The sequence below is a fragment of the Anaerovirgula multivorans genome, assembly GCF_900188145.1.
GTDB lineage: Bacteria > Bacillota > Clostridia > Peptostreptococcales > Natronincolaceae > Anaerovirgula > Anaerovirgula multivorans.
Window position 1 is genome coordinate 1 of sequence record NZ_FZOJ01000027.1, and the last position, 57,671, is coordinate 57,671.

Annotated in this window: 54 protein-coding genes, 2 pseudogenes, 1 riboswitch and 1 other annotated feature (1 of these 58 running past the window's edge); of the genes and pseudogenes, 7 read left to right on the forward strand and 49 right to left on the reverse strand. The window is 34.7% G+C overall.

Going from position 1 to position 57,671, the window contains the following annotated elements; genetic code table 11:
- Positions 1 to 349: 349 nt before the first annotated feature.
- A pseudogene (locus tag CHB72_RS28480) lies at positions 350 to 644 on the reverse strand (transposase); the annotation flags it as partial.
- 617 nt (positions 645 to 1,261) lie between these two features.
- Here CHB72_RS28480 and CHB72_RS19435 point away from each other — a divergent pair.
- Complete coding sequence (locus CHB72_RS19435) at positions 1,262 to 2,137, forward strand: MerR family transcriptional regulator (protein WP_089284539.1); 876 nt, start codon at positions 1,262 to 1,264, stop codon at positions 2,135 to 2,137.
- A gap of 308 nt (positions 2,138 to 2,445) precedes the next feature.
- Positions 2,446 to 3,507 (forward strand): annotated as a pseudogene (locus tag CHB72_RS27490) (aminotransferase class V-fold PLP-dependent enzyme).
- 804 nt (positions 3,508 to 4,311) lie between these two features.
- Here CHB72_RS27490 and CHB72_RS19445 read toward each other — a convergent pair.
- The 26 genes from CHB72_RS19445 to CHB72_RS19570 all read right to left on the reverse strand — a co-directional run bounded on the left by CHB72_RS19445 (position 4,312) and on the right by CHB72_RS19570 (position 29,472).
- Positions 4,312 to 4,629 (reverse strand): transposase, encoded by a 318-nt coding sequence (locus tag CHB72_RS19445; protein WP_089284540.1) that lies wholly within the window; start codon positions 4,627 to 4,629, stop codon positions 4,312 to 4,314.
- 24 nt (positions 4,630 to 4,653) lie between these two features.
- A complete protein-coding gene (locus CHB72_RS19450) occupies positions 4,654 to 5,019 on the reverse strand; it encodes a creatininase family protein (protein WP_176431490.1) in 366 nt (121 codons plus the stop codon).
- A gap of 19 nt (positions 5,020 to 5,038) precedes the next feature.
- Entirely contained in the window at positions 5,039 to 6,256 is a 1,218-nt protein-coding gene (gene thrC / locus CHB72_RS19455; protein WP_089284542.1) for a threonine synthase, read from the reverse strand.
- A 14-nt stretch (positions 6,257 to 6,270) separates the two neighbouring features.
- Positions 6,271 to 7,359, reverse strand: coding sequence for an alanine racemase (locus CHB72_RS19460; RefSeq protein ID WP_089284543.1), 1,089 nt, complete (start codon positions 7,357 to 7,359; stop codon positions 6,271 to 6,273).
- 38 nt (positions 7,360 to 7,397) lie between these two features.
- Positions 7,398 to 8,558 carry a M20 family metallopeptidase gene (locus tag CHB72_RS19465; protein ID WP_176431491.1) on the reverse strand — a complete coding sequence of 387 codons (1,161 nt, stop codon included), beginning with the start codon at positions 8,556 to 8,558 and terminating at the stop codon, positions 7,398 to 7,400.
- 79 nt (positions 8,559 to 8,637) lie between these two features.
- Entirely contained in the window at positions 8,638 to 9,912 is a 1,275-nt protein-coding gene (locus CHB72_RS19470) for a TRAP transporter large permease (protein WP_089284545.1), read from the reverse strand.
- A gap of 1 nt (position 9,913) precedes the next feature.
- Positions 9,914 to 10,393 carry a TRAP transporter small permease gene (locus tag CHB72_RS19475; protein WP_089284546.1) on the reverse strand — a complete coding sequence of 160 codons (480 nt, stop codon included), beginning with the start codon at positions 10,391 to 10,393 and terminating at the stop codon, positions 9,914 to 9,916.
- 127 nt (positions 10,394 to 10,520) lie between these two features.
- Positions 10,521 to 11,528 (reverse strand): TRAP transporter substrate-binding protein, encoded by a 1,008-nt coding sequence (locus CHB72_RS19480; protein ID WP_089284547.1) that lies wholly within the window; start codon positions 11,526 to 11,528, stop codon positions 10,521 to 10,523.
- 77 nt (positions 11,529 to 11,605) lie between these two features.
- Positions 11,606 to 12,064 carry a RidA family protein gene (locus CHB72_RS19485; RefSeq protein WP_089284548.1) on the reverse strand — a complete coding sequence of 153 codons (459 nt, stop codon included), beginning with the start codon at positions 12,062 to 12,064 and terminating at the stop codon, positions 11,606 to 11,608.
- Positions 12,065 to 12,225: 161 nt separating this feature from the next.
- On the reverse strand, positions 12,226 to 12,876 hold the full coding sequence (locus tag CHB72_RS19490) for a helix-turn-helix transcriptional regulator (protein ID WP_089284549.1): 651 nt from the start codon (positions 12,874 to 12,876) through the stop codon (positions 12,226 to 12,228).
- Between the two features lie 444 nt (positions 12,877 to 13,320).
- Positions 13,321 to 14,238: a transposase gene (locus tag CHB72_RS19495; RefSeq protein ID WP_242975203.1), complete on the reverse strand. Its 918-nt coding sequence runs from the start codon at positions 14,236 to 14,238 to the stop codon at positions 13,321 to 13,323.
- A gap of 282 nt (positions 14,239 to 14,520) precedes the next feature.
- Complete coding sequence (locus CHB72_RS19500) at positions 14,521 to 15,249, reverse strand: ABC transporter ATP-binding protein (protein ID WP_089284550.1); 729 nt, start codon at positions 15,247 to 15,249, stop codon at positions 14,521 to 14,523.
- Positions 15,250 to 15,260: 11 nt separating this feature from the next.
- A complete protein-coding gene (locus CHB72_RS19505; protein WP_089284551.1) occupies positions 15,261 to 17,591 on the reverse strand; it encodes an ABC transporter permease in 2,331 nt (776 codons plus the stop codon).
- Positions 17,554 to 18,912 carry an MFS transporter gene (locus tag CHB72_RS19510; protein WP_089284552.1) on the reverse strand — a complete coding sequence of 453 codons (1,359 nt, stop codon included), beginning with the start codon at positions 18,910 to 18,912 and terminating at the stop codon, positions 17,554 to 17,556. Before CHB72_RS19510 ends, CHB72_RS19505 begins: the two co-directional genes overlap by 38 nt.
- A gap of 135 nt (positions 18,913 to 19,047) precedes the next feature.
- Positions 19,048 to 19,680 (reverse strand): TetR/AcrR family transcriptional regulator, encoded by a 633-nt coding sequence (locus tag CHB72_RS19515; RefSeq protein ID WP_089284553.1) that lies wholly within the window; start codon positions 19,678 to 19,680, stop codon positions 19,048 to 19,050.
- 437 nt (positions 19,681 to 20,117) lie between these two features.
- A complete protein-coding gene (locus CHB72_RS19520) occupies positions 20,118 to 20,807 on the reverse strand; it encodes a radical SAM protein (protein WP_089284554.1) in 690 nt (229 codons plus the stop codon).
- An 18-nt stretch (positions 20,808 to 20,825) separates the two neighbouring features.
- The gene (locus CHB72_RS19525; RefSeq protein ID WP_089284555.1) at positions 20,826 to 21,533 is read right to left on the reverse strand and encodes a B3/B4 domain-containing protein; all 708 of its coding nucleotides are present in this window, start codon (positions 21,531 to 21,533) and stop codon (positions 20,826 to 20,828) included.
- A gap of 56 nt (positions 21,534 to 21,589) precedes the next feature.
- A riboswitch (guanidine-I (ykkC/yxkD leader) is annotated at positions 21,590 to 21,685 on the reverse strand.
- Between the two features lie 855 nt (positions 21,686 to 22,540).
- A complete protein-coding gene (locus CHB72_RS19530) occupies positions 22,541 to 23,209 on the reverse strand; it encodes a nitroreductase family protein (RefSeq protein ID WP_089284556.1) in 669 nt (222 codons plus the stop codon).
- 299 nt (positions 23,210 to 23,508) lie between these two features.
- Entirely contained in the window at positions 23,509 to 23,880 is a 372-nt protein-coding gene (locus CHB72_RS19535; protein ID WP_089284557.1) for an ArsR/SmtB family transcription factor, read from the reverse strand.
- A gap of 435 nt (positions 23,881 to 24,315) precedes the next feature.
- Positions 24,316 to 25,167, reverse strand: a complete 852-nt coding sequence (locus CHB72_RS19540) for a DUF3298 and DUF4163 domain-containing protein (RefSeq protein WP_176431492.1) — start codon at positions 25,165 to 25,167, stop codon at positions 24,316 to 24,318.
- A complete protein-coding gene (locus CHB72_RS19545) occupies positions 25,160 to 25,660 on the reverse strand; it encodes an RNA polymerase sigma factor (protein ID WP_207652609.1) in 501 nt (166 codons plus the stop codon). The genes CHB72_RS19540 and CHB72_RS19545 overlap by 8 nt, the downstream gene beginning before the upstream one ends.
- Positions 25,661 to 25,954: 294 nt before the next feature.
- Complete coding sequence (locus tag CHB72_RS19550) at positions 25,955 to 26,203, reverse strand: hypothetical protein (RefSeq protein ID WP_141131512.1); 249 nt, start codon at positions 26,201 to 26,203, stop codon at positions 25,955 to 25,957.
- Entirely contained in the window at positions 26,136 to 26,555 is a 420-nt protein-coding gene (locus CHB72_RS19555; RefSeq protein WP_089284560.1) for a DUF5643 domain-containing protein, read from the reverse strand. Before CHB72_RS19555 ends, CHB72_RS19550 begins: the two co-directional genes overlap by 68 nt.
- A 76-nt stretch (positions 26,556 to 26,631) precedes the next feature.
- Positions 26,632 to 26,958: a DUF4179 domain-containing protein gene (locus CHB72_RS19560; protein ID WP_089284561.1), complete on the reverse strand. Its 327-nt coding sequence runs from the start codon at positions 26,956 to 26,958 to the stop codon at positions 26,632 to 26,634.
- Between the two features lie 497 nt (positions 26,959 to 27,455).
- A complete protein-coding gene (locus tag CHB72_RS19565) occupies positions 27,456 to 28,211 on the reverse strand; it encodes a DUF4931 domain-containing protein (RefSeq protein ID WP_089284562.1) in 756 nt (251 codons plus the stop codon).
- Between the two features lie 460 nt (positions 28,212 to 28,671).
- A complete protein-coding gene (locus CHB72_RS19570) occupies positions 28,672 to 29,472 on the reverse strand; it encodes an EFR1 family ferrodoxin (protein WP_089284563.1) in 801 nt (266 codons plus the stop codon).
- A gap of 149 nt (positions 29,473 to 29,621) precedes the next feature.
- Between CHB72_RS19570 and CHB72_RS19575 the strand changes: the two genes are divergently transcribed.
- Positions 29,622 to 30,464 (forward strand): helix-turn-helix transcriptional regulator, encoded by an 843-nt coding sequence (locus CHB72_RS19575; RefSeq protein WP_176431493.1) that lies wholly within the window; start codon positions 29,622 to 29,624, stop codon positions 30,462 to 30,464.
- Between the two features lie 288 nt (positions 30,465 to 30,752).
- Here CHB72_RS19575 and CHB72_RS19580 read toward each other — a convergent pair whose 3' ends face one another.
- From CHB72_RS19580 to CHB72_RS19600, 5 genes are all read right to left on the reverse strand, one after another.
- Positions 30,753 to 31,091 carry a type II toxin-antitoxin system PemK/MazF family toxin gene (locus CHB72_RS19580; protein WP_089284564.1) on the reverse strand — a complete coding sequence of 113 codons (339 nt, stop codon included), beginning with the start codon at positions 31,089 to 31,091 and terminating at the stop codon, positions 30,753 to 30,755.
- Complete coding sequence (locus tag CHB72_RS19585; RefSeq protein WP_089284565.1) at positions 31,076 to 31,285, reverse strand: DUF2281 domain-containing protein; 210 nt, start codon at positions 31,283 to 31,285, stop codon at positions 31,076 to 31,078. Before CHB72_RS19585 ends, CHB72_RS19580 begins: the two co-directional genes overlap by 16 nt.
- Before the next feature lie 309 nt (positions 31,286 to 31,594).
- Positions 31,595 to 32,365 (reverse strand): winged helix-turn-helix transcriptional regulator, encoded by a 771-nt coding sequence (locus tag CHB72_RS28035; RefSeq protein ID WP_089284566.1) that lies wholly within the window; start codon positions 32,363 to 32,365, stop codon positions 31,595 to 31,597.
- Positions 32,366 to 32,643: 278 nt separating this feature from the next.
- Entirely contained in the window at positions 32,644 to 34,704 is a 2,061-nt protein-coding gene (locus CHB72_RS19595; protein WP_089284567.1) for an FAD-dependent oxidoreductase, read from the reverse strand.
- A 432-nt stretch (positions 34,705 to 35,136) separates the two neighbouring features.
- On the reverse strand, positions 35,137 to 35,832 hold the full coding sequence (locus CHB72_RS19600) for a response regulator transcription factor (protein ID WP_089284568.1): 696 nt from the start codon (positions 35,830 to 35,832) through the stop codon (positions 35,137 to 35,139).
- A 315-nt stretch (positions 35,833 to 36,147) separates the two neighbouring features.
- On the opposite strand from CHB72_RS19600, the gene CHB72_RS19605 reads away from it, so the two are divergent.
- The 3 genes from CHB72_RS19605 (at position 36,148) to CHB72_RS19615 (ending at position 41,289) form a co-directional block, all read left to right on the forward strand.
- On the forward strand, positions 36,148 to 37,938 hold the full coding sequence (locus tag CHB72_RS19605; RefSeq protein WP_089284569.1) for a sensor histidine kinase: 1,791 nt from the start codon (positions 36,148 to 36,150) through the stop codon (positions 37,936 to 37,938).
- 1,072 nt (positions 37,939 to 39,010) lie between these two features.
- Positions 39,011 to 39,421 (forward strand): hypothetical protein, encoded by a 411-nt coding sequence (locus tag CHB72_RS19610; RefSeq protein WP_089284570.1) that lies wholly within the window; start codon positions 39,011 to 39,013, stop codon positions 39,419 to 39,421.
- Positions 39,422 to 40,401: 980 nt separating this feature from the next.
- Positions 40,402 to 41,289: a DUF2935 domain-containing protein gene (locus tag CHB72_RS19615; protein WP_089284571.1), complete on the forward strand. Its 888-nt coding sequence runs from the start codon at positions 40,402 to 40,404 to the stop codon at positions 41,287 to 41,289.
- Positions 41,290 to 41,768: 479 nt separating this feature from the next.
- Here CHB72_RS19615 and hepT read toward each other — a convergent pair whose 3' ends face one another.
- Both hepT and mntA read right to left on the reverse strand, forming a co-directional pair.
- The gene (gene hepT / locus CHB72_RS19620; RefSeq protein ID WP_089284572.1) at positions 41,769 to 42,188 is read right to left on the reverse strand and encodes a type VII toxin-antitoxin system HepT family RNase toxin; all 420 of its coding nucleotides are present in this window, start codon (positions 42,186 to 42,188) and stop codon (positions 41,769 to 41,771) included.
- A gap of 21 nt (positions 42,189 to 42,209) precedes the next feature.
- Positions 42,210 to 42,629: a type VII toxin-antitoxin system MntA family adenylyltransferase antitoxin gene (mntA, locus tag CHB72_RS19625; RefSeq protein ID WP_207652610.1), complete on the reverse strand. Its 420-nt coding sequence runs from the start codon at positions 42,627 to 42,629 to the stop codon at positions 42,210 to 42,212.
- Between the two features lie 256 nt (positions 42,630 to 42,885).
- On the opposite strand from mntA, the gene CHB72_RS19630 reads away from it, so the two are divergent.
- A complete protein-coding gene (locus CHB72_RS19630) occupies positions 42,886 to 43,833 on the forward strand; it encodes an IS982 family transposase (RefSeq protein ID WP_089284574.1) in 948 nt (315 codons plus the stop codon).
- A 160-nt stretch (positions 43,834 to 43,993) separates the two neighbouring features.
- On the opposite strand, the gene CHB72_RS27120 is transcribed toward CHB72_RS19630, so the two are convergent.
- The 15 genes from CHB72_RS27120 to CHB72_RS19700 form a co-directional block, all read right to left on the reverse strand.
- On the reverse strand, positions 43,994 to 44,230 hold the full coding sequence (locus CHB72_RS27120) for a hypothetical protein (RefSeq protein ID WP_089284575.1): 237 nt from the start codon (positions 44,228 to 44,230) through the stop codon (positions 43,994 to 43,996).
- Between the two features lie 120 nt (positions 44,231 to 44,350).
- Positions 44,351 to 44,845 (reverse strand): transposase, encoded by a 495-nt coding sequence (locus CHB72_RS19640; RefSeq protein ID WP_089284576.1) that lies wholly within the window; start codon positions 44,843 to 44,845, stop codon positions 44,351 to 44,353.
- 348 nt (positions 44,846 to 45,193) lie between these two features.
- On the reverse strand, positions 45,194 to 47,824 hold the full coding sequence (gene ppdK / locus CHB72_RS19645; RefSeq protein WP_089284577.1) for a pyruvate, phosphate dikinase: 2,631 nt from the start codon (positions 47,822 to 47,824) through the stop codon (positions 45,194 to 45,196).
- A 122-nt stretch (positions 47,825 to 47,946) separates the two neighbouring features.
- Positions 47,947 to 48,780: a pyruvate, water dikinase regulatory protein gene (locus CHB72_RS19650; RefSeq protein WP_089284578.1), complete on the reverse strand. Its 834-nt coding sequence runs from the start codon at positions 48,778 to 48,780 to the stop codon at positions 47,947 to 47,949.
- Between the two features lie 10 nt (positions 48,781 to 48,790).
- Positions 48,791 to 49,429, reverse strand: a complete 639-nt coding sequence (locus CHB72_RS19655) for a helix-turn-helix transcriptional regulator (RefSeq protein WP_089284579.1) — start codon at positions 49,427 to 49,429, stop codon at positions 48,791 to 48,793.
- A 149-nt stretch (positions 49,430 to 49,578) separates the two neighbouring features.
- Positions 49,579 to 50,976 carry a glycine--tRNA ligase gene (locus CHB72_RS19660; protein WP_089284580.1) on the reverse strand — a complete coding sequence of 466 codons (1,398 nt, stop codon included), beginning with the start codon at positions 50,974 to 50,976 and terminating at the stop codon, positions 49,579 to 49,581.
- Positions 50,977 to 51,134: 158 nt separating this feature from the next.
- Positions 51,135 to 51,309, reverse strand: a binding site (T-box leader).
- Positions 51,310 to 51,369: 60 nt separating this feature from the next.
- Positions 51,370 to 51,873 (reverse strand): DUF4342 domain-containing protein, encoded by a 504-nt coding sequence (locus CHB72_RS19665; protein WP_089284581.1) that lies wholly within the window; start codon positions 51,871 to 51,873, stop codon positions 51,370 to 51,372.
- A 192-nt stretch (positions 51,874 to 52,065) separates the two neighbouring features.
- Complete coding sequence (recO, locus tag CHB72_RS19670) at positions 52,066 to 52,824, reverse strand: DNA repair protein RecO (protein ID WP_089284582.1); 759 nt, start codon at positions 52,822 to 52,824, stop codon at positions 52,066 to 52,068.
- Between the two features lie 34 nt (positions 52,825 to 52,858).
- Complete coding sequence (locus tag CHB72_RS26030; protein ID WP_141131514.1) at positions 52,859 to 53,017, reverse strand: YqzL family protein; 159 nt, start codon at positions 53,015 to 53,017, stop codon at positions 52,859 to 52,861.
- A 110-nt stretch (positions 53,018 to 53,127) separates the two neighbouring features.
- Positions 53,128 to 54,015, reverse strand: a complete 888-nt coding sequence (era, locus tag CHB72_RS19675) for a GTPase Era (RefSeq protein ID WP_089284583.1) — start codon at positions 54,013 to 54,015, stop codon at positions 53,128 to 53,130.
- Positions 54,005 to 54,427, reverse strand: a complete 423-nt coding sequence (locus CHB72_RS19680; protein WP_089284584.1) for a cytidine deaminase — start codon at positions 54,425 to 54,427, stop codon at positions 54,005 to 54,007. The genes era and CHB72_RS19680 overlap by 11 nt, the downstream gene beginning before the upstream one ends.
- 141 nt (positions 54,428 to 54,568) lie before the next feature.
- On the reverse strand, positions 54,569 to 55,642 hold the full coding sequence (locus CHB72_RS19685; RefSeq protein ID WP_089284585.1) for a DUF3048 domain-containing protein: 1,074 nt from the start codon (positions 55,640 to 55,642) through the stop codon (positions 54,569 to 54,571).
- Between the two features lie 110 nt (positions 55,643 to 55,752).
- Entirely contained in the window at positions 55,753 to 56,451 is a 699-nt protein-coding gene (locus tag CHB72_RS19690; protein WP_089284586.1) for a diacylglycerol kinase, read from the reverse strand.
- 16 nt (positions 56,452 to 56,467) lie between these two features.
- On the reverse strand, positions 56,468 to 56,923 hold the full coding sequence (ybeY, locus tag CHB72_RS19695) for an rRNA maturation RNase YbeY (RefSeq protein ID WP_089284587.1): 456 nt from the start codon (positions 56,921 to 56,923) through the stop codon (positions 56,468 to 56,470).
- Positions 56,907 to 57,671, reverse strand: partial view of an HD family phosphohydrolase gene (locus tag CHB72_RS19700; protein ID WP_089284588.1) — the 3' end only. The gene runs 1,368 nt beyond the window's last position; 765 of the gene's 2,133 nt are visible here — the last part of the coding sequence; its start codon lies off the right edge, out of view — the gene reads right to left on this strand; its stop codon occupies positions 56,907 to 56,909. Before CHB72_RS19700 ends, ybeY begins: the two co-directional genes overlap by 17 nt.

Here is a 57,671-nt window from a genome sequence, read left to right on the forward strand (position 1 = left end):
TATCGAGGTCTAGAGTTATTATAAACTCTAAATTCGATAGGCTTGATTATTTTTTGAGGATTTCAACTGAAATTTTCAATTTCCCGATATCCCCTTAAGTTTGTTTAGTATAAATGAGCAAAATTTTTGATTGCCCAAGAAGAAGGAAAGTCGCGGTGGGTAGAGTTACTCCAAATTGAGCTATGGATTTTCAATCTTTTCTCTCTACATTTTTTCTTTAAATTTATACGATAGGAAGCACGTATTCTTTGAAAAAAGGTTATCTTTTAGGAAAAACATCTGGATTTAGGCATAGCTGCTCCCTCCCCACTGAAGAGGCTTGGGAATAAGGTATTCAGTTCATAAATCATTAAGTTGGTGCTTCTGGTAATAAAGTACTCACCATCTGCAATTTACCTTTCTTACATGTTGAACAAAGAGTTACATCTTTACCTAGAAGAAGACAGAGAATATCAATGGTTTTAAGTCCTTCAAATTTAGGTTTGTATAAAGGACTAAGGGTCAGTTTCCTACACAATGTAAGCTTTGTTTTTTTTGTTGCGGTTGCCTAGTAATCCAAAGTGTCTAATTTTAACAAATCTCTTCGGGAGAATATGCATTAAGAACCGACGGATAAATTCTACACCATCTAAGGTGATTAGCTTAGATTTATTGTTGTCACTGTAATCCTTAGGGGATGTAACAGACAAAATAGTATAACGATTTGTATTATGTTTAGCATGCTCTACCCTAACTCCCATAGTTTTACTGCAAATATCGCCAATTTTTAATTTAGCCACTTCGCTAAAGCGTAAGCCACTACCATAGATTTAAAGTTAAAATAGCCTTATGCTTAAAACCTGATAGAGGAAATATAGTTCTAGCGCCTATAATCATCAATCTTTTTCTATTTTACTAATCTTCTAATTGCTAATTTTCGGTTGTATTTATCTAAGTTCTCATAACAAGATGATCTGTTAAGTCGCCTTTACGCCAAAAATCCGATAACAAAGCGATAACTGTATCAAGGTATATAAAACAATCAAGCAGGAGAAATTACAGCATCTATCCTCCTACTTGATTGTTTAGATCAATTTTTAAAAAAGAGTTTTCTTACATAATCGGAATAAACCCACATAAAAAACGTAAAAATGTATTGACTCTCACGTTCCGTGATAGTGTATTATAAAAATAGAGTTATGCTTTATTGACAAAAGGCTCACAGTCGGCGGAGTATTTGACAATATTGATATCTCTAAAAATAGATTAGGGAGGAATAGCGATGAGGACTGTAAAACAGGTTTCTGAGTTAACCGGTGTAAGTGTCCGTACTTTGCAATACTATGATGAAATCGGTTTATTCAAGCCGAGTCAAGTTACTGAATCAGGCTATAGAATGTATGATGACGATGCCTTGGAAGTGTTACAGCAAATTATGTTTTTTAAGGAATTGGATTTTCCTTTGAAAGATATAAAGTCGGTAATGCAGAACCCTAAATTTGAGAAAAACAAGGCATTTGAAAATCAAAAGAAACTGATTCAGACCAAACGTGATAGACTCGATGGTTTATTGAATTTATTAGACAAACTTATAAAAGGAGAAAAATGTATGAGCTTCAAAGAATTTGATATGAGTGAATATTTTAATGCATTGGAGACGTTCAAAGAAAAGCACACCGATGAAATAATAAAGCATTGGAGTAGTGTGGATGAGTTTGATAAAATGACTGAAGATTTTAAATCTAAGGAAACCGAGATAGCCCAAATGGCTGTGACACAATATGGCAGTATAGAAAAGTATACCGAAGCTATGAAGAAAAATCTTAGTAATTTTTCGGGTACAATGGAATCCCTCCATGCATTAAAAGATAATGCTGATGCTTATTTGCGTAAATCAAATGAAATAACGGAAAGACTTACTTCAGACTTAAATAAAGATACCGCTTCACAAGAAATCCAACAAATTGTGGATGAGCTGATTAAAACGGTCAACGAGGACAACAAAGCTGCACAGAATATTGATATGGGAGACAACTATTGGGGTCTTATGTCGGATCTTTATTTATCCAACCCTGCATATATAGAAGTAACCGATAAGAAATATGGTAAGGGAGCCTCTGAATTTATTGGTAAAGCGTTGAACGCATATTTGAGATAAGTCTGAGTAATCTATGTGTTTTTCGACAATTTAATTAAATGCATAGTTGGAAAATATAGAGGTAGGGAAATACCATGAATATGCATAATCAGGAGGATACCATGATTTCTGCCTTCGAGACGAAAAAATGTTCTTCCGATCAATTTTGCCACCTAGAGGAAAATCATATCAATAAGATGATGCAGCTGGCAAATCAATTATATAGAGAAAATTTAGATCCAGAGTTATTAGAACAATTTGTTGCCACCAAGGTAGAGGCAAATGAAAAACAAGCAATCAAGGGGGCTTATAATAATAATCATCCAATCATGTCAAATCCATCTCAATCGCCTCAACAGTTTACCCATGAAACCTATAAGAGTAATCAAATACCTCTGAATAAAATAGAAGGAGCTCCTTCTACAGAGGAAATTATTTTTACTCGTGGTACCACGGAGGCAATTAACTTGGTGGCGGAGAGCTTTGGGAAAATGAATATACATGAAGGGGATGAAATTATACTGACAATGATGGGGCATCATTCAAATATTGTTCCCTAGCAAAAGCTACAACAGGAAAAAAGAGCAATCATTAAAGTTATCCCCGTAAATGATCTTGGTGAAGTCTTATTGGATGAATATGCTAAACTTCTCACACCCCGTACCAAAATAGTAGCCATCACACATGTATCCAATGTCCTGGGAACAGTGAACCCTGTGGAAACTATGATTAAGGTGGCACATCAATATGGAGCATGTGTTTTGATTGATGGAGCACAGTCTGTACCACATATTGGTGTTGATGTGAGAAAATTAGATGTGGACTTCTATGTTTTTTCTGGACATAAGGTTTATGGTCCCACGAGAATAGGTGTATTGTATGGGAAAAGAGCTTTATTAGAAGAAATGCCTCCTTGGCAAAGAGGTGGAGGTATGATAAAAGATGTAAACTTTAACCAAACAACTTATAATAGTTTACCCTATAAATTTGAGGCTGGCACAGGAAACATTGCAGATGCCATAGGGTTAGGAGCAGCTATAGAATATATACAAAGAATAGGGATTGATAGCATTGAAAGGCATGAAAGAAAACTAACTATCTACGCTATGGAAAAGCTATACCAAATACCTGGTGTGCATATTATTGGAACAGCTCCCAATAAAACAAGTGTAATTTCATTTGTAATAGACAGAGTACATCCAGAAAGTGTAGGTTAATATCTAAATCAAGAAGGAATTGCAGTTCCAGCAGGTCACCATTGTGCCCAGCCTGTTTTGCATAGATTTGGCCTAACCAGTTCAGTCCGTACATCCTTAGGCGTTTATAATACGATGGAAGAAATTGACCATTTAGCTAACACAGTTCTTAAAATAGCAAAATATTACAATTAGTGGAGTGAAATTGATGAATAGGCTAAAACCTTAAAACCATTCTGCTTATTTAGATTTACAGCTGTAGAGCTAATTAGTGGAAGAAGATTTATATTCTTTCCCGTATTTGTTGGTCCTACCTCAATTGCAGGCTGGCAACACACTCGCCGAGTATGGAACTTTGTTGGTGTATACTTAAGGGCAATTAGATCCTTTAGGTGTTAAGAGCTCTTAGAAATTTAGTATAGATTACAAATAAAAGGACAGGTACATTGATTGAAAAGTCAATCTATCTGTCCATCTGATTCGATTATCTTATGCAAAGCCCCTCTTGGAATCAAGTAGATAAAACTTTTCCCATTGGATCTTATTATGCTCCTACGAAGTCGTCTATTTCATTTCAAGTGTTTGTATTAATGCGTAATTATCCCCCCTAGAGGGCAAAAACCTTTATAAAATATGTTTCCCTATACCACTAAAGCACACTTATCCTTGAGGCATTTATTATGATAAAAACTCTATATGCCTTTAAATTTAAGGATTATGACCTCTCTATCAACACAACACACTCCACATGGCTCAGCCGCTGAAAAAAGCAGTGACAGGTATTCGAGGTTGCCTTTCTTGACAGACAGGTTGGTCTTGACCATAGTGCATACCGTGCGGCTAAAGTATAAACTCTGTATCTGTTAGTTTACTCTCATGAATGTATTCAGAATAGCTGCTCCATTTGTATTTATCTATTTCTGTTACTATCTTTACTCTAATTGGATTTTGATGAATATATCGTATCAGCGATAACAAATATTCATCCTTCCCGACTGGCTAACTTTTAAATCTGTTTGCAATTAATGCACCACTTCTTGAATATTTTCTGTTAAACCAACCTGCATATCTGGTAAGTAATCTCTTCATAATTACCGTGATATCCCCTATATTGTATTCTTTTAAAAGAATGTGTACATGATTGGTCATTAAGTAGAATGCATAAATCTCAAATAGCATCTCCTTCTTAAGCCTTTGTATAATATCCTTTATTTTAATGAAATCTTCTTCTTCTTCAAAAATATTATGTCTGTTCATTCCTCTAAAAACAATATGATACAATCCGCTTTGGCTATATTGACGTGCTTGTCTGCTCATTTTTAATCACTCAACCAGATTGTATCATGTATATTTTAAAGTATCAATGATGATTGTTGTCACTTTTGTCATTTTTTTAAATCCCGTATGATAAACACATCTAATAATATCTTTTATAATACCAATCAATCCAGTCTGTTTTATTGAAACTGAACTTTTAAACTTTAAGTGATGGTAAGAAAACCCATAATTAACCGATGGCATCATATATACTTTTCTCTTGCATTTTCCGGCAGCTTCTTCTGCAACAGCTTGCCCAATATATTCATCAGTTCCAGTAGGCAAATGCAGTGCATGTTGCTCTAAAGAAGAAACTATAATGAGGGCTATGTCTTCCTCTTGAATATTAGCAAAGTCCGAGGACAGGCACTCGTTCCATTTAATTACCATAGTTATTGCCTCCCCATAATCAATTCGATTCATCTAAATATTCTTCAGGATCTGATATCAGGGGAATATCAATATTATTAGGCAAATATGCAGTACTATCCTTAAGTCCATGGCCTGTAAGCAAACAGATCACCGTACTGTCTTTATCAATTGCTTCCTGTTCAATCATCTTTTTTAGCCCTGCATATGCACTTGCAGAAGCAGGCTCAACATAGATTCCTTCTTTTTGTGCAAGTTCAATACCTGCAGAAATAATTTGGTCATCCGTCACAGTTACAGCATAGCCACCTGAGTTTTTTATAGCTTCAACAGTAATTTCGCCGTCCTGCTCATAACCTATTAGCGGATCACAGATTGCAGAAGCTATTGTAGTAGGATTTAGGCAAGACTTAACCGCAGAACTATAGATCCATGCGCTAGCGATAGGCGCACATCCCTCTGCCTGAACAGCTATAAGCCTAGGTATTCTATCGATTACTTCCATTTGTTTTAGTTCACTAAAGCCTTTGTAGATACCATAAAGGATGGGTCCAGCACCTACGGGGATAATGATATAATCCGGCACCTCTCCAAGCTGCACAAAAATCTCATAGGATATAACTTTATCCCCTTCTATGCCATAGGGATTAAGGAAGGTTGTGGTGATGTTCATGACCTTATCCTTTTGAGCTTCTTGGAGAGCAGCATCATAACTTTTAGAAAAGTTCCCTTTAACCCGCATCACCTTTCCTCCATAGGTAATAGCCTGAGCTACTTTTGATGGGGGAGTTGTCTCTGGAACGAATATGAGATTATGAACTTCTCCCAATGATGCGTACAATGCAGTAGAAGCACCCCCATTTCCTGATGAAGAAACTACTACAGTATGGCAATTAAACTCCTTAGCCATTGAAATACACATTGATACAGGCCTATCCTTAAAGGAACCCGTAGGGTTTCTACTTTCGTCCTTAAAAAGGAGCCTTTTTACCCCAATCTTATTATTCCCTCTTCGGCTCTCAATCAAGGGTGTTCCACCCTCGTTATTGGATACTATATTTTTATGGCTTAAAGGAGGAAGTACCTCCTTATAGTCCCACATTTTATCAAATTTGTTATGTTTACTTAAGGAAAACCTTTTTAAATATTCCTTATCATATTCAACGATAAGAATACCGCCACACTCTGTGCACAACGAATGATTATCGAGTTCAAACGTGCTAGAACACTCATGACATTTCAAAATGCATGTCTCCATATTGTATATACTCCTTAAATATTTTTTCCTCTTGCATCTACAGGAATACTAACTTCTACCTCACCATCTCTAACACCATATACTGTGTCATTTAGGTTTGGAATAACACAAGCATGGTTTGGTATAATCTCTATCACATCTCCTACTTTTAGATCGTTTGGCTCCTCTGAAATCATAAAACCATGTTCTTCATTGAGCTTATATATAGTAATTTCAGGGTGATCTACAACATATCCATATCCTTTAGTAAAAGAACCTGTATCACTTGTCAAGGTTTTTGTACCTGCATCTATTATTGCTGTATACTTATCAGGCTTACTTACTACCGTTGATAAAATTCTTAAAGCACAATCCTCTTCTTTAACTAAACCTGGCCATAATGTCGACCCATCATTAAATATGTAGTTTCCTGCTCTTACCTCTGTAACTCCTTCAAGATACTTTGCCATTCTTGCAGAGTATGAAGAACCGGTACTAAGTATTGTAATATTGAATCCGTTATCATTTAATAGTTTCTGTGTCTCAAGAAGCTCTTTGCTTTCCATTTTGGTTTTTTCTATAATACCTTTTTCTGTGTTTTCACCATAAATTGTTCCACCATAGTATAGCAATCCGCATATATCAAGTCCAGAAAGATCTTTCACTTTCTTTGCAAACTCTAAAGTCGGCTCTCCTGGCATAATACCTCCACGGTTAATTCCACCATCAACTTCAATAAGGGTTTTAAGCTTTTTCCCCATTCTAACCCCAAGTTCTGAAAGACCTATAGCACCTTCAATACTATTTATCATATTCATAATATCTGCTCTATCAATCAAAGCTCCAAGCCTTTCAAGCTTAGCCTTACCAATAGTAGGAAAAGCTATAAGAATATCTTTAATCCCATGCTCAACCATTACCTCTGCTTCAGTCAATTTTGCACAGGTAATTCCTACGCATCCTCTTCGAAGCTGCTCTTGAGCAAAATAAATACTTTTATGCGCTTTTATATGGGGACGATGCTTTATATTGTACTGTTTGTTGAGTTCCACCATATTTTCAATATTCCGTTCAACAATATCAAGATCAATGATAACCGCTGGTGTAAGCAATTCATTATACATTTACAAAACCTCCATATATTTATAATAATATGTACAGTTTATCTAAGGATCACTTTTATCATCTCTTCATAAAAGGATGTTGCCATATTTAGTTGTTCAATTTCAACATACTCATCAACAATATGAGCTTGTTTAATACTGCCAGGCCCTACAATAATGGTCTCAATACCATTTTGGGTAAAAAGAGTCTGTTCACAGGTTGCTGTAAATTCACATATCTTCGGCTCTTTTCCAAAACAACTTTTATAAGCCTCCACTGATAACCTTGTAATTTCCGAATCGATAGGAACTTCACCTGCACCTAAATAAATATAAGGCTCTATCGTATACTTGAACTCACTGTCTTCACGCTCTAATTTCTTTAGTATTTCAGCTAGCTCTTCCATTACACTTTCTTTTGTATCTGAAGGAATAATCCTTCGATCAATCTTAATTTCACAGTAATTTGGTATTATGTTATCCTTTTCTCCACCTTCTATCATGACTGTAGCAATCGTTGGACTAGGAAGAATAGGATGATGAATTTGACTTAATCTTTGATTGTATTTTTCTATAGCAGCTAAGACCTTTCCCATCTTATTTATTGCATTGATACCATTGGCAGGATTGCTGGAATGACAACTCTTACCAAACAACTTAATCGTATATCTGGCAGTACCGCGATGGGCAATATTGATATCCATTGAAGTGGGCTCACCAACGATTACATAGTCTGCCTCAGATATTTCCTCAAGAGGTAATATGGAAAGTGTCCCTTTATTATGCAGTTCTTCATCTGCTACAAAGGAAAGTATCAATTGACCACTGCTAAAATCAAAATCTGCATCTATAAGCTTTTTTGCAGCAGTTATCATTGAAGCAATACCACCTTTCATATCGGCTGCACCTCTTCCATATATTTTACCATCAATAACCTGTGCATTGAAAGGATCCGTTGTCCACTTTGTGTTAGCCGGCACTACATCAAGATGACCGTTAAACACAAGCTTTTTCCCTTTAGGATTACCTATTGCGGCTACGACGCTACCCCTATTCTCTCCACAGCTTATAAGTTTGTTTTCAAAACCCATTTCTCCAAGGATTTCTGCAACTCTTTCTGCCAGAGGCCCTTCGTTTCCTGGGATATTAACCGTATTATAGGATATTAGGTCTCTCAAAAGGTCTATTGTATATTGTTCATAGTTATTCAGATTTCTCACCTTCTTAACCGTTTGGTATATTGTTCTAAAACATGTTTATACTAAAGCTATGGGAATATAAAAATTGTTCAATTATTTTCTAATGAAAGAATGCTCTTGGTAGCCACATCACTAAAGGCTCTATATAAGTTATCAACAGTACGATTATAGCTCCAGAGATAAAGTAGGGTATAAGGTCTGTAATAGTGTCCTCTATGCTGTTCTTTGCTATATTGCAGGATATAAATAATGTTGTCCCCACCGGTGGAGTAAAGAGTCCAAGAGCAAGGGCACAAAGCATAATGATTGCAAAGTGTACAGGATCCATACCCATTTCCATAATAATAGGCATATAAATAGGAATAAAGATAAATAGATTCGGAACATTATCCATAATCATACCAGCAAGAAAGAGTATAGCTACCATTACAAATAAAAGTAATTGGTTTGGTAAATTTAATCCAAGCAATCCTTGTGCTATCATTGTAGGTATATTTTCTCGAATAAGCACCCATGTAAATATAGTGGCAGAGCAAACAACCAGCATAACTATTGTAGTACCTTTAGCAGTATCTACAAGTGCCTTATAAATATTTTTTAAATTCAAAGACCTATAAACAATAACACCTACCAATAGGGCGTAAACAGCCGATAAGGAAGCTGACTCTGTTGGTGTAGCTATTCCCAACACAATCGAACCTATAAGAACAATCGGAAGCACAAGAGCCCATATGGCATCCTTTGCTGAATCAAATACTTCTTTAAACGTAGCTCTCGCTTCACGAGGATAGTCTCTTTTTTTGGAAATAATCACTGTAACCATGAGGTAGGTGAATCCAATTAAGATGCCCGGAACCGCACCAGCCATAAACATCTGTGCTACAGAGAGATTCGCAATCCAAGCAATTACAATCATCGTACTGCTAGGAGGAATGATTATCCCTACTACCGAACTTGTGGCATTTATAGCAGCTGCAAAAGATTTTGGATAACCTTTTCTCTCCATCTCAGGTATAAGAATGCTACCTACAGAAGCAGCATCAGCAACAGATGAACCAGAAACACCAGCCATAATCATACTGGTAACAACAGACACACATGCCAATCCTCCTGGAAGATGTCTTACTAAAACATTGGCAAAATTTATTATTCTTTTAGCAATTCCGGCTTCTACCATTAGGTTTCCCGCCAAAATAAAGAAAGGCACTGCAAGAAAAGAGAAGGATTGAGTATTAGAAAAAAATCTTTGAGTAGCAACAGAAATTGGGATATCCATGGCAATTATGTAACTGATTCCCGATAATCCCATTGAAAATGCTATTGGAACACCAATGGCCACCATACCAAAAAATGCTATCATAATAATCAAAATCATACTACATCACCATATTATCCTTTCCTCGCAATTTTAATATTAACTGATAGATTAAAACTATAGTCATCATTATAAAACCGATTGCAAAAGAACCATAAAGAATGATCTTACTAAAGCCAAGAAGTGCCATAGTCTGCGTTCTCAGTTGGAGGCTCAGTTCAATACTGGATTTAACCATTATTCCACAGAATGTAATTGATAAAAGATTTATAAGTATTTCTACATAATATTTCATTCTTGGTGAGAATTTTTCTTTTACAAACATAAGTGATATATTTTCTTCATGAATAGTAATCACGATTGCAGCAAGAGCTGTGATCCAAGGAAACGTAATATTGGTTAACTCTGTTGTTATTGCAATAGGAAAACAAAAAAAATATCGGCTAATAACCTCCGTACTAACTACTATTGTGAGAAATGCTACAAGAAGAGCACATATAAAGTTTATAGCCTTTTCCATTTTATTGATAATTTTATTCATCTACTAGAAAGACCTCCTTAACCATCTGCATTTATGGTGCTAGGATTATACAAATGTATTGCATAATTGTATCGTTGCTTACCCTAATAAATAGAGTAAGCAACACTTAAAATAAAGGAGAGTTTATTTATTTGTTTAGCAACTCTGCAAAATCAGCTGGTATCTTCTTAGCAAATTCATCATAAACAGGCTGAACTGCCTTTCTAAATTCCGTTGTATCCGGCTCTGTTACTTCTTTGAAAGAATCCTGTAACTTTTTAAGATATTCTACATCACCATTTACATAATATTCTCTTGATACCTCAATTGCTGCATCAGCTGCTTTTTGAACTATTTCTTTCGCTTCATCATCAAGCTGATTCCAGAGCTTTTCACTTGTTAAAAAGTTAATGTTATAGTAGAAAATATTTAACTGTGCCATATAATCTTGTACTTCATGAAACTTTGTTTGATAAATAGCATCCATTGGGTTAAATTGACCATCAACAACACCTTGTTGAAGGCTAAGATATACCTCTGTAAAAGGAATTGTTGCTACAGAAGCACCTAAATTCTGCATAGTTCCAATAAGCACCGGTTCATTAGGACTTCTCATTTTTAAACCTCTCATATCTTCAATACTATTAATTGCTCTTTTTGAGTTTGTAACCTGAGCAAAACCAAGATCTCCAAACCCTAATATCTTATAGCCATGTTTTAAAGCAGTCTGTTTCCAATAATCACCGATTTCTCCATCCATTTTAGCGTGAGCATCGTCATATCCTGTTGTCAGGAAGGGCAGCGATGCTGCTCCAAAAACCGGATCAACGTTTGACATTGCTCCACCACCTGGTAATGAAAAGTCCTGTGACCCAACAAGAATACCTTCTATTTGCTCTTGCTCGCTGCCAAGTAATTCAGTAGGAAAAATTTCTACTTTAAGTCTACCATTACTTTCTTCTTCAAGAACACGCTTGAATTCCTTTGACATTTCACCGCGTACAGAATCCTCTGTCGTATTAAAGCCAAGCTTGAATGTATACGAATTTAATTCATCCCCCTCTTGTTTATCCTGTGTTGTTGGTTGTTTTCCACATCCTGCAAGAGAACCTATGACAAGTGTTATCATTAAAAATACTAAAAGTGCTTTTTTCATGAACTTACCCCCTAAGTATTTTGTAGATTGTACATTATACAATCCATTTAATCAATAAAATTATTAAACCAACTTTCCTAGCCTTTAATTTCAACAACCAACTCAATTTCTACAGGGATATCCGTTGGAAGTACATTTGTCCCTAATGCGCACCTAGTATGTTTTCCGGCTTCACCGAAAATTTCAATCATAAGATCCGATGCACCATTAATGACAGTAGGCTGTTCAAAAAAATCAGTTGTACTTGCAATAAATCCTTTAAGGTGTACAATTTCCTTAACCCTGTCAAGATCTCCAATCACCTTTTTAAGTTGGGCAATTAGATTAAGTCCGCACAGCCTTGCAGCTTGATATCCCTCCTCTTTCGTACACTCTTTGCCCACTTTGCCTGTGTACATTTGAATTCCGTTAATAATTGGCCCTTGTCCTGATATGTAAACCATATTACCTATTACTTTAGCTGGAACATATGAAGCAATAGGTTGCGGAGCCTCAGGCAAAGTAATACCAAGTTGCTTTAATTTCTCTTCCACCATTATCTCATCTCTCCCTTTTCTCTATAGCTTATGAGTTAATGAATAATTTCTAATTATTAGACTATTCATTAGCTCTGATTTCATATTATCATAATTACGCAAAAAAATAAATAGTTTTTTGATATAAAAAAAAATTTTTAGGTAATGGGCAATAAAAAACATCATGCTCCATTTTTTCTAGATATATCCAGATAGGTGTATAAAGTATATTTCGAAATACCAAGATACTCACATACCCTGTCTCCAGATTTGGTAATTAGAAACACTCCCTTTTTATCAAGGTATTGTATTGCGCTTATTTTCTCTTCTTTACTCATTGCATCTGGAAGCTTTCCTATTTTTTTCTGACATTCAATAATAAAATAGTCAAGAAGTTCATTAACGTTATTTGCAAAAACTTCGTTAACTTCTTCTTCATTATTATTATCAATAAGCCAATACTCTTTCAAAATACTGTCTGCCATTAACAAATCAGTTATATCAAAGTTGATACATATAGAACCAACAACTTTATTGTTTTCATCTCTCAAGTAAGTTGAGGATGACCGTAATATTCTACCACTGGTTGTTCTTGTAGTATATTTATATCTATCTCCCTCTTCTGTAGTTCCTCTTAAAACTTCTAACCCTAGATTGCTCCCACAATCTCCCACTTGCCTTCCAGTAATATGGTTGTTTTCTATTGCAACAATCGTACTCTCATAGTCTTGACTTAAATCGTGAACCACAACTTCACATTTTTTTCCGAACTGCTCAGCAATCATTTTAGCTAATCTTTGTAGATTATCCTTCTGATTTTCTATATAATTCATTCTATTCTCCTCCAATGCCATAATATCAGATTTCATCATTCTGACTAAATCATTATATCATACATTCTATTCCCTTTTCAATTTGTCTATTCTCTCTTCTTACTTATAATAGTGCATTTTTACTTCAAAAATTTTACAGTTAAATAGACAAACAGATTCTCAAGCTATTTTTAATGTCTCAAAAATTTTATCAATAGGCTTACCCTTGATTGCAGCAGAGTAAATCCAAATAACTTGGAATTTTTTTAAATCCTTCTGGGCTAGCTTTAAACCCGTATTAAAATGAAAGACTTCTTTTGAATAGAGTTTACAGTAAGTATAAGTTAGGAGCATTACTATAAGATATCTAATAATACTTCTTTCACTTCTGATTTGATAGTTGTTTAATCCTAAATAATTTTTACAGTCTCTAAAGAATGGCTCAATTACCCATCTGTCTGTATATTAAGTTAAAACATTTAAAGGATTTAAAGATAGATCCAAGGCTATAAATGCTTTTAAAGCACCTTCTTTATGAAAGGACCCTTTGGGATAACTTAAGGTTATTGAAACTTTTTTCATATCATTTAATTTGCCAATATAGTTGTAGATATAGTATTTTTCACCTTTAACTGTGACTAGATCAAAGGAATCTTTATCTAAACTAGTAGCGAATTTATGAAGTTTAACCCCTAATCTTTCATGACCTTTAGGATAAATAACTCTGTTAGTTCTAAGTGCTCCAATATAACTATAACCAGCCTCCTTTGAAGCTGTAAAAATGGCTTTGCAACTATACCAACTATCACATAATACAAAACCACTATTAATAGGTTTAGGTAAAGAAGAAATTAAATTTGTAGCAATATCTATCTTACTCATTTTCTCTTTATCATAGATTTTTATAGCATAAGGGAAAACTAAACCATCACACGAAAGCAAAGCTACAACTAATTGATGACCATATACAGTCTTTTTCTTTAAATGTGAATTGTGAAAAGAGCATTTTTGAATAATATTTTTAGCCTTTGACGAGGGCTTAGTCTTTTCAGAAATCGTGTCATCAATAATCATATATATGGGTTTATTTGTTTTCTTTGATTTATTCCAGATAAGTTCTAAAGTTGCTGATTCTAAAGCTGTCATCAATAGTTCTTCATTCCATTTGCTTTGGGAGAAAAACCTTGAAATACTAGTTCTATGCTTCGGTGAAGTAAGCTCTGCTATGTCAGACATTTTCCCGTTGTATCCCTTTAAAATCATAGCATTCATAGTATTCTCAAGATGTTTGAGTTGAGGCTTAGTTAGATACAGGTCAAATCTTAATTCTTTAAAAAAATTGTATATAGATCCTTCATTTGATATAATTGAGTTCTGAAACATTTATGCATATCTCCTTGTTATGTTTTGTATGAGAACTTAATTATAACAGGATTTTGCATAGATGTTTCTTTGTTTTATTCAACTGTAAAATTTTTGAAGCTTTTTTGCACTATTATAGTATCTATGAACAACTGGGAATTTTTTTCTTTTCCATAGGGTATTCTAGTTGTTTTGTGATTTACCCCTTTCCCCTCAATAGATAATCATTTTTACATGTATCACAAATCATGATCTGATTAACAGAGGAATTTTGCCCGTAATATTTCATTGGGAACAATTATGTTATGCCCTTGAATGAAATCCTTTTAACCATTTATCTAGTTCTCTTTCGCGGTCTACGCCCACTGAGAATTCCTTGCAAGCAGCAATCTGCCCATCCCTGATATAGAGTACTTTTCTTGCTTTGGCAGCTACCCGGGGATCATGGGTAACAGTCATTATGGTCATTCCATCACGATTCAAATTTTCCAGGATTGCCATTACCTGATCCGTCGCGGCGGAATTCAGACTTCCTGTCGGTTCATCCAAAAACAAAATTTCAGGATTATTGATCATGGCGCGGCAAATGGAAGCCCGTTGTAACTGTCCGCCGGAAACTTCTCGGATATCACGTTCTCCGATTCCTTCAATTTCCATCTGCTTCATTAATTCCAATGCACGTTTTCTTATGTCATCTGCTGATTTTTTTTTGGCTACAAGACCTGGCAGTATAATATTATCAAAGATAGAAAGATTCTTTAACATCTGTGGGTTTTGAAATACAAATCCCATTTTAATCAGCCGGAATCGGGATAATTCATTCTCCTGCATTTCAGATATGTTTATTCCTTTAAACAATACCCTGCCGTCACTAATGCTATCCATTCCGCTGATACTGTAGAGAAGCGTTGATTTACCCGAACCTGAAGGTCCCATAACCGCTACAAAATCTCCGTTTTTGATTTCAAAAGATATGTTATACAATATCTGCGTATCTTTAAATGACTTACTGATCTGCTCAACTTTTATCATGGCTCGACTCCTTATTCTATTATTTGATTTCTAATGTGATAGTTTCTGACAACTTTGGTTCCCACAATCACGGTAATGAGGACTACCAGCAGCTGCACTGCCGGGGAAAGCAGATAGGCCGTAATCGGCTCAACTAGCATCGTTATTTTTGATACCCCCATAGAAGAAAGCATCCACCCGAAAATAACTTCTCCTAAAAAGTTTGCAAGGACCGTTCCTGCAAATATTGCCACAAATTGAATCATAAGAATCCGTATTCCAAACTGTATCCTGATATCCCGGTTTGAAAAGCCAATTGCTTTCTTAATTGCGATTGCACTGTGTTCCCTCGCTGTGATCAACTGCAAAATCATCACGGTAATTAGCATGATTAAAAGCAATGAAATCATGATGGCTGTACCCTCCACCAGACTCATATTATCCATAATACCGCCAAGGGTCTGAGAAACAAACTCACTGATGGGCGTTATTTTACTGTCTGTTAGTATACTTCTCAATTCATCCGTCTTTTCCTCAATCCTGACACCGTCCCGGACATTCAAATAAATAATATAGACTTCCACATCAATTTCGGCAAAATCAATAGCTGCTTTGGCAGTCTTGCCACCATAAGTAATATCTTGATAAATACCGCATAAGGTAAACAAAAGTTCTTCCCCCTGATAGATTACTGTCAGGGAATCGCCAACTTCTTTTCTTAATTCCGAAGCGCTCAGATATGAAAGGGCCATTTCTTTCCTGTCGTTCGGTGCCCTTCCCTGAAGATACTCCAAGGGAAAAACAGATGCATCACCATTTTCGACACGGATGTATTCCCATTCCCCATCAGCATTCTGTAGCTGTACGTAACCATTTTGGTAAATAGCATATTTGTCAATTTCTGCATCATTTTCCAGATAGGATTGGGCGGCATCTTTTTGTTCCGCTAGTTTCTCGCTGTACTGAATATCAATACGAATATCACTTTCTCCTACACCCATATAGGTCATGAAGGATGGATTTTCCACTGTACTCTTCATATTCATCGGAAGTAGAATCAAAAATGACGAAAATACAAACACCAAAAAAATAACCAGATATTCCTTCCATTTACATTTCAATTCACCGAAAGCTATTGTGAGATTGGGATGTTTTAATCCAGAGGAAGGTAAGGAATAGTGTCCTTCCTTCTCTATCTTCTCTTCCCCCCGCATCAGCCCCACAACAGTACTATTCAGATTTCTGCCAATAATTTTATGGCATCTAAGCATAACAATCACACTGAGAAGGATTACCCCAATGAAAGGAAATACCCATTTCATCCACTCGTCGGTGCCATATCCGCAGTACATAATAACCGAGGATGAAAAGAAATCTCCAAAGGGAATCGCTGCCAGATAACCGATCACTCCCGCTACCAGCACAAGCATTATATACTTCATCTGATATAACTTAGCAATTGCTTTTCTAGGAAATCCAATTGCTTTCATCTCCCCTATGGTATAATTCTCTTCTGCCATGGTTGCCCGAATAATATAAGATAAACACAGGACTGCTATCATTATTAAAAGAATACTGATTGCGATGATTATGAATGCTACCAAGCCATGGGAAAGATTGTTCAGCATCCTCAGAAGGCTGCCTGTTACCGTGGCACCATTGGAAGGCATCCCCGCATCCATATAATCCTTCTCCAAAACCGCCGTAGCGGTACCATTCTCTAATAGGAATTCAAAACAGTATTCCCATTCTCCCATATGAAGACTTATTTCATCAATATCTGTCTGACTGATTAATAAACGCTTTGAAGATGCCAGTGCCGCGTTCATCGATGCGTCACGAATGATTGTTGATACTATCAGCTCCTTGCGGTAATCCCCTTGATGTAATGTAATAACATCTCCCACCTGAATACCTAGCTCCTCTACATAATAAACAGGAACTCCGATTTCTCCCTCCTGAAGAAAAGCAATCTCATTATCCATATTAAGGAGGAAATCAAATCTTTCATTCTGAACAACGAATCCATTATCCATCAGGTACTTTTCCAGTGTTTCACCCTGATAAATAATATTTGCATTGCTGATATTAAGCATCTTGACAATCTGGGAATCCTTAATATAATCATGGGTTTCTACAAAGCTCTCAAAGGCTTCCCTATCATAGGTTCCCTTATGCATCTGTAGGTATTCGGGCGGCACAGCTAGTTCATTTAACCCATTTAGTGAAGATATCATTGTACCTGTCACCCTTAACCCACCTGCCATCAAAAGGGCCGAAAGGATCAAGAATACCGCCAGGGCAGTTGTGATCACTCTGTTTCTCTTAAAGTCTTTTCGGACAAGATTTAGTAATAGTTTCATTCTTACTCATTCCTCCTTCCAAGGTTTTTACACTTTTCAGTCTGGAAACAAGGATTCCGACAATTGCCAGTACCATCCCTGCAATCAATATCAGCAGCGCAATTCCTCTTCCTGCACCGACACCGATTACTTTTCCGATTTTTATTGCCCACAAACTGTTGCCCCCCATAAAGGGCTCAAAAAAATAATCTGAAAGAGCTCCGGACAATATATAAGCAAAAATGTAACCTAGCTGAGTAATAAAGCCTATCAATCCAAAAGCCCTACCCTGTACTTCATTGGCAAGGTTCTTACGTATCAGGACTTCTGCTCCAATCTGGACAGCCGGCATAAATACAAACATCATGAACCCAAATATTGCAATCAAAAACAGATTTTCCTTAACTCCCATCAGTGCAAAAAAGATTCCGCAACCCAACAATCCTAGGGAAAGCATCCTCACATAGGATTTTGCACTCTTCATGCAGCTGATTATGATACTTCCGGCCATCATGCCCAATGCACTGACTGTCGTAAGAATACCAAGTTCCGTTTCACCTGCAAAGGCAAGTATGAGGGGCTTACTTAAAATCTGTACGAAGCCAAGACAGAATACTACAATTGTCATAATCACAATCATTGCCACAATGCCACTTTTCCCACGTATTGTAGCAATGCCTTCCTTCATTTCCCTACGAAAGCTCAAACCAGCACCCTCCGTGCCTTTCGTAACCATACCTTTCTTCACAACCGCAATAGTAATTACCGTTGTAAAGAAAGTAAGAATATCAATAATGATCAAGGTACTGACAGTGGTAATCTGTAACAATAATCCCGCAATAGCCGGGGAAATTAAAAGTTTGGCATTGTTGGCGATTTGAACCATCCCCCCCGCCTTAGCAAAGTCTTCTTCCGATAATGAATCCGTAATAGTCACTTTAAATGCAGGTTCCATCAAAGCTCTAAATAAGGAACTGACACCTACACCAACACAAATTACCGCAAGTGAAGGCTTTCCACTCATAATGGAGACGAGGCATATAACTAATCCAAGGCCAGAAAGTAATTCCCCAAGAATCATCATCACCCTTCTGTCATAATGATCCGCCAAGACACCTCCCACAGGAGCCAGAAGAATGGATGGCAGGAATGCACAAATGGCAACAATGGAGGTAGCTGTAACAGATCCTGTCAGTGCCAATACATAGATGGCAAGACCAAAATCCGTTAATCCGCTTCCGATACTTGATATCAGCTGACCAACCACCAGTATCTTAAACTTCTTCATTGCCTCCTCCCGACTTTTTGCTTCTATATTTTGTATTTCATCCTGTTGATTCATCGTTACCTCCTTCAATCTTAATAAGCCCGATATAATATTCATACCTTTATTTAAATGTAAATTATTCTTTATGTTATCTTCTTGTCGACCAACGGTCTATTGGTGGATAAAAAAATTTCATAAATCTTCTTTCATCTATTCTAACTGTCCAAACATTTGGATAAATTCTTTAAGCTCACCTTCTTTTGTCCCCAGCATTCTTTCTGCATTACACAAAAAAGCCTGTATTTTTCTTGGATAATCCTCCATCTTCCATTGGAAAGCATCGCAATCAAACATCATATGTCCCAACAGTAAAATGGATTCTATACATTCCGTCGGATACTCCATGTGGAAAATATCTCGGTCAATGCCTTCTAAAACAGGCTCTTGTAAAACTGGAGTCATGCGCTTAAGCATTGCTCTTAAATATAATCGTTCCAGCTTTGCATTCTCAACCTTATGAAGTTCTTCCTTTATCTTATCCGATCCTTCAAACTCCGGAGCCTGTGCCATGATCGCCATCATAATACGATTTACCAAAGGAATGGATTTATCCTTTAGAATCTTCTCAGCCTTCCTTGCTCCTTCTTCAACGATATCAAGAATGATTGCTTCTAGTACTTCCCTCTTGGAAGTAAAATAATAGTAAAAGGTGCCTTTGGCTATACCTACAATCTTTAGAATATCGTTAATAGAAGTCTGTTCATAGCCTTTCTTGATAAATAATTCCCGTGCAGCAACCAGAATCTCTTGTTTTCGTACTTCAGCTTCCTTAACTATTTTCATACCTTACTCCTTTCCTCTAGACCATCGGTCGATAGAATCATAATAAACCTACTAGAAGAAAATGTCAAGGCCTTTTTTGAAATAATTGTCAATGTATGTCAATAGTATATAGTTTAATGCCAATTTTTTATCAATTTTCGTCTCATAATGCAGAAGTCATTGAAAAGGATACTATCTCTCAAAATCATCAAGAGACAATACCCTTACTTTATTTTATGTTAAATTAATAAAACCCTTGATACATAAGGTTTCTTAAGCTTTGACCATTCTATTTAAAGCCTTATTTTGATTAGCCTTTGTTGATAATCACCGCCTGTGCCACATCTATCAAAATAGACCAATCTCTATTTTTTGATATATGGAACACTTCTTGCAAACATAAATTTTATAGCCGCTCTGACTAACTGCACGAAATAAGAATGCTGTTATTAGCATTACTAAATATTTAGCAATGCATTTGAAATTCCCTCAAATCTTTCATCAGTTATACCAAGTTTTTTCTTAAATTTTTCATCTTCCATTCTTGCAATAATTATCTTGTCAGGAGATATTTCCTTAATAATATTTTTTATCTTCTGAATTGATTCTTCATCATCGTTATAGCCCTTAATGATAGTAATTTCAAATATAAATTTCCCTTTGTATTGTTTATTAAAGGAAACCATGTTTGAAATGTATTCTCCTATTGTATACCCATCAATTGGTCTTTGAATTTTTTGAAAATGTTCTTCTGTTATTGCTTTTATCTCTCCTATAACTCCATCGCACTTATTAGCTATTCGTATATATTCATCTCTACCCAACAAATAGCCATTAGATAGTAGTCTTACAGGTACTCCCTTACTTTTGATTAGGTCAATAATATCACCAATTTTATCATTGACTAAGGCTTCTCCTTTTGAGTTAATAAAGATTAATTCTGCTTTTGTATTTTCTATCATACTTTCTAGTTCAATCAATGAACTATCTGTTTCATCAAATGACTTTTGGATATCTACCTTGTTTTGCGACCTTCCAATAGGACAAAATATGCAGTCAAAGTTACAATGCTTTTCTGGAAGTATGTTAACTTCCAGTACCCTTTTTCCATCTTCAATATAAATCTCTTTATAACTGAAACTACCCATCACCTTATCCTCCTCAAATTACTCTATTGTTACTTCTTTATTGTTAATATCAAGAATTGAAGCCGTACATGTTCCGCCTAAATTGTCCTGTACTGTTTTTGCTAAATCTTTTAAAGCATTCTCAAACTCTTCTGTTCTTTTTTCATCAATTAATTCAATGCACAAGAAAGCATTCTTTGTACTTTCAGTAAGCATCGTTCTTACTGATTCACGCCAATTCCAGCACCTGCAAATTGCTCCCTCATTATCTTTATATACTATCTCACCTTCATATGGTGGTTCACTTTTATCTGCTCCTAATGTAACAAAACTTTCATTTCCAACTGCCTTAGTCAATCTTATATCTCCAACAAATGTATCAATATCCTCACCACCGCAGGGCAATGCATATCTTAATGAAATACAGTTATAAATATCAACTAGAGGATTAATAGGTCCTAAGTGGTTTCCATTATGCACTCGTTTTAGTAATGCCTCAATCGATGACCTTGCACCTTTCTTGGTTTTAAATTTTTGAAACGCCTCTCTCCATACTTTTATAACTTCGTTACTGCTAAATTCTACATTCTTCAAATATTTTAAGGCTTCCTTTTCTGAATTATAAATCATATCCTTATATTTGTCTTTATCTTTTATAGAGTTATCTATGCTATGGCAAGCAACAACACCAATCCTTGCATTGGGAAATAGGCTCCAAAAGTCATCTTCAGCAATAAATTTTTTCATTAAAATATACCTCCTCAACAGTAAAAAATAAAAAAGCCATAGAAATATTATTAAATATCTCCCAGGCTTTTATCCTTCCGTGTACACAGTCAACTGTGCGTTTTCTCTCGGACCTGCCAGTTACAAACTGCGGAACCCTAGAAAACTTAAATATATCATTAAATTATGATTTACAAGTTTAAAATTATAAACTAAATTTATCATAATATTAAGATTAAGTCAACTATATGCCTTCCTTCGCAAAATTCTACTTATGCTCATTATAACATATTTTTCATTCTACCCATGTTCAGTATAATTCGTACAAAGCATACTTGTTAATTTAATAGGACAATTCATACATTATTCAGTAGTTCATTCCTATTTGCATGCTTACTAATAATTGGAAAGTAATGAAAACAGGGTACTGTCCCTTAAAATTTCTAAGAGACAATACCCTTACTCTATTTTATAAAGAGTTTCCTATAGCCTTGGTATATAAGGCTTTTTAGGCTTTCCAATATATTTCAAATCTTACTCTGATTGGTCTTTGTTGATAATGGCGGCCTGAGCCCCCGCAATCATAATAGACCAATCACTATTTTTTACTATTATGGAACACTTCTAATTACATCCGCATTATGTTCAATTATTATAGCTGTATTTCCGCTATTAACAATATCTCCTGCTTATTTATAAAATTCTTAATATGAGCCATGTAAAACCCTGTTGTAGGTAGTCCATACCGAGAAATATCAAAAATAAGCAATGCGATTTAAAACAAAAATCGTGTCAAATGACTATTATTGCTTATTTGCTAAGTCTATTTAACCCTTCCCTCAACTATCTAAATTAAAATTATACTTGATTTTATTATTTTGGCCATGCTTGTGATGCCATAACATGTAGCTATGTACCTTAGGTTCCAAACTACCTTACAATGTATGCTATGTCCTAGCTAGCATATGCTTAATGACTGGATAACTACAGTGCTTGCCAACTATTCATTCTAATAAAACCAGCTACCTCTATTTTGACCACTTGAAGTTTTCCGTTCCGGCACCAAGTTCAAAATGACATTTTACTATTCCAAGATCAAGCTTTGTATAAAATCCTCTGCCAGCTTTTGCGATGACTTTATCACCTTCAAGAATGAAAAGAAATTTTTGCTGATTCATAGCGGTGGGTGCAAGCTGTGCTGCTTCCATTCCTCTACGGAACCAATCCGGCATATTGCCATTTGATTGACTTAATTCTTCTATACTCTTTGTTTTATGCGGAACCCCACCCTTATCAAAGTATCCCAGCGAAATAACACAAACAAGCTTCTCGCCCTTATCTATTGTGGCACCGCACTTGCTTTTGCTATAAGTCGCTGCAACCCAACAGGACCCGAGGCCTAGTTCTGTTGCTTTCAGCACGATTTTTTCACCATAATATCCTATTTTCTCATCGAGGTCTTTAGCTTTTTTGCCAATCAGTGCAATATAGTTTTTCACATTGGTGAATTTTCCATAGCGTGCCATAAAGCCGTCAAACGCATTCGGCTCATCAAGGCACAGTTGGATATGTAAACCGCTATCTTTGTTACACTGGTCAATAAGTGTCTGAAGTTCTTTTGCAACATCCGGCTCAATTTTTCTGCTGTTGTAGGTACGTACTGAATGACGCTCTTTCATTGTTTCAAAAATATCCATATTAATTCTCCTTTATAATTGGATTATATGTGATTTAATTTGTGGATCATGTGTGGCAAGAATAGCAACACAATTTTCTTTGTGTGCCATGTCTTTTATCCACGCAAGCGATTTAAGCATTGCTTCTTTTCGGATGCTCAATCAGATAAGCAGAAACAGGTAACCATATCCGTCGTTTTGAGCTTCTGAGCAATCCGGTATATGCTACGGGATTACACGAAACATCACGGAATGGAACGGCTGGATCAACGTCGATCTCGCCACAGTTAAGTATATGAATTCCCATCTTATGGAACACCTCAATCATCACACTCGCCTTGCTGATAGTCTGTTTGAGCAGCCTTTTGCACGATTGCATAAATATGATTTATCAGTGCGGCAATTTTACCCCATTCTGTCTCGTTTGCATCCATATAGTAAAAATTCATCGTACCCTTACGGTGCATATTTATAATCTTTGCACCCTTCAATATCTGCAGATGATGAGAGACGGCAGGGCGTGACAAGTGTGTCCTTTTTGTAAGTTCTCCAACACGCATACCCTTGCGTTCACCTTCCAATAATGCAATGACGATTTGCTGCCTTGTTTCATCACCAAGTGCGATAAAGGCACTTTGGCAATCTCTGAACTCCTTTGACATTTGCAATCTCTGCTTTGTGCATTCATCCATATTATCGCTCCTTAGTTCTTAGGTTTAATTGTTTAAACCATTATAGCATATTTTTTTTAAAAAGGTTCAACGGTAAAGAAAATCGAGACAAAAGAAAAACTTAAAAGTTTATACACTATTAGCAAAATTCCACACCGTTTTTCTACTTCTCGATAAAAGGCCAATCGATTAATTCTTTAAAACACACCATAAAAATACCCCATTCCTCACTTCAAAGCTAACACTTGAAATTGCTGTAAATAGGCTAGTTAAGACGTCTTTCTCATTCTTAAAAGAAGGGAAGAATCTTCATCATTCGAAGATTCTTCCCTAAGAAGGATTTTATTAAGTTTTTCAATGTTTCGTTGAAATCCTCTCATCATTTTGAAAGCAAGACTGTTTGGGAGTTAATTACAATATATTTTTTATCAGCTAGGATTATGTTTAAAAATTCATTTAGCGTGTAATTTCAAATTCCTGTATTCCCATAGGTGGAGGAGCTATTTCGCCTTTTTTAAATGAAATTACAACATGACCGATAGAATTAATATAGAATTTTAGATAATCTAAAATAAATTCAATATCCTCGTCGCTGTCATAATACATCAATTGATTATCCTTTTCAGTACGTTCTTTGATTTGCTCCTTGATGCTTTGAGTGACAATTTCTCTGTAGTTTTCACCCAAAATATCAGCGAGTGTAATTTCTTTGCCTGTATCTAAATTGATATTGTAAAAGGTCTGATAGGTATAAGTATTTGCAAAGGATTCCATATGATTAATAACAAATGATAATATGCTTTCATTACTGCTCTTTATTTCGTAATCAATCTCAACTATAAAATATCCCAAATCCTCTTCTGTTCTTCCTTCATCTATAATCCGTTGTCTGTTTTCCTCAGCACGTTCCTCAGCATTTTTAACAATAGTGTCGATTTTAGATTGAATCTCCTGATTAATTCGTTTTTCCAAATCCGTATACCCTGTGCCCTCTATAGCTGGTGCTTTAATATTTATATTATAAGCTTCATCGGATTTACTATATTCTCGGAAGGTAAATACACGAGCAACATTGCCAATAACAGGAATATCATACATGCTTTCTGCAAATGTCTGATTGGAATTTAACATTACTACAAACAAAATACATATTGACGCTGCTATACAGATAACTGGTTTAAACCATACATGAGATTTGTGTTTCCGATTCACTGCTGTATCAATAGCAGAATTTACAATTTGGTTTAGCTCTATAGGTGTCTCTATCGATTGATATATCATTTTTGCCTTCTCAATTTTTTTACTCAAGTTCATCACTCCCAATTAAATTCTTTAAAATATTCAAGCTTTTGTATAATCGTGACTTAACAGTATTTAAATTGGTTTTTGTGATTATTGAAATTTCTTCCAGCTTCATATCTTCAAAAAATCGTAATATTATTACTGTTCGAAGCTTAGGTTCTAATTGCTGGATGGCATTATAAATACTGATTTCTTCCGCAATGTCTTTATCTTCATATAAAAGATTATTAGGTACGGTTTCATCAAGTACAATATTTTTCCTCTTACGTATCCAATTAATACTTTCGTTAACTAGAATACGATAAACCCATGTTTTTAAATAAGCGAGATTTTTAAGTGTACGAGCATTTGCAATAGCTTTGTAAATAGCTTCTTGAACTATATCTAGAGCATCGTCACTATTTTTGGTATAACTGTATGCCAGTCGATAAAAATCCTGCTGATGAGATTTAATATATTCCTTGATAACTTCAATTTGCTCTTCTTGTTTGTACAGCAATATATATTCCTCCTATATTACAAATCATTATGTTCGAACTTTGTTAAGGAATTCCTTTTTTTTGTGGTTCTACTTATTAGACAAAGAATGGACTTAAAAAGTTGATGAATTTAAAAAATATTTTACTGTTACTTGATTTAACGTAGATACAACAGTCTTTACAGAATTCATCAAAATTTTTTATCAAAAAAACCGCCGTTACTTATGATAAGATTCACCGTATCATTCTAACTGCGGCTTTTATAAATGAAGTTAGGTAATAAGCAATCTCTATAATTGTGCCTACCCCCGCACTTAATTTAACTCAATAACGATATCGTCTAAGAGAAACTCTCTATCTTCATTTATTTGCATTGGTTCTAATTTCGTCTCATTCCCCTTTTCATCAATGGAAACTCCAATTGTATTGGTAGAATAGTATACTCTCGGTGTAACAATTAATCTCGTTGCTTTTTCATCTAGTTTCCCAAAGGTCTTACTCCAATTTATAATCCCTGTTGCGATATGTCCATGCCCCCCCATTGCCTTGCCCTTCGTAAACATTACCTAAATCATCCTTCACTACTAATTCGGTGATTACATAGTGCCAATCAGCTCGGTACGCTTCAGGCACTTGTTGAGTATAGTCCATAATAAATGACATTGGTGTTTTATTTATCTTATTAATAGTTACACCGAAACCCTCCTTCTCTGTACCCTGATTGATTGCTTTACTACTACGCTTCACGGTCTCTAGTTGGAATGTAAAAACCCATTCTCCTTTAATCTTTTCTTCCCTATTCGGCGCATCTAGCAGAATCTCTTCAATCTTTAACTTACATTTCACTTGATCTAATTCTCCTGAAATACTATAGTTTGCCTGTCCGATATAGATTCCTTCTGCTACTTTTTTCACCTGTTCGCTGCCTGCAAGTCCGCCTGTATAATTTACTATACTAAAAGAAGACCCAAACCAATTATTGGATACTCTCCTAAATCTTTATCGGTATTAATTTCATAAGTATAGGTAATGGTTTTACCATCAAAGATTGCATCCTTAAACGTATCTGAATACCGTTACTCTCTTTGCTGATATTAATCTCGTTGGCATTTTCTTTATATAAATCATACACACCAGTGCGCCCATTATCCAAAAACCGGAATATATCTCCTATTATTGGAATTCCTGCAGCATATGCTGGATTGGTAATCCCTATATAAGCAGTGCTCCCTACTACTAAATCAACTAGAGCTGCTGCAATTATTTTCTTACTATTCCAGCCTTTGTTCTTTCTTAGGGAAATTAAAAAAAGGTCGATTTTCTATCCCTAAAAGGAAAGTAAGACCAATTATCTAAGCTATAATAGCAAGATAGTTTATAGATAAATATATCTTTATGAACTTTCTCTTTTAATTTTCTTTTATCCACTCATATGAGTAAAAGCAACACATCTCTCAAAAAACGCATTTATGGTACAATCCTAAATAAATCTAGTTATACAATAATATCATAAATTTACTACATTGAAGACACTCCTGCCCAAAATATTAATTAAACAGAGTTAATATTTGAATAAAAGCAGGGTATTGCACTTAAAGTCACTAATGAAATTAAGTTTCAATACCCTAATCGGTACATTAAACTTTTTTCACCCGTAAATTTCCATTTGCTTTTCAGTACATAAAACGTATGCTACCACAACCCCTAATTGTAATGTTGATAAGTTAGTTTCTAGATTATTAACCAAAAAGGTTTATTAATAAAGTTACATAACGCCTGAGTAGTAGCATGATATATATTTTTATATTATATTTTTCAAAAATTATAATAAATTTTTTGTATTTCTTCAGCAATACTATTCAATCTATTGAAAGTTTGAGGAATGGAGAAACCCACGAGAAACGGAGAAGTTATATATCTCGGAACTATTTTACATATAATCGATTTTTTCCATTGATAGAAGAATAAGTTAAAGCTACTACACTTAGAGCGATTAAATATATAGTTTACAATATTTTGTATATTATCCGCCATGAAATTGTCATGGCGAGGAGTAGTAATAATATTAAATTCGGTTGAACAAGCATTTGGTTTAGTGGAAATATTAAGTAAACATTTTCCTTCTTTATAAATCTCTATTCCGTCAAAAATCTCATCTTTTAAGTTTATTTTATAATCTATATCTTTTAGCCCAACTATTTGCATATGTGCATGATTGATACTGCCACCAGATAAAGGTCCATGATTTTTATAAAAAACTACAGATTTAAAATTTCCGCTTTCCTCCATTTTTAGCCAATGATTTATTCCAAAGGTAATTATTTTCCGCATATGGGGCGTATCGTAGGTAGATATATTTGCGAAGCAATCGTTAGTTTCAATAAGTACTGTTTGAAAAGTATTAGCTAAAGTAGGAAATTTGTTTTTTATTAATAATATTGAATCTTCTTCATCTAAAATATCTGAAAGTTTTTCGCGATTGCAAAATGGACATAGGTATTCACTATCTTGATAACTAATCTTTTCTTTCCCAATGTCGGAAAGAAAATAAAGATGCCTATTAACTGTCATTTTTACACCTACTAACTAAATTATTTTCTTTATATCATTTCATATTGTGTTAAGCGTTTAACAAAAACATTACTGGAGGAAAATCCATTAGTTAAAGCAATTATACCTTATAAAACAGTAAAAATAAAATTTTCTGTATTTCCCTTTTAAGCATTTCTTTGTCAGTCTTGTTAAATTTAAAAATATAAGACTTCGTGTAGGCCGCAGCCCAATGCGACCGTGGTCGCCCTTCAGGGTTATTACTCTCGCCTCCGCCATAGACATTAGCCGGTTATGTGGATCATTGTGAGTCTGTCAAAAATCATAGGGATTTCCCATTCTCTCGCAGTCTTGGGCGCGGCGCTTACCGTGGGTAAGCAGGTTATATGCCATACCATATCATCCTCCGGCTGATTATGAGCCAACTGCCCTTGGTCTTGGCATGGTAAAGCTTGTTTCGGTGTTCTTTGTTGTTTACTATTTAAAGAAAGAAGACCGGTTCCTTTCGTTCTTTATATAGTTTATTTAGTCGTATTGCAGCGTCTTTGACCAGACCGTTTTTCATTGTTCGGGCGTTTTGTGGACAGTTCTTGATGCAGGCACAACACGTGATGCATTTTTCCATATCAATCAAATTATTATTTTCTGAATCGATAGCACCAACAGGACAGCCTTCAGCACAAATTCCGCATTGCGTACACTCGTTACTAATTGCTATAAAATCAACATTCCATAGCTCCGCAACTCCTCCATAGGGATAGTTGCCAGGTATATTTATATCAGAAATGTGATCCACCGATGAAACAGATAGTAGTTTTTCGTTTATTTTACGACCAAATAATTCTGCGTGATTTAAGTCACTTGTATCAGGACGGCCTTCGGCTGTTGGCGTTTCGGAACTAGAAAAAGAGTGTTCTCCAATATATGCTGCACCGGCAATCGGTTTACATCCACATTTTATCAGAATATCTTTAAGCTCAAGTAGTGCATCGTCATACACACGATTACCATAAACGACGATACATACTGCAAGTGTATTTCGAGCTTTAATCACATGCAGCCATTCATTTAAAAGCGCAGGCACTCTTCCCATATAAACTGGCACTGCAACAACAAGTAATTCATTTTCCGATGTTTGTAATGGTTGCGTTCTTGCATCTGGTCTGGTAATATCAATTAACTCCACAGTACTTTGATTAATTCCACGCGCAACACCTTGAATAATCGCCTTTGTTGTCCCAGTAGGTGAAAAACAAACAAGTTTCAGTGATTGTATTTTCATTAGATTTCCTCCTCGAATCTGTAGTCTTCTACAGTTAATAAAATATTTTTTGTTTACCTTACAAGTTTTTCTAGAATTATAATAATACAAAGCTTATAATATTAATAGGAGCGAAATTATACTAGTATAAATTGTAATAGACAGGACTGATGATAATTTTCACTAATGAGAAACATCGATACAAAGAACTAGCCGATTTTTTAAAAACGCGAAGAGCAAAAATTTTACCATCGCAGGTAGGACTTTCATCAGCAATGCGTCGACGTACTCCTGGCTTAAGAAGAGAGGAAGTAGCACAGTTAGCTGGCATTGGTATAACTTGGTATACATGGCTTGAGCAAGGAAGAACTATTCATGTTTCAACTCAAGTAATAGAAAGCCTATCTAAAGTTTTATTGCTTGATAAACAAGAACGTATTCATCTTTACCGTTTAGCAAACCAGCCGCTTCCAACAGATATACCGGGATACCAAGGAACAGTAAGTCCAATACTTCAACATGTTCTGGATAGTTTAATATTCTGTCCATCTCTAGTCACGGATCAGCGGTGGAACGTCATTGCTTGGAACAAAGCAGCATGCTTAATCTTTGGTGATTTTACTGAAATGAATGTTCTCGAACGAAATATAGTTTGGGCGATGTTCACAGATAATAAATATAAACAGTTATTTGTCGACTGGAATCTGCATGCCAAGGATTTACTGGGTAGATTCCGTTCAACATGTGGGCAATATATTGAAGATTTTTGGCTTACTCAGTTTATTGATGATCTTAAAATGCAAAGCACAGAATTTAATTTATGGTGGCCTTTACATGAAATCCAAAGTAATGGTGAAAAATCCAAGCAATTGAACCATCCTATTGCGGGAATATTAGATTTTGAAGTTAGTAATTTTGATGTTTCTGATAATTCTGGCTTAAAATTGATTGTACATACCCCTTTATCAGGAACGGATACTGCTACAAAAATGAAATTTTTATTGGATGAGTAAAAAGTTTTACTAACTATAGTTTTGCACTTTTTAAATAATTACCAGAAATTGACGTAATAATTTGCAAAATAACAGAGTACTGTCTCTTAGAATCACTAAGAGACAGTACCCTGTTTTTATTTTATTCAAAGTCTTTCAAAGCTTTGGTACATAATGTTTTCAGAGCTTAGACCATATCCTTTATAGCCTTATTTTGATTGACCCTTGTTGGTAATCGCCGCCTGAGCTGCTGCTAACAAAATAGACCAATCACCCTTTTTTACTATTATGGAACACTTTATACGTATACTACTCATTCCTTGATAAAATGTTGATAACACCGTTTATTATTTCCTGTGTTTTAGAATCTTTTAAGGCTGCTACTTTATAAAGTATAATACTTCTATCTGCCGTAAAAAGTTTATTGATTCTCACATTACTCTCTTTCATCAAGTTTCCAGTCTCAAAGTCATCATCTAATATTTCAATTGCATACTCATCCTTCAGCATTTTGCTGGTAATTTGACATAGAATCAAATCATCTCCATGTAAATCAGCTAAAACAAAGGCAGGTCTTTTTTTACTTTGACTCAAATCAGAAAATGGAAATGGTATTACTACTATATCTCCTTTTATAAATCTTTCCATGCCTCATCCTCCTCAGGTTTCAGCCAATCCTTTGCAAGACTCTTTTCACTTGCTAATGTAATTTCATCTATTTTTATAGGTTCATCATTTATTTTATATTTATATTTTACATAGCTTATATAGTCTGCGACTTCCTTTAATACCTTTGGAGGCAATGTATCAATTTCCTTTATAATAAAGTCAATTTCCTTCATATTCAGCACTCCTCTCTTGTTTTTATTATACCATAGATTTTATTTTTCTACCAAAAAACCACCGTTGAAACGATCAGGTTATCTAGTTACTAATAGGGAGCAGTCGAAGTCCTTCTCATCTTCTGCACATTAAAAAGAAAACGCAAAGTAGTCATTAATCAACTTCCTTCGCAATTTAAGAATATTGTTCATTAGCTTATATGAATAACTAGTCTGTTTTCAGTATCTCTTTTCCATTAACACGCAAACATAGCATGCTTCAGAGTATCCCAGCACGTCGAGCATTTACCTTTTCTTTGTAGTAGCAGCCTATAAATCCAAATTCTCTCTTATCATCCTCTCGTGTCCCCAATTGTAAATAGATTCCAATGCAGGCACAAGTTGTAGACAGTTATCAGTTAATGAATATTCTACTCGAGGCGGAATCTGGTTAAATTCCACTCTACTCACAAGACCGCTTTCTTCTAAACTTTGTAGTGACCTTGTAAGCATAATATTCGTAATACCGACTAAATTTCTTTTTAGTTCATTATAACGCATAGTTTTGTTTTGATATAATTTCCATATTATTGGTAGCCTCCATTTTCCACCAATGATATCCATAGCATATATCATTACACAATTTCGCCGATTAATAACTTCTTGTTCTTTATTCTCTGACATAAAAATCTCCTTTATAGGGCACAAAAATGTGCGTACCTCACCTCTCCACAAAGTAGTCTCAACATTTTTCTGCTCAAGGGCTTCATCAGTCTGAATAGGAACCGGATCCTCATCCTCTTCAGCATAAAAGAACTGCAAATAATCCCGGGATGTTATAAAGTTCCACCCGGACTCTTGGCATAAACTTCTATACTCCTCTGCTTCTTTAGTATTCTCTGGGGCAAGGGGTCCTCCACCTTTAAATACATCCACATAGAATTTTAATTTTTTAGGCTCTATTGCTCTAAATTTGGCTGTCATTCTCCCAACCTTTTCTAGCATCCAACCCTTCTCAGCCATTTCCTCTAGATAAGCTTCTATGGCTTTATAGTCTAGAGAAAAGAATCCCCAAAATACTCTTTTAGTCTTATTTTTCACTAAATCACCTCCATAGTAACTATACCGATACTAGATATATCCATTATCAACATAGTATGTTTTACTTATTTATTTGTCAATAAATTATTGTATAGATTTTTCTAAAGGTATGTAGCTTCGAATTCATTCGAAGCTCTCATTGTATAAAGAAAATCACTAACTTAGCTAGTGGTTTTCTTTATACAATATAACCGTCCCTTAAACTAAGGAAGGATTTGACACAACATCTTTTTATACTCCTTTAAGTTAATCAGCGATGAGAAGAATTGAATTTTTATTTATTTTCCAGTTGCTGCATTTATTCCTGCGATACGTCCGAAAACAAATATGTCAGTAATAGCATTTCCACCTAATCTGTTACCGGCATGGATTCCACCTGTAACTTCTCCAGCTGCCCATAGACCAGGGATAACATTGCCATCTTTATTTATAACACGAGCTTCAGTATCAATAACTACACCACCCATTGTATGATGTAGTGAAGCTTTTCTTGGACTTATAACAATTCCAACATCATCATTCGCATCTATATAATCAAGATTAATAGCTCCGGCTATAACATCCTTGCCAAAGTCATCATCTCTTTGAGCTGCTACATAGCTGTTATATTTTTCGATTGTAGCACGTAATTGTTCTTCACTAAATCCAGGAGCAACACCTGCTGCAGGAGTCTTTGTAGCCTCTGCTAGTTCAGCAAGAGTTTTACCATACCATACATGACCACCTTCAACCATACCTGCAACACGTGGATTATAGTCGGTTCCTTTTAAAAGTTCTTCAGGCTTTCCAACATCTCCTCTGCCCGCATAGATGATATAGAAAATACCATTTTCAAGAGCCAGTGAAGCTTTAGCAAGAACATCACGTTCTGCATATTCATTTACGAAACGCTTACCGTTACTATCAATCCAAAGCTGCTCTGCCGCATCAGCCCAGATACCATCAGTCATAGTTCCCTTAACCGGAGATGAAGAAGGCATCATCTGAGCAACTTCCATACCAGTTATATCAGCACCGATTTCTTGTGCCATTATAATTCCATCACCCTTGTTTGTACCCATATTGGTTGATAATGTTCTATCTGAAAGATCATCACCCCAATATTTGTCATAGCTCTTAACCATAGCCGCATTTGCGCTATAACCACCTGTAGCAAGAACAACACCCTTGGTTGTATTTATGGTAATTTGTGTTCCATCTATCTGCTCAGCTTTTGCACCTACTACCCTTCCCGATGCATCTACCAATAGCTCTGTACCTCTGGTTTCTGTATATATCTCAACACCATTTTCTCTTGCAACTTTTTCAAGCTGAGGGATACGTTCAGCACCTGACATGAAGCTGTGGGTTCTTGGCCACATCGCCCCAAGAACTGTACCTGTTCCAGGATGTCCACCGTATTGAGCATCAGCGCCATAAGATGCCTCAAGACCAACTTCACCCATCCATGCAAAGGCATCAAGCGCATCAGCAGCAAACTTTCTTGCCAGTTCAATTCTTGGAGCAATCCAATCTCCATCTGCTAATTCACGAAGTCCACCTGTGTAAACATGCCACATATGTAATGCTACAGAGTCAAAACCAGGCATATCAACTCCTGCCTCTTTTCCACGGTTTTCTGCAAAAAACTCATTGATATCCTCTTTAAGCTCTGTCAACACTTCTTCCCACTCAGGATAGATATCAAATTTCAACTTTGGATCAGCAGGGTCAAGGGCAAGATATCCATCCAATGCATCCTTTTGAGATTTGGACAGTATCATTTTGCTATTCTGTGCCTCTGGATCCACAGCGTTATATGCTGCACCTGCCATCATTGTATTTCCACCTAATACAGAGCCTTTTTCAATAAGGATAACCTTAGCTCCTTCTTCAGCAGCATTAATTGCCGCTGCCAAGCCAGCTCCTCCTCCTCCCATTACAAGAACATCTGTATCCCATGTTTGAGGATCTTTAGGTGTAGCAACTACTTTATTTGCCTTTAGGGCATCAATATCTAAGCCAGCAGCTTCAGCAGCTTTTGTTATAGCATTAATGATAGCATAGCTTGATATCGTTGCTCCTGTTACAATATCTACAGATAAGCTTTGATTTTCGATTACCTGCGTCGGTATACGTTCAACTGCTACTGCTACAACCGTTTCAGTCTCAGGATTCTCTACGAACTCAATGTCTGTAATTTTGCTGTCTTCAACAGTGATACTTACGGTTATGGGTCCTTGCATACCCGCTGCTGTACCTTCAAAGGTACCATTAATAAGTGTAACGGTTTCCTGAGTACATCCAACAAGTGTTGCTATCATACAAATACATAATAGCATAGTAATAATTTTCTTCATTTTTTCTCCCCCAATCTTTAATTAGTAATCTTTAGAAAACTTAGAGGACCTTATTTATCCTCGTTCCAAGGTTTAACATTTCCGCTTCACCTAAGGTTTTCGGGCCTTCCCACTAAAAACACTTCCTTTCTTTTTTTCTTGACTTCGATTAAATTTTAACATACTTAAAGCAATATATTGATTAAACAGTTATTAAGATTTTATAGTGTTTTTTAATTCTAATAGGAGAATTCTTCTATTAACAAGCAATTATATCGCTTAATTCATAAAAAAATCCCTAAAAATGCGTAATGAACATTTTTAAAGATTAAGAAATCTTAACATTTATTCTATTAAAATTAATATATTTTTAATTTGTTGTTTCCTCTAATAGAGAGGTTAAATTATCTCTTCCAACCCTCTGAAGAGAAGTATGATATTTCATGTTGAAACTTAATTAGCTTTTCCCTTAGGGTCAAAATAGTATCCTTGTCCCCACTCCATTTTTAAAAATCTAGGACTGTTCACATCTTCTTCAATTTTATTTCTAATATTGTGTATATGAACGATTACAGTTCGTGTATCCCCGTAGCTTTTTGCTCCCCAAATTTTATAATATAATTCTTTAGGGGTATAATATTTTCCTGCATTTACCATCAAGAATGACAAGATCTTAAATTCAGTGGAAGATAATTTTAATTCACCTTCCTCCTTAACGACAATATGACGATTTGCATCTAATTTAAAACCTGTGCATTCTAAAATATTCTTAGCTTTATTGGGTAATTTATTCGCCCTTCGCAGATTTGCTTTTATTCGTGCCTCAAGAATTTTATTATCAAAGGGCTTTACTATAAAATCGTCCCCTCCCCGTTCTAAAGCTTGAACAATTGTATCACTACAGTCAAGACAGGAAATGAAAATAATAGGACAATCATGCCACTCTGTCAATCTAGAACAAAGGTCAACACCATTAACATCTGGCAGCAAGATATCAAGGAGTATAACATCAAATTTATCCCTCGCATTTGCATAGGCTTCGCTGCCTGTTTTGGCCCAAATTACTTCATATGTCTCGGCTTCTTCAAGGTAGTAGAGGATTATCTTCGCTACTAATTCATCATCTTCAACTAAAAGAACCTTTATCATCTAATTTCACCCCCTAAATCAATATTACCTTAATTGTTACTATTTGGACAAGGATATTCATGTGTTTTGTAACTAAAAAATACATAGGATAGTTTGCTATTCTGTAAATAATTGATATACTTTTAAATATTTGATATACTTTTGTCGAGGTGCTTTCAACATTCCTTTCGTACCCCTCGTTGTTTCTTCGCAATTTCAACGGTAAGGGCAGCAACTCTCCATAATTTAAATTATACCGTAAACAGACATTCAGACTATCTTGACATACATAATAGATATATAATAATTATTAACGGCCTAAAAAGGGGAATACATATGAAAAGAGATTATTTTAAAGCAATACTTGTATTTCTAATAATATCCAGCCTAACTTTCTTTATAGGCATAAAAATAAATAGTAGCTTTGGTGTTCTAAAAAGCGGTGACACTTTTTCTGATAAGGGAGAGAACAATATATATTCTCTTACAAATTATCACTGGGATTCAAAAACTAATATCTATTACTTTGACTTAGTTAGAAAAAATGAAAATCAACAATTGGTACTTATCTATGGGAAATTGCCATCAGAAGTTTTAATAAATGATACTGTTTTAAAGGAATCTTCATTCTTTTCAAGACTATTACTTAGCTCCGATTGGTTTGTTGATAACAAAATCAGAGTGGTTTTTAACACAAGTATAAATCCCTATAATACTCCTATATATGTAACCACTACATCTAGTGCTGAAACTGCACTTTCAACCTTTAATATGGTATTTGCTTTCAGCCTTGGAATAACATTTTTAATGTCTATATATGGACTCTCCCTTTATCGTCGTAAACAAACAGAAAAATACCTATTATGGTTTGCTATATATACCGGTGCATTAACTTTATGGAGCGCTCTTCCACTATTTGTTGGTACAGGTATAAATTTTTTGCGACACTATGTTTTTGCCTGGTGCGTAATCCTAGATATTGTTATATGCTTTAAAATGTTTGATATTAAGCTTCCTGGAGGTTTTAACATACTTCTGAGTATAAGGGGAGTTATTTCTGTTTTAGTGTTATGGTCAATTATGGAAAGTATTTTCCCTAAATTGCACAGTGAAATTTATGTTTATAGCTTGTTCTTATTTTCCATTGGAGTTCTCATATATGCCTGCGCTAATAGACGAAAGGGATCCTGGCTATTGATTTCAGGCCATGCATTAAGTTTAGGATTACGTATGGTTATACCCTTATCTTCTCTTTCATCATCAAGTGTAAGCTATCCTTTGCGTGCCTTGCAATTTTCAAAATTTTTTAATATTCCATTTGCCTTTTGCTGTATGTTATTAATAAACCATATTTTCGCTGAAAAATTTACTGAAGCCGAAATCCTTACTAAAGAATTAGAGCAAATAAACCATAATCTGGATAAAAAAGTTATGGAAGGTAAACAGGCTTTGCAAGAACAGATGACACGTCGACATAGTCTTATGATGAATATCTTTCATGATTTACGTACTCCATTATTTGTTATGCAAGGCTGTACTCAAAAAATTACTGAACAACCAGAACTACTGGGTGCAGAATTACCAATAATAAGAGAAAGATTAGATTTTACAAAACACCTAGTTGAAGATTTGTTTTTAATGGCCAAACTTGAGGACAAGCAAGTAATTCTCGAGACAGATCGAGTTCCTATCACAGACCTAATTAAAAATGTTATAAGTGCGTGTAGTATAGAGGGAGAAAGTAAAAACATTTATATAGGAACAGAGTTGAAATGTGATTGTATTACTTGGGGAGATGAGTATCGTCTTAAACAGGCATTTCAAAATCTTCTTCTAAATGCTATATACTATACAAAACCAAATGGCAAGGTATATGTATCTTTAAAAAAGGAAAGAAATACAGCCATTATATCCTTTACAGATACAGGTATTGGAATATCTCCACAGGACATAGATAAAATATTTGACAGATATTATCGTATAAGTAGTAAAGAAAAGCACCAATCAACCGGCTTAGGACTTTCCATTGCACAAGAAATTATACAACAACATCAGGGAAGCATTAGCGTTGATAGCCAATTAGGATTCGGCACAACCTTTATAGTTGACCTGCCTATAATCACTTAACTAACAGCAAGTTCCGAACCGTTCCGGTTTCTAACTTGCTTTTTTCATACAAAAAAGGTAACTAAAACAAGGGTTTTGTCACCTTATGCATAAAATATAACCTTCCAAATATCCCACTGCTATGTCTATACTATTCCTATTACTATTTTGTAGTCATATGCTTAACTGCTGCCTGCGGGTTATTGTGGTTCTTCAATATCCATAATCTCTACTGTATTCTCAATCTCATTAACATAATTTTGATATTCTTTAATTGCTTCTTATGCTAGGAAAAACCTCTAATACTGTTCGATAATATCTATTTTAAAGCCTGTTTCATATTCCAAAATACAATGAATTAATAAAATAACAGGGTATTATCTCTTAAATGACTAAGAAATAATACCCTTACTTGTTTTTATACTAAGTCCTCTAAACCTTCTATTTATAAGGATTCCACAGATTTAACCATGCTATTTAAAGCCTTATTATGATTGGTCTTTGTTGTTAATCGCCGCCCGGACTGCTGCTAACAAAATAGACCAATCCCTGTTTTGGGCTATTACTGAACACTTCTAATTACATCTTCATTATGCTCAATCATTGTATCCTATCCATAGAGAAAAACATGCCATGATAATAGAAATAGCAAATAATATTATTATATTATTAAGAATAGCTGTTCTTCTTGACATAAAATTGATGTTCCTCCTTTATCAGACCATTGATAAATCATAAGGTACTAAAGGGAGATTTAGTTTCATAATAAAACTATCCAATGTTTTATTATTAGGGTCTTACATCATTTTTTTCTATATTCAACACTATTTCCTTTTGGTTCTATTCCCAATAAAAAATCTTGCTCCATCAATATGTATCTAAATCTCTAACATAAATAAACTACAATAATTTTAGAGTTAGCCCGATTTCTCAAAAGAGTTCCGTCCTAGGTTGATAATTCTTAGTTTCTTCATCATTACACTTATAAAATTCTTAACATATTTTTATAGACAAGCTAATATATATTAATATTAAAATGCTTATGTCTATACCAAAGAGCTCAATCTTATATTACCATTAGGAGGAAATACAAATGAGAAAACCTTTTCAAATAGCACCCACTACCTTTATTTTCATTAATTATATAGGCTTGGTAGGATTATTTGCTTTTTCTTTATTGAATCTGGCGGCGCTGGCAGAGTATGTAAAATACACATATGGTGTATCTAACCACTTCATAGTTCTCTTACCCGCCATCAAGTTACTATTAAATATTGATCTTTTGTTTATAGCAGCTCTCATTTTAATATACAATGCTATTGAGAAAATTTTAGACTTTAAGCTCTTCTTCACAGGAGCCCTGCTGATAGGTGTTGTCAGCACTACATATTTCCTCATACAGCACAAGCCTATAGTCATAATTGCAACCCTAGGATTATATGGACTAGCCATTCCTCTATATGCCGTTATAGTTGGGCCTAATATCCTCACTTCAAAAAAATAACATCCCTCAAGAGCCAACAGTTATGATTTATAAATATGTTGTAGAATCTACGAAAAAATAAGAATAGGGTAGAATATCTTAAAAATCTTAAGAAATTCTACCCCTACTTTATACTGAGTCTAGCAAATTATTAATATATAACTTGAGCTGTGCAATTTTTAATATCAATGTCTATGAAAGATAAAAATCCTCCCTAATTATATAAGTATTGTGAAAATTATTATCCATGCACTTTATAATAAAAACAGGGTATCATTCCTTAAATCATTAAGAAACAATATCCTATTATATTTTATATCAAACCCGCAAAACCATTGGTATATAAGGTATCTCTACTTCTATCCTACCTCTTTTGAGGAATCATTTGGCTGGTCTTTGTGAATAATCGCCGCCTGTGGCAACACTATCAAAATAGACCAATCTCTATTTTTTAGTATTATGGAATACTTCTTGTAATCATATAGTTTATATCTGTTAAAGCTAACTGTGCAAAATCCTTCCACTATAATATTAGATAATGCAAAATACTCTTGCCTGAGTATAACACATCCTTCTTAAACCTCTTTACCCAAATTTTATTATAATTTTTGCAAAACCATGATAGAAAAAAAGATATTTTGATAGTTTCCGTTCTTAGTTAAACATTAATTCCTTGTACTTAATTCTACTTTAAGTATTAGTTTTTTTGTTTCTATTACAAGGAATGGATTAAAAACAATCATATTATGCAATTCCTTATTTAATTAATGTTATTAAAGCATATGGTTAAAGATTAGTTCAGAGCAAAAAATACATGGATAAAATTTCTGGAATAAACTGCTAATTAGTTAGACATTAGTTTAGATAAATAATATCAGTCTTATAACTAGAAGTTCCCCCTTTCCAAGTCGACCAGCCTATTTAACCGGGAATTAGACTATGCACTAACTACAGTATTCATTCATATTATATGTTGAGTAAAAATAGTAAGGGGGTTTTTTATGAACATGTACCACGGTTACCCTATCACATCGCCTCAAGGTTTAAGCGCGGCTATTGACGAAATGAGATTTTGGCTTCGGATTATGTTTGAACATGCTAAATTTATCCGTGGGGGATTAAATCCAAGTCAGGACCAGGAACACTTTATTCGCAAAGCAGAGTACTTTGCAGCAAACATTGAACGATTATTCATGATGGTAGTTAATACTCCTCCACATGATGCTAGTCGCGTTAATACTTTTGTTGACGATAGCATTAATTGGACAGTAGCATTGAGGGATTTTAAAGCCCAATTATTTGTTCTTCTAGAGCAATGTAAGGCAGTTGCCGAACTTCCTGCTCCACTTCTTGATCATATTCGCCGTGAAGCAGACTTTTTCTTAACCATGCTATACAGACTAAAAGGTTTACCTGTACCTCCTGAAACAGTATTAGGTATACCAAACGCCAATATTCCTACCAGTCTTGTACCTAAACTATTAATTCCTTTTATGGGTGAACAAATTCCTAGAATTGCCCGAGATCAAAACCTATTTTGGCTGCGAATTCATAGGGAGCATGGAGAGGTACTGTTACTAGTTGCTTATCGCCCTAAAATTCAAGATATGCTATATGAGGCTACAGCCAAATTTGAGAAACAGCTTGAAATATTGCTTGAAGAAGCTAAAAGAGTGTCCGAACAACCTACAATTTTAAAATCATTTAATACCAAAGCATATGCTGTAATGAAAGAATGGCATGATTTTTTACAAAAGTTATTTAGGGATGTCGTTGAATGCGATGTACCTTCTGGTCAGATAAATGCTCCAGCCCTAATTTTAGATCATATGGCCCGTGAAGCACAGTACTATATGGAAGTGCTTTTAATCGAAGATAAAGTATTATAATTCTGAACCTTAAGTTTTAAACACTTTAAGATTTTAAATAGTAAGGCTTACAGAATATTATTCCTAAATTATCAACTCAATTTCTTCCCAATCCTATTTTTAAAAAAGGTGCAGTAAGCACTGATTTTATTAAGAAAAGGAAAAATATTAAAAACAGGGTATTATATCTTAGATTACTAAGGCACAATACCCTAAAGTTTATTTTATAATAAATCTCTAAAAATCCTTGGTATACAAGTCATTTGGAGCTTTACCCAATCAATTTTAAGTCTTATTTCGATTGGTCCTTGTTGTTAATCGCCGCCTGAGTAGCTGCTAACAAAATAGACCAATTACCATATTTTACTATTATGGAACACTTCTGATAACCATATATTTTAATAGATATTTGTCTAGATGCACAAAACAGAAAAGTATATCTTAAAAAATGAAACCTCCCCCACTGAGATAAAGCTTTTCAGTGGTGAAGGCTAACCAGACTAACTATAAAAATATCCAACAATTTCCTTCATATATAATTTTAGATCTTTAAGATCCTCTGTAATAATTTTATAAACCATTCCCCGATCTATATTCACATAGTCATGAACCAATATATTTCTAAAAGAAGCCATGTCTCCAAGGCTTTCTTTTAGTTTTAAAGATATAATTTCATTTTCATATAATATTTCAAACACATCTCTATTAGTTTCTGGCTTTCTGTATCTCATATCAGAAATAATATGGTTCCCAATATCTATGGCACATTCTATAGCTAAATGCAAAAATCTTTCGCTAGATCCATATATGAAAGGATCTTTTACATACTCAACTTCAGTATATTTTTTTATACTATCTAAAAAACCGATGTATTCCTTTAACTTATTTAATCTGGTCATTAATATATCTACGTTTACCACTAATATCACCAACTTTCTGAGTTAAATCTCATTTTTTATTGCTTCTATCATAGCTTTATTATAGACTTCTGCATAATATTGGAAGTCAAAGTATTCTCGTAAAGCTAAAGATTCAAATTCTGATCTTCTTTTACTATCTTTTAAAAGAATACCTTTCCTTACTACTTCATATTTAAGCAGCGGTGTAGCACTATTAAGGGATATAACATCTAGTTTTCTTTGAAAGTACTTCATTCCCATATCAATTATATTTCCTTTAATTATGAGTTCCTTCTTAGATTCATATTTTTCTTGAAACATAATCGCAATATCAATATCACTTTCTTTATTATATTTTTCTGTAGCAAATGATCCAAATAAATAAACAAACTCTATAGGATATTGTTCGTTAATTTGATCTAGAAATTCATCTAGTTTTTCTAACAGGCCCTCTTTTCTCATAGTGCCACCCTTTCTTTCATACATCAGAATTATAAAAAAGCAGCTTCTAAGTATTTTGCTACCTATCACCCTAGTTATTCAAGATACTTCGCCATTAGTGTTTCTGTTTCCTTTATTTCAGCTTGAATATTACTGATATTTTCCTTTACTAAATTAACCTGTTGTGCTAGTTAAAATTTACAAATAGAAAAACCCCAGCTAATTATGTTAACCTATCTTTGATAACAACCACGAAATCAAGATAGGAGGAAAACACATGCTGGAGTTTACTAAAGAATATTCTATCAAAGAAATAGGTAATTTTAAAGACTTTATTACTATCACCTACATCTTAATTGATGATATTTATCAGAGAATTACCCCAACACATATTAAAGAACGTAGAAATATCAATGCTTCTATCCTTAGTGATAGTGAAATAATTACCATTAGTATTGTAGGTGAATTACTCACTATTGATTCTGAAAAAGCTTGGTTAGGCTTTTGTAAAAAGAATTTTCAAGACTTGTTTCCAAGATTCTGCAGCAGAACTCGCTTCAATAGAACCCGTAGGGGATTGCATGCTGTAATAGATGAAATTCGTAAAGAGCTGACTGTTATGCTAGGCTATCATCATAATTCCTATAGGATTATCGATAGCATTCCAATACCCGTTTGTAAATTCGGTAGAGCACGTTTTCACAAAACATTCAGAGGTTTTGGAGCTACCTATGGTAATTGTCCTTCTAAAAAGGAAACCTATTTAGGATTTAAACTCCACATGCTTGTTACACTTGATGGTTTTGTTACTGATTTTACCATAACATCAGCAGATATTAATGATAGAAAAGCTGTATGGGATCTACTTACACCCTATGAAGCTACTACTGTTCTTGGAGATAAAGGATATATCAATAGGGATCTTTCTCCTGAGCTTAAGGGGGAAAACAATATAGACCTTCTTCCACTTAAAAGAAAAAATAGTAAGATCCAATATCCAAAAGCTTTAAGACAACTTATCTTTAAAGCTAGAAGAAGGATTGAAACCACAGCTTCTCAACTAACAGAACAACTCAATATAGAAAAAGTATTAGCAAAATCCCTATGGGGTTTAAAAACAAGAATTAAAACCAAGCTATTAGCTTACAACCTCTGTCATTTTATCAATAGAGTACTAGATAAAGATAGTGGTACAGCTAAAATTAAAGAATTAATATTTGGATAAAATACCCATGTGGTAGAGCAAGTGAAAATTTTAGGGGGTATTATGATTTTGTAGATTACCATAATATTCCTAACCAAAAATTTTATTAAGTAGCACAACGAGTTAATTTATAAATAATGTGCAACATATTATAATCCTAAGATAAAACTCATAATCTTAATTATTCTAATGTGCAACCACATTCTGGACAATACTTCGGTTTTTTACCTCGAATATTGAAAGGCTTTTTACAGTTTGGGCATTTATAGAATATTAATGTTTGCACTAAGCTGCCCAACATCAAGATAATGCTCATATATGCAATCAACCTTATTTCAATTAAAGCCCCTAGAATTCCTATAACGACACCTGTCCAAAGCCCCACATGTGCAAGTAAGTAGCTTTTATTATAATTCAAAATTCCTCACCTCACAAAATTAAAATAATCTTTGTTTCACATTTATCTACAAATGTACAACTAATCACGCTTATTGCTTTTGCACATAATACATCAAATTCGTCCTAAATTGATTGGATGTCATTTAATATAATATTTATCTTCAGCCCATTTCAATGGATTATTTTCCATATATTCATATATTTTTAAGTACTCCTGTTGATTTCTAATTATTCTATCATGATAATTTCGTTGCCATATAGTTTTAATATTATATTTAAAGCACATTCTTGTTGATACAGATTTATAACCCTGAATTATTTTAGGTAGGGGTGGACGACTCTGTCCACCCTCAGAAATCACAACAATTCCATGAATATGATTAGGCATTAAACAAAAGGAGTCTGTTCTTACATTATCATAGATATCATTGATTTTATTCCAACACGCACATACTATTTTACCAATTTTGTTTGCCTTCATGACTTGTTTTGGGCAGACAGGGTCGTCTGCCTCTACGATTTCGCCAAATAAATTTTGTCTACCCTTGGTACATATGGTTATAAAATAATATCCTGCTTGTGAATAATCATAATTCTTTAGCCTAATATTTTTTCTTTGAGGTAATTTATCCATACATATCATCCCTTGTGTATTTTTCATATAATACCAATGCCCTACAATCTATAGTCTTTATTACCTGCTTTGAATAGCAGAATCGTCTGCCCCTACTTCTCACATTTTCCATCTTATGTCCATTCTAACATATTCATCAGCATTTTCCCATTTTTAGTATATTAGGACTAGAACCATACCTAGTATTTTAATAATAAAAGTGGCAGTAAGCACCGTTTTAGAAGAAAAATAAAACATCACAAAACAGGGTATTATCTCTTATGTTATTAAGAAATAATACCCTTATATTATTTAGATCAATTTTCTTTAACATTGTTGTGAGCAGGCAGAGTCGTATACCCCTACTTCTTATAGGTCCTTGTTGTTAATCGCCGCCTGAGCCGCTGCTAACCTTGCCACTGGCACACGATAAGGTGAACAGGAAACATAATCTAATCCTAATATGTGGCAGAACTCTACGGAATCAGGATCTCCACCGTGTTCCCCACAAATACCCAGTTTAATATCTGATCTTGTTTCCCTTCCTAACTTAACAGCTATCTCCATTAGCTTTCCAACACCTTTTCTATCAATTCTTTGGAAAGGATCCTTTTCTAAAATATTTTTTTCTTTATATTCTTTAATAAATCTGCCAGCATCATCCCTGGAATACCCATAGGTCATTTGAGTTAAGTCATTGGTGCCAAAAGAGAAAAATTCTGCCTCTGTAGCAATTTCATCTGCAGTTATTGCTGCTCTAGGTATTTCTATCATTGTACCTATTAGATATTGAAGCTGGACACCTTTTTCTTCTAATACTGCCTTTGCAGTCTTTAATACAATGTCTTTATTATACTGGAATTCTTTTAACTCTCCCACCAGTGGTATCATGATTTCTGGAATAACATCAAAGTCTTCCTTTTCCTTTACTATAGCCGCTGCTTCTATAATAGCTCTTACCTGCATTTCATATATTTCTGGATACGTTACTGCCAATCTACAGCCCCTATGACCCAGCATTGGGTTCATTTCCTTCAAATCATTAACAACACCCTGTAATTGATTATAGGAAATCTGCATTTTTTCTGCCAATTGTCTTATATCCTCTTCCTCATGGGGTAAAAATTCATGAAGAGGTGGATCTAACAGCCTAACCGTAACAGGGCGATCCCCCATTGCTTTAAAAATTTCAACAAAATCCTCACGCTGCATTGGCAATAGTTCTTCTAGTGCACTTCTTCTTTCTTCCTGACTTCTGGCCAGAATCATTCTACGCATTACAAAGATCCTCGATTCTTCAAAAAACATATGCTCTGTTCTACATAGACCAATTCCTTCGGCTCCAAATTCAATAGCTTGTTTTGTATCTCTTGGTGTATCGGCATTTGTTCTTACTTTTAAGCGTCTTATTGCATCTGCCCATGTCATTAGCTCTAAGAAATTGTCGGTTAATTGAGACTCTTCAGTGGCTATTTCTCCCTCATAGACAATTCCTTGATTACCGTCTAAGGAGATATATTCCCCTTCTTTATAAGTATTTTCGTCAACTTTAAAAAGTTTAGCGACTTCATCTATCTTGATTTCTCCAGCCCCTGCTATACAGCATTTCCCCATTCCTCTTGCCACTACTGCTGCATGGGAGGTCATGCCACCTCTGGCGGTTAATATACCTTGAGCTGCCACCATACCTTCTATATCCTCTGGTGAAGTTTCTATCCGAACTAGTATCGCTTTTTCTCCTCGACTATTGGCATGCACCACATCCTCTGGATTAAAATATATTTTTCCAGAAGCCGCTCCTGAAGATGCAGGCAAACCTTTTGTTATGACAACAGCTTTTTGCAGTGCTTTTTCATCAAAAGTAGGATGTAACAGTTGTTCTACCTGCAATGGATCTATCCGTAGAATAGCTTCCTCCTTTGATAATGTTCCGTCTTTAAACATGTCTACTGCAATATTCACTGCAGCTAATGCAGTCCTTTTACCTTTTCTCGTCTGTAAAATATACAATTCTTCATTTTCTATAGTAAACTCAATATCCTGCATATCCTGATAGTGACTTTCCAATAGATTTGCAACCTCATTAAATCTTTCGTAAGCCTTTGGCATACTGTCCTTAAGCTCATCAATCGGCCTAGGAGTTCGAATACCTGCAACAACGTCTTCTCCCTGTGCATTCATTAAAAATTCTCCAAATAGCCTATTCTCACCAGTAGAAGGGTCTCTTGTAAAGGCAACACCCGTCCCTGAAGTTTCTCCCATATTTCCAAATACCATAGACTGGATGTTCACTGCAGTTCCCAATGTATCAGGAATGTCATTCAATTTTCGGTATACCTTTGCTCTTGTGTTATTCCAAGATCTAAATACAGCCTCTATGGCCATAAATAACTGTTCTTTTACATCTTGTGGAAAATCTGCATTTTTTTCTTTCTTTATGACAGCTTTGTATTTTTCTATAATCTCCTGTAAATCCTCTGCTGTTAGTTTTGTATCTTCTTCAATGTTTTTCTCAACCTTCTTATTTTCAAGTATATGATCAAACTTATATTTCGGGATTTCTAAAACAACATCTCCAAACATTTGAATAAAACGTCTGTAGCTGTCATAGGCAAACCGCGGATTTGCAGTGACATTTGCCAGCCCTTTTACAGACTCATCATTTAAGCCAAGGTTTAAAATCGTATCCATCATCCCGGGCATAGAAATAGGACTACCTGATCGTACCGATACTAATAAAGGATTATTTACCGCCCCTAGTTTCTTATCCATTTTCTCCTCAAGTGTGACTAGATGCTCTAATACTTCTTTTCTTAATTCCTTCCATAATCTTGCACCTTCTTTATAATACTGATTACAGGCTTCGGTTGTAACAGTAAATCCACCCGGAACAGGAAGTCCTATTCTAGTCATTTCTGCTAAATTAGCACCTTTTCCACCTAAAAGAAGCCCCATATCAGATGTTCCCTCATGAAAGTCATATACATATTTTTTCAACATTGACACCTCCAATAAATAGTTAAGTATTAGAATCCCTCATAGTTCTGACCATACTCTTATAATTCTTAATTTTAATAATCTAAGGAGCTACATTTGCAGACCTTAGCAGCATTTATAATGCCTTATTTACCATTCGTCAGTTTATAGCCAATTTCTCTAAATATTTCTAATATAATACTAGCACTTTCCTCTACAGCCTTTGAAGAAACATCTATCACTGGACAAGAAAGACGCTTCATAATGTCATCAGCATATTCTAATTCCTCTAAAATTCTTTCTATACTAGCATAGTTTGCTTCACTTTTTAAACCCAATGCCTTAAGTCTTTCTTGTCTTATCTCTATAAGTTTCATAGGATTTGTAGTTAATCCAATAATTTTTTTAGAAGGAACTTCAAATAATTCTTTAGGCGGAGCCACTTCTGGCACTAGCGGAACATTCGCCACCTTTAAATTTTTGTGGGCTAAATACATACTTAAAGGGGTTTTTGAGGTTCTAGATATTCCAATTAATACGATATCTGCTTTTTTTAGACCTCTTGGATCCTTACCATCATCATACTTAACTGCAAACTCAATCGCTTCAACCTTTCTAAAATATTTTTCATCAAGCTTTCTAATCAATCCTGGTTCCCTTTTAGGAGTAGATTGAAGTATACCGCTTAATCCTTCAACAATGGGTGACATGATGTCAATGCAGGGAATATTGTGCTTTGCACTTTCTTCTGCTAAAAAAGTTTTCAATTCTTTTACTACCATAGTGAATACAATAATAGACCTTTGCTGCTTTGCCTCCTCTAACATTTCAGTAATTTGGGACTTTTCGTTAATAAAAGGATATCTTCTTATTTCATAATTTTCAAATACAAATTGGCTAATTGCTGCCTTAGCCACCTGTTCAGCTGTTTCTCCAATAGAATCTGATACAAGATAGATTAATAAATTTTCATTATCCATAAAATTCCTCCTACTCTTTACATAGTTCAACAAAAAGTTTTGTAATATTGCTTTTTGAAATTTTACCAATTACCTTTAGCTTCTCTTTTCCATCAATCGTGACCTTTTCTACAACTGGTAAACTATCAACCTCATGATTAACAATCTTAATAGCGGCTTCTATAATATTTTCTTCAAGAAATATTGTAGTAATATTAGGCATTCGTGTCATAACCATTCCAACAGGCACTTTATTTACGTCTATTCCCCCTATAGCATTTTTTAAAAAGTCTTTACGGGAAACAACCCCTGCTAAAGAGCCATTAGAAACAACATAGATGGCCCCTGTATCCTCTAAAAACATAGTGACAATTGCATTATAGACTGACACATCCTCTGTCACTACAGTAGGCAATGACATAATCTCCTTCACTTTTATATTCTTTGCCTGCTGAGCCAGCATATTCATATGAGGCTTACCGGTATAAAAGTATCCCACCTTAGGCCTTGCATCTAATGCACCCGACATCGTTAATATAGCTAAATCTGGCCGTAAAGTAGCTCTTGTAACCTTCAAAATTTCCGCAATTTCTTGGCTTGTGATAGGTTCTCGCTCCTGAACAATATCAATAATTTTATTTTGTCTACTTGTAAATTCTATAACTATCACCTCTTTATGTGTTATTCTAATATGTATATGTGTTATACTATATTAATAATTTATCACATTTTTATTAGTTTTGCTATACTATTTTATATTATTCTAGAAAAAAAAATCAGTTAGAGCCCTAAACCTCCAACTGATTCTTCTTCTTTCTATTAAAATCTTAATTTTTTGTCTAGATATGTTTCTAATTGATCCATTGAAATTCTTTCCTGTTGCATTGTATCTCTATCTCTAATTGTTACACATTGATCCTCTAATGAATCATAATCAAAAGTAACACAGTAAGGTGTACCTATTTCATCATGACGTCGGTATCTTTTTCCGATGCTTCCCGCTTCATCGTAATCTGTCATATATTTTTCTGATAACTTTTCATAAAGCTTTAATGTTTCCTCTTTAAGCTTTTTAGTCAATGGTAATACGGCTACCTTAAAGGGAGCTAATGCTGGATGCAGCTTTAATACTACTCTTGTATCTTTTTCATCAATAACCTCCTCCTCATAAGCATCTACGAGAAAGGCTAGCGTCACCCTATCGGCTCCTAATGAAGGTTCTATACAATAAGGCACATATTTTTCATTTGTTACAGGATCTTGATAAGTAAAATCTACTCCTGAGTGTTCACTATGTTGTTTTAAGTCAAAATCAGTTCTGTCAGCTATACCCCATAGTTCACCCCAACCAAAGGGAAATCTAAATTCGATATCTACAGTAGCATTACTATAATGGGAAAGCTCTTCTGCAGAATGTTCTCTTAATCTTATACTTTCTTCCTTCATATTTAAAGATAACAACCAGTTTTTGCAGAAGTTCAACCAATAATCAAACCATTCTAAGTCTTCTCCTGGCTTGCAGAAAAATTCTAATTCCATCTGTTCAAACTCTCTTGTTCTAAAGGTAAAGTTTCCTGGAGTAATTTCATTTCTAAAGGATTTACCTATTTGTCCAATACCAAATGGCACTTTTTTTCTAGAGGTTCTTAGGGCGTTTTTAAAGTTTACAAAAATCCCCTGTGCTGTCTCAGGACGAAGATAGATTTCTGTACCACTGTCCTCCGTTACCCCTTGAAAAGTTTTGAACATTAAGTTGAATTGACGAATATCTGTATAATCGTTGGCACCACACTCAGGACATTTGATACTCTTTTCCTCGATGAAATTCCTCATCTTTTCGTTACTCCAACCGTCAATGCTAATGTCGTCAATACTTTCTCCTTCAGCTTTTAAATAATCCTCTACAAGTTTATCTGCTCTAAATCTAGCTTTGCATTTTTTACAATCCATCAATGGATCATTAAATCCTCCCACGTGTCCAGATGCTACCCATGCCTGAGGATTCATCAATATTGCTGAATCTAGTCCAACGTTATAGGGACTTTGTTGGATAAATTTTTTCCACCATGCTTTTTTTACGTTATTTTTCAATTCGACTCCTAATGGACCGTAATCCCATGTATTCGCTAAACCTCCATATATTTCGGAGCCAGGAAAAATAAACCCTCTAGATTTTGCCAACGATACAACTTTTTCCATTGCCTTTTCCTTTGTCATAAAATCTCCTCCTAAAATTTTTTAGAAAAGTAGATGACCAAAATCTTTGATTTTGTGTCAGTCACTTTCACAGAGTGCAAGTAGATGACCAAAATTTTTGATTTTGCGTCAGTCACTTTTACAGAGTAAAAAAATAAAGCCCTTCCTCCCTAATAATGCTTAGGGACGAAAGACTTTTCTTCCGCGGTTCCACCCTAGTTGATACCAGTAAGGTATCCACTTTCATAGGTTTAGCTCAAAAGTGCCCTTCATTGATAGTTTACACTGGGCTTACACCTTCCCCAGCTCGCTTTGGTATCCTTATCAAATACTCTTCTTTCTCATTGCTAAATATTATATCTAATTTAAGCTATAATGTATCAAATTATTCTGATATTGTCAATAGAGATTTCGCTAAAAATCTGCACCATCTTCATCTAAATCATTTAAAGTATCATCAATGTCTTCGGTGATAGGATTTTTTTTCATCATACCTTTGAACTCATCTACCTTTTCTTCTGCCATTTCATTGAGATCTAAAATTTTGCCATCATTTTGTACAATTTCAATCTTGGTTTTTGTCACCAATGCTGCAGAAATACCAAGTAATGAGGCTACCGGTGCCAATATAACCCCTATAGCACCTGCGGTAACTGGGATGTTTAGCAAAACCTCGTCGTCCTTTTTTAGGAGTACTCTTGTTACATTTCCCTTTTCAATTACCTTTTTAAGCTTTTCCATCATTTCATTACCGGCGATACTCATATTTTTTGTCCATTTACTCCCTGGTTCTTCTTCTAAAGCAATCAATGCTTCCACTACATTTCCTCCTGCATTTTCTAAAGTATCCTTTGCTTTTTTATAAGACACACCAGTTCTTTCTCTAATAATGTCAATTTTTTCAAGGTTAATATCCATTTATTTCCTCTCCTTTCTACAAAAGTTTCCCCTTCGGTGTATTGCTAAGTCTCTCGCTTTAGAAAGCGATAGTCTAAGCAATACATCCTCGAAGTAAATTCGGCTACAATTCAGTGAGAGTAAAAACTCACTCTAGATAAACAAACTAAGTGACCAACATGAAAGTTACAAACCTAACTTTCGGTTGTCTACTTATGAATTAAGGCTCATTTTATCAGCCAGCTCCATACTTTTAAAATCATATTTATTAATATGCACCATTATGTACTGTTTTAATAATTTTTTTAATGCATCATTTAAAGATTTATTGACTTTTAGTTTTTGCACCTCAATAATATCCTTTGACTGTAGATATTTTGCTAATCGTAGAGTCATGTCAGATATTCTCATACTATAGGGATCCTGTTGTAGGCAGTGATTGCACAATATGCCTCCCTCCTGAGGACTAAACCTCCAATGAGGTGATTGTTTTTTTCCACAGTTTACACATTGATCAAACTCTGGCTTAAATCCACTATAGTTTAAAAAGTGCAATTCATAGCTTCTTATGATTGTATCGATTTCTATTTCTATTTCTGATTTTGTTAATAGGTATAAGATTTTTCCAAGCAAATTAAAAAGACGATTGTTTGTTTGCCCTTCATTTGCTACAGCATCTACTAACTCTACTACGTATGCACCATAGGATAATTTCTTGATATCTTCCCTAATTTTATAAAAAATTTCTTTTGGCTCGCATTGAGATACTGTATAAAGACTCTTCCCCCTATATAACACAAAATCACTATAGCAAAAAGGTTGTACACCAGCCATCATAGTGCTTTTAGGTCGTTGTACACCTTTTGCTATAGCATTAATTTTACCTAATTTTCTTGTAAATATAGTCAAAAGACTATCAGTTTCTGCATATTTCTTATTTCTTAAAACAAAGCCTTCTGTTTTTAGAAGCATGATCCTTGTCTCCTATACATTAATCTCCTGTTAGTTATAATGAATTGATTTTTGTTGTCTCTATTGCTTGTAATTGCGATTTTATTGAGCGATTTTCCCTAGGCATTAGTTCATCGCTATATTTTTTACAGTATAAGTACGCTTCAATACTACCTGTTCTTTTAAAAATATTCCACATTTTATTATTTAACATATCAAAGTCCCCTTTCACTTTTTAATAATACTACAGACAAAATAATTTACTCTTATTAGTAGTTTTCGTTTTAAAGAGACTTGTATACATTGAAAATTTTGTAATTATATTTATTCATAGCCCAAGGTTCTTAATGTGTTTTGACTGTTTCTCCAATCTTCCTTTACTTTTACCCATAATTCTAAGTATACCTTCGATCCTAATAGCTTTTCTATATCTTCTCTAGCGCTCTTTCCAATTCCCTTTAATTTTCTTCCTTGTTTCCCAATAATAATCCCTTTGTGAGATTTTTTTTCACAATAAATGGTAGCATGTATATCTACAATGTCTTTGTTTTCCCTTTGTTTCATCATGGTGGTTTCTACAGCTACACCATGGGGAATTTCTTCGTGGGTATAGTGTAGAATTTTTTCTCTAATAATTTCTGCTACAATGACTCTTTCAGGTTGATCTGTAATCATATCACCTGGGAAATATTGTGGACCCTCAGGAAGAAAATCTACAATCTTATCCACTAGAACCTGTAAATTAGCCCTTTCTAAAGCAGATATTCCTACGATGTCAGAAAAAATATTCATTTTTTCATACTTTTCATATATATAGTTAAACTTCTCCTGATCAATTTTATCAATTTTGTTTATTACCAAAATAACCGGTGTTTTTATATCCTTAAGCTCTTGAATAATATAAGTATCTCCAGCCCCAATAGTAAGACTTTCATCTACTACAAATAAAATCACATCAACCTCTCCTAAGGTTTCTCTTGCCGCTTTTAACATATAATCCCCCAGTTTATGCTTTGGTTTAGTGATACCAGGGGTATCGATGAAAATCATTTGAAAATTATCTTCTGTATGAATGCTCTGTATTTTATTTCTAGTGGTTTGAGGTTTATCTGACATGATTGCTATTTTTTGACCAATTACTTCATTCATTAAAGTAGACTTTCCAACATTAGGCCTGCCAATAATGGTTACGAAACCTGATTTATAAGTCATTACAACAACTTCCTTTCGCTTTTTCCAAATCCTCTGGTGTGAAGGAATGGGGTAGTAGATCTTCTATAGTAAATACTTGGTAATCATCTTCTGTCTTTCCAATAATCAATTTGATTTTTTTTCCATACTCAACAATGACCTGTCTACATATGCCACAGGGAAAAGTATATTGATTGGGGTCACCTACCACAGCAATAGCTTCTATTTCCCTTTCTCCTTCAGATACTGCCTTAAAAATTGCCGTTCTTTCAGCACAATTGGTTCCTCCATAGGAGGCACATTCAATATTGCATCCAGTATAGACTTTTCCTGTCTTTGTTAGCAGTGCCGCCCCTACAGGAAAATTCGAATAGGGTACATATGCCTTTTCTTGAGCTAATTTAGCTATTTTGATAAGCTCTTTATATTCCATTACGCTTCCTCCTTATGATGGATACTGACTTTTTTGTTCCATCTAGCTTTATCAATATCATCTTTCCCTCTATACGTTAATTTTAATACTCTAAGGACTGCAAATATAGACCTTGGGTATTAAAATTTATAAGTGTATATTCTACTGCAATTCAATTTCTCTATTATTAGGAAATACACAAACCCAAGTTTTTCCTTTGTTTAATTTTAAAGTTTTGCCTTCGCTATCTATATATTCAGTAACTATATTATATGCACTTTTGTTCCATGTAATAGGTACAGCTTTTCCGTTGGAGATATAAAGCCCTTTTCCACTACCTACTAGGTCTATATCCCTTCTTCCTTCCGTATCTCCTGGTATGTGCTTAATATTGGCGTATTGAATAATAACGTTTTTCACCTTTAATTGTTCATTATTATTCTCATCGATGTGAGGTTGATCAAACTGTAATCTGTTATAAAGCTGAGTTTCAGCATCGTAACGAAAGCTTGAAACATAATCCTTTGAAAAAGGAACAGTAACGATTTCTGCATTTTCTCCTGCCGGTATCCATTCTTCTTCAGCAAAAGTGAACTTATCATTCAAATCTTTTTTTCTTTCCCAACTATAGCCCACCTTTTCCCATGCCTTCATAATTCCTTCTGCACTTGTATATAAACTGTGTTCGTACATTCCTCTTTGTTTTGATCTAACAGGGTCTCTCCACGCCATGATACTTTCTAAATAGGATAGACTGTTGAGGTTACCAGGCTTTAAGCTCTGAATTGCTTCAAAGGCTTGTGGACTGCCACCATGATGTACAAATATAGCATCATGGTCAAATGCAAAATTTAAATAATAATGACGTGTACTTCTAACAGGGCCAATTTTTTCTGTATTAAAATCTTGAAAAACAGCTACCAGTCTAGTAATATTTCCTTCTGCTAGGGTTTCGTACATAATATCCGCATCAGAAATACCACTTTGAGGTAGAGCTGCTTTTATATTATTAATCATTATTGCTACAGGTCTTCTTGCAGCAGCTTCTTCATCGATCCATAGGCCTGTTAAGGGATTAATGGCTAATCCTTCGTAGGAGACTTCCTCTTCTGCTGGTTCTTCAATAACCTCACTAGTTAAATCTTGTTGATCATTTTCTTCTTTTTTACTACACCCCAATACTGTAACAATTAAACTAATTATCAGCAAACCTATGACAACTCTCTTAAAGTTCATTTATTTTCTCCCCTTCACAACAAATTATGCTTCGTAAATTTGCTTCACTAGAGAACCCTAGGTTCTCTTCACCGACTGCTATGCAGTCTGAACACCCTCCTGACTACCGATTATCTAGCTATCTGAAAAATAATAATTGCTATGATGATTCCTAAAAATCCTCCTACTACCACTTCAAAAAAACTGTGTATTTTACCTTCTACTCTACTTTGACAGACCAATAGTGCCATTAATATTGATAAGGTTGATATAAACATATTTTCTGTAATAAAGGTTATGGCAGTGGCTAAGCAAAAAGCTACTGCTGCATGACCACTAGGCATTCCCCCCTGAACAGGTGTACCTTTTCCGAAGTATGCTTTTAAACCAATGGTAGCAAAAATTGTAATAATTAATACAATGAATGTAATATGCATTGATGATTGTCTTACACGATTTAAAACAATATGGGTATAGGGGTTAATCCTATGAAAAAATATTAAATAAGCTACTATGATAGAGTTAATAGCTGCTATCAAAACAGCTCCAGCAGCTACATTTTTGGCAATTTTAGCAAACAAATGATATTTATCTGTTATTAAATCAATAGCAGCTTCAATAGCCGTATTGATCATTTCTGCGATAATCACAACAGATATTGTTAAAAATAGAATTAGGATTTCTATCCGTGATAAATCAAAAAATAAACTTAGTGTTAACACAGCAATGGAAACAAAAAAATGAATTTTCATGTTTCTTTGGGTCTTAAGAGCATATATAATACCCTCAAAAGCAAAGTTAAAGCTCTCAATGAGTTTTCTTACCTTCATATAAACATAACCTCGTTTATTCTCTATTTATTCCTAACTTCATCAGTACTTCTTCTTCTTTATGCCTCATTATTTTTTCGTCCTCTTCCTCCATATGGTCATAACCCATTAGATGAAACATACTGTGGACTGTTAAAAAGCTTATCTCTCTATAAAATGAGTGACCATATTCTTCTGCTTGTTCTACAGCCTTTTCCACAGATATTACGATGTCTCCTAATATTTTTTCCTCCATAGTAGGTGTATCATCATCAACCATTGGAAAGGACAAAACATCAGTTGGATTGTCTTTCCCTCTGTAGCCTTTATTCAGTTGCTGTATTTCTGCATTATCTACCAATGATAGACTAACTTCATAATCCTCCTCCCAACCTTCATAAACTAAACATGCTTCAACTGCCTTCTGCAGTATTTTTATTAATTCTTCTTCTATGTCTACAATATTTTGTCTATTATCAATTGCTAGTTCCATATGCCTTCCTTCCCTTCAATTCTTTAATATCTGTATCAGGATATTCAATCCGTTCATGGAAAATACCTAACATCACCTTAACAAAGGTTTTCTTAATTATTTCTAACTCATTCAAAGTTAAATTACTTTCATCCAGTTGCCCATCCGCTAATTTTTCCTCTACGATCTTATGGATTAACTTTTCAATTTTATCCTTAGATGGACTACTTATACTTCTTACAGCAGCTTCGACAGAATCCGCTAACATAACAATCGCAGTTTCTTTTGTCTTTGGTTTTGGACCACAATATCTAAAGCTTTGTTCATCTATATTTTCTCCATTTTCACCGGTTTTTGCTTTGTGATAAAAGTAAGCTACCAATGTATCTCCATGATGCTGTTCTATAAAATCCATCACTTCTGCAGGCAGTTTATACTTTTTCCCCAAGTCTATTCCATCCTTCACATGTCCAGTAATAATTAAACTGCTCAATGATGGCGTCAATTTTTCGTGAGGATTTTCAGAGGTTAATTGATTCTCTTTAAAGAAATAGGGTCTTTTTATTTTGCCAATATCATGATAGAAGGCACCTACCCTTGCTAAAAGTGAATTTCCTCCCACTGCATCTGCTGCTGATTCACTTAGATTACCTACAATAATACTATGATGATAGGTTCCCGGGGCTTCTATTAGTAATTTCTTTAATAGAGGTTGATTAGGGTTAAATAGCTCTACCAGCTTTAAAGGTGTAACAACTCTAAAAAGATG

Excerpts from the sequence above, each read along its gene's own strand:
- CHB72_RS19435 (WP_089284539.1), top strand. The coding sequence starts at position 1,262 with ATGAGGACTGTAAAACAGGTTTCTGAGTTAACCGGTGTAAGTGTCCGT.
- CHB72_RS19445 (WP_089284540.1), bottom strand. The coding sequence starts at position 4,629 with ATGAGCAGACAAGCACGTCAATATAGCCAAAGCGGATTGTATCATATT.
- CHB72_RS19450 (WP_176431490.1), bottom strand. The coding sequence starts at position 5,019 with ATGGTAATTAAATGGAACGAGTGCCTGTCCTCGGACTTTGCTAATATT.
- thrC (WP_089284542.1), bottom strand. The coding sequence starts at position 6,256 with ATGGAGACATGCATTTTGAAATGTCATGAGTGTTCTAGCACGTTTGAA.
- CHB72_RS19460 (WP_089284543.1), bottom strand. The coding sequence starts at position 7,359 with ATGTATAATGAATTGCTTACACCAGCGGTTATCATTGATCTTGATATT.
- CHB72_RS19470 (WP_089284545.1), bottom strand. The coding sequence starts at position 9,912 with ATGATTTTGATTATTATGATAGCATTTTTTGGTATGGTGGCCATTGGT.
- CHB72_RS19475 (WP_089284546.1), bottom strand. The coding sequence starts at position 10,393 with ATGAATAAAATTATCAATAAAATGGAAAAGGCTATAAACTTTATATGT.
- CHB72_RS19480 (WP_089284547.1), bottom strand. The coding sequence starts at position 11,528 with ATGAAAAAAGCACTTTTAGTATTTTTAATGATAACACTTGTCATAGGT.
- CHB72_RS19485 (WP_089284548.1), bottom strand. The coding sequence starts at position 12,064 with ATGGTGGAAGAGAAATTAAAGCAACTTGGTATTACTTTGCCTGAGGCT.
- CHB72_RS19490 (WP_089284549.1), bottom strand. The coding sequence starts at position 12,876 with ATGAATTATATAGAAAATCAGAAGGATAATCTACAAAGATTAGCTAAA.
- CHB72_RS19495 (WP_242975203.1), bottom strand. The coding sequence starts at position 14,238 with ATGTTTCAGAACTCAATTATATCAAATGAAGGATCTATATACAATTTT.
- CHB72_RS19500 (WP_089284550.1), bottom strand. The coding sequence starts at position 15,249 with ATGATAAAAGTTGAGCAGATCAGTAAGTCATTTAAAGATACGCAGATA.
- CHB72_RS19505 (WP_089284551.1), bottom strand. The coding sequence starts at position 17,591 with ATGAAACTATTACTAAATCTTGTCCGAAAAGACTTTAAGAGAAACAGA.
- CHB72_RS19510 (WP_089284552.1), bottom strand. The coding sequence starts at position 18,912 with ATGAATCAACAGGATGAAATACAAAATATAGAAGCAAAAAGTCGGGAG.
- CHB72_RS19515 (WP_089284553.1), bottom strand. The coding sequence starts at position 19,680 with ATGAAAATAGTTAAGGAAGCTGAAGTACGAAAACAAGAGATTCTGGTT.
- CHB72_RS19520 (WP_089284554.1), bottom strand. The coding sequence starts at position 20,807 with ATGGGTAGTTTCAGTTATAAAGAGATTTATATTGAAGATGGAAAAAGG.
- CHB72_RS19525 (WP_089284555.1), bottom strand. The coding sequence starts at position 21,533 with ATGAAAAAATTTATTGCTGAAGATGACTTTTGGAGCCTATTTCCCAAT.
- CHB72_RS19530 (WP_089284556.1), bottom strand. The coding sequence starts at position 23,209 with ATGGATATTTTTGAAACAATGAAAGAGCGTCATTCAGTACGTACCTAC.
- CHB72_RS19535 (WP_089284557.1), bottom strand. The coding sequence starts at position 23,880 with ATGGATGAATGCACAAAGCAGAGATTGCAAATGTCAAAGGAGTTCAGA.
- CHB72_RS19550 (WP_141131512.1), bottom strand. The coding sequence starts at position 26,203 with ATGTTTACGAAGGGCAAGGCAATGGGGGGGCATGGACATATCGCAACA.
- CHB72_RS19565 (WP_089284562.1), bottom strand. The coding sequence starts at position 28,211 with ATGACAGTTAATAGGCATCTTTATTTTCTTTCCGACATTGGGAAAGAA.
- CHB72_RS19570 (WP_089284563.1), bottom strand. The coding sequence starts at position 29,472 with ATGAAAATACAATCACTGAAACTTGTTTGTTTTTCACCTACTGGGACA.
- CHB72_RS19575 (WP_176431493.1), top strand. The coding sequence starts at position 29,622 with ATGATAATTTTCACTAATGAGAAACATCGATACAAAGAACTAGCCGAT.
- CHB72_RS19580 (WP_089284564.1), bottom strand. The coding sequence starts at position 31,091 with ATGGAAAGATTTATAAAAGGAGATATAGTAGTAATACCATTTCCATTT.
- CHB72_RS19585 (WP_089284565.1), bottom strand. The coding sequence starts at position 31,285 with ATGAAGGAAATTGACTTTATTATAAAGGAAATTGATACATTGCCTCCA.
- CHB72_RS19595 (WP_089284567.1), bottom strand. The coding sequence starts at position 34,704 with ATGAAGAAAATTATTACTATGCTATTATGTATTTGTATGATAGCAACA.
- CHB72_RS19600 (WP_089284568.1), bottom strand. The coding sequence starts at position 35,832 with ATGATAAAGGTTCTTTTAGTTGAAGATGATGAATTAGTAGCGAAGATA.
- CHB72_RS19605 (WP_089284569.1), top strand. The coding sequence starts at position 36,148 with ATGAAAAGAGATTATTTTAAAGCAATACTTGTATTTCTAATAATATCC.
- CHB72_RS19610 (WP_089284570.1), top strand. The coding sequence starts at position 39,011 with ATGAGAAAACCTTTTCAAATAGCACCCACTACCTTTATTTTCATTAAT.
- CHB72_RS19615 (WP_089284571.1), top strand. The coding sequence starts at position 40,402 with ATGAACATGTACCACGGTTACCCTATCACATCGCCTCAAGGTTTAAGC.
- mntA (WP_207652610.1), bottom strand. The coding sequence starts at position 42,629 with ATGAGAAAAGAGGGCCTGTTAGAAAAACTAGATGAATTTCTAGATCAA.
- CHB72_RS19630 (WP_089284574.1), top strand. The coding sequence starts at position 42,886 with ATGCTGGAGTTTACTAAAGAATATTCTATCAAAGAAATAGGTAATTTT.
- CHB72_RS19640 (WP_089284576.1), bottom strand. The coding sequence starts at position 44,845 with ATGGATAAATTACCTCAAAGAAAAAATATTAGGCTAAAGAATTATGAT.
- ppdK (WP_089284577.1), bottom strand. The coding sequence starts at position 47,824 with ATGTTGAAAAAATATGTATATGACTTTCATGAGGGAACATCTGATATG.
- CHB72_RS19650 (WP_089284578.1), bottom strand. The coding sequence starts at position 48,780 with ATGGATAATGAAAATTTATTAATCTATCTTGTATCAGATTCTATTGGA.
- CHB72_RS19660 (WP_089284580.1), bottom strand. The coding sequence starts at position 50,976 with ATGACAAAGGAAAAGGCAATGGAAAAAGTTGTATCGTTGGCAAAATCT.
- CHB72_RS19665 (WP_089284581.1), bottom strand. The coding sequence starts at position 51,873 with ATGGATATTAACCTTGAAAAAATTGACATTATTAGAGAAAGAACTGGT.
- recO (WP_089284582.1), bottom strand. The coding sequence starts at position 52,824 with ATGCTTCTAAAAACAGAAGGCTTTGTTTTAAGAAATAAGAAATATGCA.
- CHB72_RS26030 (WP_141131514.1), bottom strand. The coding sequence starts at position 53,017 with ATGTTAAATAATAAAATGTGGAATATTTTTAAAAGAACAGGTAGTATT.
- era (WP_089284583.1), bottom strand. The coding sequence starts at position 54,015 with ATGACTTATAAATCAGGTTTCGTAACCATTATTGGCAGGCCTAATGTT.
- CHB72_RS19680 (WP_089284584.1), bottom strand. The coding sequence starts at position 54,427 with ATGGAATATAAAGAGCTTATCAAAATAGCTAAATTAGCTCAAGAAAAG.
- CHB72_RS19685 (WP_089284585.1), bottom strand. The coding sequence starts at position 55,642 with ATGAACTTTAAGAGAGTTGTCATAGGTTTGCTGATAATTAGTTTAATT.
- CHB72_RS19690 (WP_089284586.1), bottom strand. The coding sequence starts at position 56,451 with ATGAAGGTAAGAAAACTCATTGAGAGCTTTAACTTTGCTTTTGAGGGT.
- ybeY (WP_089284587.1), bottom strand. The coding sequence starts at position 56,923 with ATGGAACTAGCAATTGATAATAGACAAAATATTGTAGACATAGAAGAA.